40 protein-coding genes and 3 pseudogenes (1 of these 43 running past the window's edge) are annotated in these 57,671 nt (G+C 70.6%); 26 read left to right on the top strand and 17 right to left on the bottom strand.

Annotated features, from left to right (window positions below; translation table 11 throughout):
- On the bottom strand, positions 1-859 hold the 5' portion of the coding sequence (locus tag ACGF2V_RS28740) for a serine protease (RefSeq protein WP_362629027.1). It extends 707 nt beyond the left edge of the window; 859 of the gene's 1,566 nt are visible here — the first part of the coding sequence; it begins with the start codon at positions 857-859; its stop codon lies off the left edge, out of view.
- A 202-nt stretch (positions 860-1,061) separates the two neighbouring features.
- On the opposite strand from ACGF2V_RS28740, the gene ACGF2V_RS28735 reads away from it, so the two are divergent.
- Positions 1,062-2,183: a PP2C family protein-serine/threonine phosphatase gene (locus ACGF2V_RS28735; RefSeq protein WP_362629031.1), complete on the top strand. Its 1,122-nt coding sequence runs from the start codon at positions 1,062-1,064 to the stop codon at positions 2,181-2,183.
- Positions 2,184-2,338: 155 nt separating this feature from the next.
- Here the strand turns inward: ACGF2V_RS28735 and ACGF2V_RS28730 are convergent, their stop codons facing one another.
- The 4 genes from ACGF2V_RS28730 to ACGF2V_RS28715 form a co-directional block, all read right to left on the bottom strand.
- Positions 2,339-3,637 (bottom strand): hypothetical protein, encoded by a 1,299-nt coding sequence (locus ACGF2V_RS28730; protein WP_362629033.1) that lies wholly within the window; start codon positions 3,635-3,637, stop codon positions 2,339-2,341.
- Positions 3,634-5,682 (bottom strand): transglycosylase domain-containing protein, encoded by a 2,049-nt coding sequence (locus ACGF2V_RS28725; protein WP_362629035.1) that lies wholly within the window; start codon positions 5,680-5,682, stop codon positions 3,634-3,636. The genes ACGF2V_RS28730 and ACGF2V_RS28725 overlap by 4 nt, the downstream gene beginning before the upstream one ends.
- A 690-nt stretch (positions 5,683-6,372) precedes the next feature.
- Entirely contained in the window at positions 6,373-7,695 is a 1,323-nt protein-coding gene (locus ACGF2V_RS28720) for a hypothetical protein (protein WP_362629038.1), read from the bottom strand.
- Entirely contained in the window at positions 7,685-9,952 is a 2,268-nt protein-coding gene (locus tag ACGF2V_RS28715; RefSeq protein WP_362629041.1) for a hypothetical protein, read from the bottom strand. The genes ACGF2V_RS28720 and ACGF2V_RS28715 overlap by 11 nt, the downstream gene beginning before the upstream one ends.
- A gap of 253 nt (positions 9,953-10,205) precedes the next feature.
- Here ACGF2V_RS28715 and ACGF2V_RS28710 point away from each other — a divergent pair, with 253 nt between their 5' ends.
- Positions 10,206-11,768: a PucR family transcriptional regulator gene (locus ACGF2V_RS28710; protein ID WP_362629043.1), complete on the top strand. Its 1,563-nt coding sequence runs from the start codon at positions 10,206-10,208 to the stop codon at positions 11,766-11,768.
- A 306-nt stretch (positions 11,769-12,074) separates the two neighbouring features.
- Here the strand turns inward: ACGF2V_RS28710 and ACGF2V_RS28705 are convergent, their stop codons facing one another.
- A complete protein-coding gene (locus ACGF2V_RS28705) occupies positions 12,075-13,715 on the bottom strand; it encodes an amidohydrolase (protein WP_362710096.1) in 1,641 nt (546 codons plus the stop codon).
- Between the two features lie 155 nt (positions 13,716-13,870).
- Between ACGF2V_RS28705 and gcvPA the strand changes: the two genes are divergently transcribed.
- From gcvPA to ACGF2V_RS28675, 6 genes are read left to right on the top strand one after another with little or no spacing between them, the layout of a single operon-like run.
- Positions 13,871-15,271 (top strand): aminomethyl-transferring glycine dehydrogenase subunit GcvPA, encoded by a 1,401-nt coding sequence (gene gcvPA, locus ACGF2V_RS28700; protein ID WP_362629047.1) that lies wholly within the window; start codon positions 13,871-13,873, stop codon positions 15,269-15,271.
- Positions 15,268-16,965: an aminomethyl-transferring glycine dehydrogenase subunit GcvPB gene (gene gcvPB, locus ACGF2V_RS28695; protein ID WP_362710099.1), complete on the top strand. Its 1,698-nt coding sequence runs from the start codon at positions 15,268-15,270 to the stop codon at positions 16,963-16,965. Before gcvPA ends, gcvPB begins: the two co-directional genes overlap by 4 nt.
- Before the next feature lie 4 nt (positions 16,966-16,969).
- Positions 16,970-18,163 (top strand): NAD(+)/NADH kinase, encoded by a 1,194-nt coding sequence (locus ACGF2V_RS28690; protein WP_362629051.1) that lies wholly within the window; start codon positions 16,970-16,972, stop codon positions 18,161-18,163.
- A 26-nt stretch (positions 18,164-18,189) separates the two neighbouring features.
- Positions 18,190-18,957, top strand: coding sequence for an SDR family NAD(P)-dependent oxidoreductase (locus ACGF2V_RS28685; protein ID WP_362629054.1), 768 nt, complete (start codon positions 18,190-18,192; stop codon positions 18,955-18,957).
- Positions 18,954-19,928, top strand: a complete 975-nt coding sequence (locus ACGF2V_RS28680) for a 3-hydroxyacyl-CoA dehydrogenase family protein (RefSeq protein ID WP_389047824.1) — start codon at positions 18,954-18,956, stop codon at positions 19,926-19,928. Before ACGF2V_RS28685 ends, ACGF2V_RS28680 begins: the two co-directional genes overlap by 4 nt.
- Positions 19,921-21,231 carry an MFS transporter gene (locus ACGF2V_RS28675; protein ID WP_362629057.1) on the top strand — a complete coding sequence of 437 codons (1,311 nt, stop codon included), beginning with the start codon at positions 19,921-19,923 and terminating at the stop codon, positions 21,229-21,231. The genes ACGF2V_RS28680 and ACGF2V_RS28675 overlap by 8 nt, the downstream gene beginning before the upstream one ends.
- Positions 21,232-21,374: 143 nt before the next feature.
- Here ACGF2V_RS28675 and ACGF2V_RS28670 read toward each other — a convergent pair whose 3' ends face one another.
- Both ACGF2V_RS28670 and ACGF2V_RS28665 read right to left on the bottom strand, forming a co-directional pair.
- A complete protein-coding gene (locus ACGF2V_RS28670; RefSeq protein ID WP_362629396.1) occupies positions 21,375-21,572 on the bottom strand; it encodes a hypothetical protein in 198 nt (65 codons plus the stop codon).
- Positions 21,573-21,746: 174 nt separating this feature from the next.
- Positions 21,747-21,842, bottom strand: a pseudogene (locus ACGF2V_RS28665) (IS481 family transposase); the annotation flags it as partial.
- 285 nt (positions 21,843-22,127) lie between these two features.
- Here ACGF2V_RS28665 and ACGF2V_RS28660 point away from each other — a divergent pair.
- From ACGF2V_RS28660 to ACGF2V_RS28650, 3 genes are all read left to right on the top strand, one after another.
- Complete coding sequence (locus ACGF2V_RS28660; RefSeq protein ID WP_362710103.1) at positions 22,128-22,415, top strand: hypothetical protein; 288 nt, start codon at positions 22,128-22,130, stop codon at positions 22,413-22,415.
- 42 nt (positions 22,416-22,457) lie between these two features.
- Positions 22,458-22,610 (top strand): hypothetical protein, encoded by a 153-nt coding sequence (locus ACGF2V_RS28655; protein WP_362629402.1) that lies wholly within the window; start codon positions 22,458-22,460, stop codon positions 22,608-22,610.
- 328 nt (positions 22,611-22,938) lie between these two features.
- Positions 22,939-28,440, top strand: a complete 5,502-nt coding sequence (locus ACGF2V_RS28650) for an Ig-like domain repeat protein (RefSeq protein ID WP_362710106.1) — start codon at positions 22,939-22,941, stop codon at positions 28,438-28,440.
- Between the two features lie 374 nt (positions 28,441-28,814).
- On the opposite strand, the gene ACGF2V_RS28645 is transcribed toward ACGF2V_RS28650, so the two are convergent.
- Positions 28,815-30,194, bottom strand: coding sequence for an aminopeptidase P family protein (locus ACGF2V_RS28645; protein WP_362710108.1), 1,380 nt, complete (start codon positions 30,192-30,194; stop codon positions 28,815-28,817).
- A 457-nt stretch (positions 30,195-30,651) separates the two neighbouring features.
- Here ACGF2V_RS28645 and ACGF2V_RS28640 point away from each other — a divergent pair, with 457 nt between their 5' ends.
- The 6 genes from ACGF2V_RS28640 (at position 30,652) to ACGF2V_RS28615 (ending at position 39,212) form a co-directional block, all read left to right on the top strand.
- A complete protein-coding gene (locus tag ACGF2V_RS28640) occupies positions 30,652-32,397 on the top strand; it encodes an ABC transporter substrate-binding protein (RefSeq protein ID WP_362710111.1) in 1,746 nt (581 codons plus the stop codon).
- 10 nt (positions 32,398-32,407) lie between these two features.
- Positions 32,408-33,358: an ABC transporter permease gene (locus tag ACGF2V_RS28635; RefSeq protein WP_362629414.1), complete on the top strand. Its 951-nt coding sequence runs from the start codon at positions 32,408-32,410 to the stop codon at positions 33,356-33,358.
- The gene (locus ACGF2V_RS28630; protein ID WP_362629417.1) at positions 33,355-34,341 is read left to right on the top strand and encodes an ABC transporter permease; all 987 of its coding nucleotides are present in this window, start codon (positions 33,355-33,357) and stop codon (positions 34,339-34,341) included. The genes ACGF2V_RS28635 and ACGF2V_RS28630 overlap by 4 nt, the downstream gene beginning before the upstream one ends.
- Positions 34,341-35,345 (top strand): ABC transporter ATP-binding protein, encoded by a 1,005-nt coding sequence (locus tag ACGF2V_RS28625; protein WP_362629420.1) that lies wholly within the window; start codon positions 34,341-34,343, stop codon positions 35,343-35,345. Before ACGF2V_RS28630 ends, ACGF2V_RS28625 begins: the two co-directional genes overlap by 1 nt.
- Positions 35,342-36,361 carry an oligopeptide/dipeptide ABC transporter ATP-binding protein gene (locus ACGF2V_RS28620; RefSeq protein WP_362710113.1) on the top strand — a complete coding sequence of 340 codons (1,020 nt, stop codon included), beginning with the start codon at positions 35,342-35,344 and terminating at the stop codon, positions 36,359-36,361. The genes ACGF2V_RS28625 and ACGF2V_RS28620 overlap by 4 nt, the downstream gene beginning before the upstream one ends.
- Before the next feature lie 463 nt (positions 36,362-36,824).
- Positions 36,825-39,212, top strand: a complete 2,388-nt coding sequence (locus ACGF2V_RS28615; protein WP_362710133.1) for a DUF4157 domain-containing protein — start codon at positions 36,825-36,827, stop codon at positions 39,210-39,212.
- Between the two features lie 266 nt (positions 39,213-39,478).
- Here the strand turns inward: ACGF2V_RS28615 and ACGF2V_RS28610 are convergent, their stop codons facing one another.
- Entirely contained in the window at positions 39,479-40,339 is an 861-nt protein-coding gene (locus tag ACGF2V_RS28610; protein WP_362710116.1) for a hypothetical protein, read from the bottom strand.
- A gap of 924 nt (positions 40,340-41,263) precedes the next feature.
- Here ACGF2V_RS28610 and ACGF2V_RS28605 point away from each other — a divergent pair.
- Complete coding sequence (locus ACGF2V_RS28605) at positions 41,264-41,893, top strand: class I SAM-dependent methyltransferase (protein WP_362629429.1); 630 nt, start codon at positions 41,264-41,266, stop codon at positions 41,891-41,893.
- Between the two features lie 40 nt (positions 41,894-41,933).
- Here ACGF2V_RS28605 and ACGF2V_RS28600 read toward each other — a convergent pair.
- Positions 41,934-42,721, bottom strand: a pseudogene (locus tag ACGF2V_RS28600) (IS30 family transposase); the annotation flags it as partial.
- Positions 42,722-42,997: 276 nt separating this feature from the next.
- Positions 42,998-43,258 carry a hypothetical protein gene (locus tag ACGF2V_RS28595; protein ID WP_362629435.1) on the bottom strand — a complete coding sequence of 87 codons (261 nt, stop codon included), beginning with the start codon at positions 43,256-43,258 and terminating at the stop codon, positions 42,998-43,000.
- A 182-nt stretch (positions 43,259-43,440) separates the two neighbouring features.
- Here ACGF2V_RS28595 and ACGF2V_RS28590 point away from each other — a divergent pair.
- The 3 genes and pseudogenes from ACGF2V_RS28590 to ACGF2V_RS28580 form a co-directional block, all read left to right on the top strand.
- Positions 43,441-43,835, top strand: a pseudogene (locus ACGF2V_RS28590) (ATP-binding protein); the annotation flags it as partial.
- Positions 43,836-44,161: 326 nt separating this feature from the next.
- Complete coding sequence (locus tag ACGF2V_RS28585; protein WP_362710119.1) at positions 44,162-44,752, top strand: hypothetical protein; 591 nt, start codon at positions 44,162-44,164, stop codon at positions 44,750-44,752.
- Entirely contained in the window at positions 44,749-44,874 is a 126-nt protein-coding gene (locus ACGF2V_RS28580) for a hypothetical protein (RefSeq protein ID WP_362629441.1), read from the top strand. Before ACGF2V_RS28585 ends, ACGF2V_RS28580 begins: the two co-directional genes overlap by 4 nt.
- Before the next feature lie 820 nt (positions 44,875-45,694).
- Here the strand turns inward: ACGF2V_RS28580 and ACGF2V_RS28575 are convergent.
- The gene (locus tag ACGF2V_RS28575; protein WP_362628597.1) at positions 45,695-45,937 is read right to left on the bottom strand and encodes a hypothetical protein; all 243 of its coding nucleotides are present in this window, start codon (positions 45,935-45,937) and stop codon (positions 45,695-45,697) included.
- A 645-nt stretch (positions 45,938-46,582) separates the two neighbouring features.
- Between ACGF2V_RS28575 and ACGF2V_RS28570 the strand changes: the two genes are divergently transcribed.
- Entirely contained in the window at positions 46,583-46,795 is a 213-nt protein-coding gene (locus ACGF2V_RS28570) for a hypothetical protein (protein WP_362710122.1), read from the top strand.
- A 26-nt stretch (positions 46,796-46,821) separates the two neighbouring features.
- Here the strand turns inward: ACGF2V_RS28570 and ACGF2V_RS28565 are convergent, their stop codons facing one another.
- Positions 46,822-48,255, bottom strand: coding sequence for an amino acid permease (locus tag ACGF2V_RS28565; protein ID WP_362710124.1), 1,434 nt, complete (start codon positions 48,253-48,255; stop codon positions 46,822-46,824).
- Positions 48,256-49,091: 836 nt separating this feature from the next.
- Between ACGF2V_RS28565 and ACGF2V_RS28560 the strand changes: the two genes are divergently transcribed.
- A complete protein-coding gene (locus ACGF2V_RS28560; RefSeq protein WP_362710127.1) occupies positions 49,092-50,639 on the top strand; it encodes a helix-turn-helix domain-containing protein in 1,548 nt (515 codons plus the stop codon).
- A gap of 316 nt (positions 50,640-50,955) precedes the next feature.
- On the opposite strand, the gene ACGF2V_RS28555 is transcribed toward ACGF2V_RS28560, so the two are convergent.
- Positions 50,956-51,198 (bottom strand): hypothetical protein, encoded by a 243-nt coding sequence (locus tag ACGF2V_RS28555; protein WP_362628667.1) that lies wholly within the window; start codon positions 51,196-51,198, stop codon positions 50,956-50,958.
- Here ACGF2V_RS28555 and alr point away from each other — a divergent pair.
- Complete coding sequence (gene alr, locus ACGF2V_RS28550; protein WP_362710139.1) at positions 51,100-52,221, top strand: alanine racemase; 1,122 nt, start codon at positions 51,100-51,102, stop codon at positions 52,219-52,221. The genes ACGF2V_RS28555 and alr overlap by 99 nt on opposite strands.
- Positions 52,222-52,332: 111 nt before the next feature.
- On the opposite strand, the gene ACGF2V_RS28545 is transcribed toward alr, so the two are convergent.
- Positions 52,333-52,617, bottom strand: coding sequence for a hypothetical protein (locus ACGF2V_RS28545; RefSeq protein WP_362628606.1), 285 nt, complete (start codon positions 52,615-52,617; stop codon positions 52,333-52,335).
- Positions 52,618-52,756: 139 nt separating this feature from the next.
- Positions 52,757-55,339 (bottom strand): hypothetical protein, encoded by a 2,583-nt coding sequence (locus tag ACGF2V_RS28540; RefSeq protein ID WP_362710130.1) that lies wholly within the window; start codon positions 55,337-55,339, stop codon positions 52,757-52,759.
- A 155-nt stretch (positions 55,340-55,494) separates the two neighbouring features.
- Between ACGF2V_RS28540 and ACGF2V_RS28535 the strand changes: the two genes are divergently transcribed.
- A complete protein-coding gene (locus ACGF2V_RS28535) occupies positions 55,495-56,658 on the top strand; it encodes an ROK family transcriptional regulator (RefSeq protein ID WP_362628611.1) in 1,164 nt (387 codons plus the stop codon).
- A gap of 366 nt (positions 56,659-57,024) precedes the next feature.
- Positions 57,025-57,540: an FAD-dependent oxidoreductase gene (locus ACGF2V_RS28530; protein WP_362628614.1), complete on the top strand. Its 516-nt coding sequence runs from the start codon at positions 57,025-57,027 to the stop codon at positions 57,538-57,540.
- Positions 57,541-57,671 lie beyond the last annotated feature (131 nt).

Here is a 57,671-nt window from a genome sequence, read left to right as displayed (position 1 = left end):
CGGCGGCACCGGGGACCGTGAAGCCGATGTCCCAGGTACCGCGCTGAGGGGTGACGAGGAAGGTGGCGGTGCCGGGCACCGCCATGGACTGGGAGGCACCGACGGTGGGTCCGACGGTCGGCATCAGATCGAAGAACGCGGTGCCTGTCGCGCCCGGCCGGGCCGCGCCACGGATCTGCAGGGTGGCCAGCTCCTGCGCGGAATACTGCCGGGTGAGTCCGGTCAGGGCGCGGGTGCCGGTGAAGGTCTGGCCGAGCGCGTAGCGGACGGTGTCCGTCTTCCAGAAGGCGTCGAACCACTGCTTCACCGACCCGGCTTCGGCCTCGGGGCCCATGTGGGCCACGCGCAGATTCGGCGCGGAGTTGACGATGTTGGCCATCCGCGTGGCACCGTTGTGCGTGACCTCGACGAACATCCCGCTGTGCAGGAAGTTCGCGGAGTTGTCGGGGGGCCGTACGTCGACGGGGGCGGTGGTCCGCGCGTCGACGGTGACGGTGGTGTCGTGGTCGAGGTCGAGGCGTGGCTGGACGACCCAGTCCGTGCCGTCCGTTTCCTTACCGGTGGTCAGGGAACTGTCCAGCATGTACCGGCCCTTGGGCAGCCGCACGGTGGTGGTGCCGGAGGCGTCGTACGGCCGGAGCGACTCGTCGGCGCCGGCTCCGGAGATTCCGGTGACGTTGGTGGTGTACTTCCCTGTCGCGTGACCGGTGCGGTCCAGGTGCTTGATCGTGAGGGTGTACGTCTCCGGCTCTGCGGCGAAGGCCGTGCTGCCCCAGGCAGGCGTCGTGCTGCCGACCAGAGCGATGGCGACGGCCAGGGTCCGCAGGACGCTGCGGCGGGGTACGGAAGAAGTGGTCATGCCTTGTACTGCTCGGACCGGCACCGGAGTTCCTGTGAGCTGGGCCACATTCCGGTCCGTGCCCGTGGATGCGCACGGGGTCGCGCCCCCCTGCCTGCGGCGCCGGTCACGGCGCGGGGACGCCGTCCGGCGGGGCGCTGCTCGCCCGCGGTCGGGTCCTGCCTACCGTACAGAGAGTGCACCATCTGTCCGGGAGGTACCGTTGCCCCGCAAGCATCCCAAGAGTTCCGCTCGTCCCCTCCAAGCCGTCGAACCACCGCGCGACGTCGACGTACTGATCGGCGCGGTGTCGGTGACGGCACTGGTGATGATTCTCGGTGCCCTGTCCGCGTCACCGGTGTGGCTTCTCGGGCTCCTCGTATTCCTGCCGGCGGCGGCGTCGGCGCTGTGCACCGTACGCCAGACGAAGTTCGTGTCGGCGTGGACCGCACTCGTGGTCATCGTCACCATGCTGGTCCGGCACGGTGACGGGCGGCCGTGGCTCGACAGGATCCTCATGATGCTGCTCACCCTCGCCCTGGGCGCAGCGTCCGTCTACGCCTGCCACCGTCGGCTCCGCCGCGAGCACGAGACACTGCGACTGCGCTCCACCGCCGCGGCGATGCAGCGCCACATCCTGCGCCCTCTTCCCCTCCTCACCGACGATGTCCTGGTGGACGGAGCGTACGAACCTGTGCAGGAGGACCGGCTCATCGGCGGCGACATCTACGATGTCGTCGTCTCTCCGTGGGGAACCCGGGTCTTGATCGGCGATGTCCAGGGCAAGGGCCTGCCTGCGGTCGGCGCCGCATTCGCCGTCATCGGCACGTTCCGTGCGACGGCCCACCGAGAACCCACCCTGACCGCACTCGCCGATGCTCTCGACGCCTCTGTCGTACGGCACAACTCCTACGCCGCGCAGACCGGTGACGACGAACGGTTCGTCACCGTGCTCATCATCAACGTCGACCCGCACGAAGAGGTGCAAGTCATCAACTGCGGGCACATCCCACCGCAGTTGCTGCACGATGCCACCGTCACCACGCCGGCCCTCGCGTCGGGTGTCCCGCTCGGCCTCGCCGAACTCGCCGCCGAACCCGCGACCGTCGACTGGTTCGCCTTCCCATCCGGCGCGACGCTGCTGCTGACCACGGACGGGCTCACCGAGACCCGCGCTGCCGACGGCACGTTCTACCCCCTCGCCGAACGCCTCACCCAGCGCGCACATCTCTCTCCCACCGACCTGCCCCGCGCCCTCTACGACGACGCGCGCGCCTTCGCCGGGCAGGGGGAGCAGCACGACGACGTGGCGGTCCTGTCCGTCCGACGGTCACCGTACCGCTGAGCGCATCGCCGCACTCACCACCCAACCGACCGTGCCCGTCGCGTACGTACGGGTGCCGCCCAGGGCGGCATGACCACGGATCCGACGGCCGGCCCGGCTTCGTGGGCGCCCGTGGCACCGGACGGAGCCGCGCCGGCCGGTGCCACGGGCGCCTTCTACTGCTTCCAGTTCGCGGGCTGGCCGGGGTCGAGTGTCCGCCAGTGGGCGAGGACCTCGGGGTCCTGTGCGTCGAGCCAGTCGGTCAGCTCGCGGAAGGACACGCAGCGGACCTCCTTGCGGGGACAGACCTCGCGCATCGTTTCCTCGACGGCATCCATGTAGATCCCGCCGTTCCAGTCCTCGAAGTGGTTCCCGATGAACATCGGCGCACGGCTCCCGTGGAACACCCGCTCGAAGCCCGCGATGTACGAGTCCCGTGCCTCCTTGCGCCATGCCTCGTACTTCGCGGGGTCGCCCTCGGTGTCGCCCTCCGACTGGTTGTAGAGGAAGTTGAAGTCCATGGACAGCACCTGGAAGTCCTTGCCGGGGAACGGCAGCATCTGCAGCGGCAGGTTCCAGATGCCTTTCTTCTTCGACGGCCAGACCTGGAAGTCCCCCGGGGAGCTTGCGTCGTAGCGCCAGCCGAAGGGCTTGAGGGCGGGCAGCAGGGTCTTCTGGCCCTCCAGACAGGGGGCACGCCCGCCGACGACCTCACGGGTGGGGTCGAACGGCAGCGGATCGAGGTCCTTGAAGCCCGTGTTCGTCTTCCAGTTCTGGACGAAGGAGTAGAACTGGCTGATCTCGCTGGTCCACTCGTCCTTGCTCCAGTCCCCGCCGCCCTTCTTCTCGCAGAAGTGGCCGTTGAAATGGGACCCGATCTCGTGGCCTTCCTTCCAGGCACCGCCGAGCTGCTCCAGCGTCGTGCGGATGTGCTCGCGCGTCGGGTACGAGATCGCGGCGGCCCCGGCCTTGTGCTGGGGCGGCCGGTAGAGGTTTCTCTTCTCCTTCGGGAGCAGATAGATGCCGGTGAGGAAGAACGTCATGTGCGCGTTGCTCTCCTTCGCCACACGGCGGAAACGCGAGAACGTGCGGTCGTCGCCCTCGAGCGCACCGTCCCACGAGAACACCACGAACTGGGGCGGCCGTTCGCCCGGCTTCAGGCGCTTCGCCTTCAGCCGGCCCGGCTGTGGTCCGGTGTAGGACGTGGAACCGTCCCCCAGGATCTGGACCTTGCCGTCCCACTCCTCGTCCTTCGCGTCTTTCGTGTCGCGGCTGTCCCGGCTGGTCGGCGTCGGTGCGGCGACGGTGCGCGTTTCTCGTTCCGGCGTCCGGCTGTCCGCGGAATCGTCGGGCAGCAACGGGACGAGCGCGGCGGAACCCGCCACCAGGAGGCATGCCGCGAGTCCCAGGGCGACGCGGGGGGTGAGACGACTCCGTTTGCGGCGGGATGCGGACTTCGCTCGGGCTCTTGTCATTTCGTCATGGCCTTCGTATACGTGTTCCAGATCTGGGCCGGGAAGTCCCGGTCGCCCGCGGAGGCACCGCCCAGTCCCTTGAGCGGCAGCGGTGCGAGGCTCCGGTTCAGGTCCATGCGGTACACGACGACGGCGGTGGCGGCGGCCGGGTCGTATCCGACGTACCAGCGCGCGGTGTCGTCCTCGGTGGTTCCGGCCTTGACGGCGACCGGAGCGGACAGGTCCCCACCGCTTGTGCCGGGCCGGGTGAGTGCGGCGGTCACCTCGTCGGCGACGTCGGACCGGACGGCGCGCTTCGCCCGCGGCAGGTCGAGTTGGACGGGCGCGCCGTTGCGCGTGGCCTTGCGGACCGAGTACGGGTCGGTGTGCATGCCGCGGGCCGCGAACGTTCCGTACGCGTCGGCCATGCGAATGGCGCTGGGCGTCGAGTTGCCCATCGCGAACGCCGGAACGGGCGGACCGAAGCTCGACGGGAGCAGTCCCGATGCCTCCGCGGTGCTGCGGATCCGCTTCAGACCCGTGTCCATGCCGAGCTGGAGGAAGGGGGAGTTCACGGACTTGGCCATGGCGTCGTGCAGGCTGATGGGACCGTAGGAGCGGTCGCCGTCGTTGTTGCCCTTGACCATCTTCCCGCTGCGGTCCCAGTAGGGGCCTTCGGGAGTCGTGATCGGGATGTCGTCGTCGCCGTCGTAGACGGTCGACGGGGTGACGGCGGACCGCGGACCGCCTCGCTCGCGCGTGACTCCGTGCTGCAGACCGGCGGCGTAGACGAATGGTGTGAACGCCGAGCCGGCCGGGACGGTGCTCGCGTTGGACTCGTTGAACGCCTGGCGCTCGAAGTCCGGCCCGCCGTACACGGCGAGGATGCGGCCGTCCGGGGCGACGGTCGCGGCCCCGAACCGAACATGCCGGTCGGCCTTGCGTCGCTTGGGATCGAGCGCGCCGCGCGCCTCGCGTACGGACCGGGCCAGCGCGGTCATCCGCGGTTTTTCGAACGTCGTGTAGATCTGGTAGCCGCCGAGGTCGAAGCGCGCGTCGGAGATGCGTCCGGCCCGCTTGGTGTACGACTCGGCGAGCTGGACGAGGTAACCGGTCTGCCCGCCCGTGCTGTTGGGCCCGTGCGGCCGCTTCGGCTCGGGGAAGGTGGTGTACTTGGCGCGTTCGGCCCGGCTCAGCCTGCCGACCTCCACCATGCGGTCCAGGGTCCACGCCCACCGTTCGACGGCCCGTGCGCGGTTGCGGGGGTTGACGGCCGGATCGTAGAGCGAGGCCCCCTTGAGCAGGGACGCGAGGAACGCGCCCTCACTGGCGTCGAGCTGGGTGACCTCCTTGCCGTAGTACGCCTGCGCGGCACGCTGGAGACCGTAGGTGCCGCGGCCGAACCAACTGGTGTTCAGGTACTCCTGGAGGATCGTGTCCTTGTCCACGTGGCGGTCCAGCTTGACCGCCAGCAGCATCTCGGTGAACTTCCGCGAGAAGGACTGGTCCTGCGACAGATAGACGTTCTTGACGTACTGCTGGGTGATGGTGGACCCGCCCTGGGTGTCACCGTCACTGACGGTACGCCACAGTGCGCGGGTGATCCCTTGCGCCGATATGCCGTGGTCGGAGTAGAAATCGGCGTTCTCCGCCGCGAGCACGGCCCACCGCACGTGGTCGGGGATCTTCGACAGGGGCATCTCCTGCCGCCTCACCCAGCCGGTACGGGCCATGGGGGTGCCGTCGGCCCAGTAGTAGACGGTGTCCTGCTGGGTGGCGAACGAGTTGAGGTCCTTGGGAATGTCCGTACGCGCGTAGGCGATGCCCACCACCGTCAGCAGTGTCGCGACGAGCACCAGGCACGAGCTCAGGACCAGCCGCCACGAGGGCACCCATCGGCGCCAGCCGCTCCGGCCCGCGCGCGGATAGTCCGGTCTGCGCGGCAGGCGGCCGCGCGAACGCCTCGCCCGCTTGCGATGCTCCGCCCGCTTGCGACGCCCCGCGCCCGGGGCCGGTATCCCTCGCCTGGCCCGCTTCGTCCTGCCGAATAAGGTGTGCTGCGTCATTCCGTCCAGCCATGACAGTCCGGGCCGGCCTCGAACTCCGACAGTGCCCGTATACGTGCAGTGGTCATTGCCCGTCCGCCGCCACGAGCCGGCACGGCCGGTACCCCCCGGGGTCTGCGGACGCCCGCCCGCGCCGAGCGGGCAGCGGGGTCACTCGTCCAGGCCGGTGTGTGCCATGCGCGTCCTCGGCTTCAGGTCAGCCTGTTTGGTTGCAGATCGGACCGAGAAGCCCGGAGGGCAGTCACGCCCTTCGTCCCCGTCGACTCCACCACGGTAGAGGCCAAAGCGTGACCGAACGTTCCATGATGAGGTCACGGAAAGATAACAGGCCCTCGGGGGTCGCTCCGTACCCTTCTCGTCATCGGCGGGCGTGCGGAACCGCCGCGAGGCTCCGGGAGCCGGCCGACGGCACCGGGCATCGCGCCACCCAACCGGCCCATTCGGTGCGCTGGACCCGCCTCCGGCCGCCGACGAACGCCCCGTCCGCCTCGCCGTCCCCGCCCGTCCCGGGCCGCCCGCAGCCGCCGACCGCCCCTCACGTCGACGGCCCGGCACCGCTGACAACCCCGTCGTCCAGAGCCGTCCGGGGGTGTCGGCCGTGCGGGAATTGCGAGGCCCGGACGGGCGGCGGAACGGCGGAGCGCCGGTTCCGCCTGGCAGACCGGCGCTCCGTCAAGGGGCGTGTCGGGCTCAGTCCTTGGCCGCGCCGTGGTCCTCGGACTGCTGCCGGGCGCGGCTGAACTCGCCGGCGCCGACCCGGGCGGCGAGGGTGTCGTCGGGGCCGGACAGCAGGGAGCCGTAGCCGGTGGCGGCCCACAGGCTGCGTTCGGCGGGCACCTCGAAGTAGGGGACGGTGCGGCCCTGGTCCCGGACCGCCAGCACCTGTGGTGCGCGGCGGGCGTGCAGGGCCTGGCCGCAGTCCTCGCAGACCGCGACGTCGGCCCGCTCCCGGCGGCCGAGCGGGCGCCAGGTGATCCGGCGGACGGCGGTGCCGTGGCGGGGGTCGAAGAAGCACAGCGGGAGTCCGGGGGCCGGGGTCAGGGCGGAGCGTCCCTCGGCGGCCAGGGCCAGCACTCCGACCAGGTCGGGGAGCCCCCGTGCGGCGTCCAGCACCCGGCCGGCCGCGTCGTAGGCGTCCAGGGCCCGGCTCAGGCCCGGCGTGGTGGCGCCGTCGGCGTGCTCCACGGCCTCACCGAGGGCGAGCATCTCGGCGGCGGCCCGGCGGCGCAGCCCGGCCTCGTCGGCGGCCTGCTCGGCGGCGAAGACGGCGTCGGGGAAGGTGAAGGCGGTGTGCCGGGGCGAACGTCGGTGGCGTACCAGGAAGGCGGCGCCGACCACGGCGAGGACCAGCACCGCGGCGACCGCGAGGAGGGTCACCGAGCCGTCGGAGAAGTCCTCCTCGACCTCGGGCCGGGCCGAGGACTCCCTGTCGATCCTGGCAGTCTCGGCCTCGTAGACCTCGGTGCCGTTGCCGGCCTTGATCAGTTCCACGGCCTTGCCGACCCGGGCGGCCAGCCCGGCGTCGTCGAGTTCCTCGAGGAAGCCGACGGCGGAGGCGGCGTCGCGGGTCTGGTGGGTGTCGGTGGGCCACTCGGTGCCGTTGAGCCACTTCCCGTACTCGCCGGTGGTGATCAGGATCAGCTGCTGCTGGCCGAGCCGTTCCTTGACCACCGCGGCGAGCGCGCGGGAGTCGCCGTCGAAGGCGTCGCCCTTCTTCAGTGGCACCAGCACCACCTTGATCGGCAGGCCGGTCGCGGCGATCTGGTCGACCAGGGCCTGCTGCTGGGCGGGGTTGACGGCGGCCGCGTAGGACGGGTCGACGTAGACGGGGTCGGTGGCCAGCGCCTCGGCGATCGTCGTGGCGGTCGGCCCGGTCCCCGCAGTCTCCGCCCGGGCGGGGGCGCCGGTGCCGAACAGCGCCGTGCACGCCAGCAGCAGGGCGGCGAGCAGTGAGGCGGCGAGGCCGCGGGAAGCGCCGCTCGGGCGGTCACTGGTCAGTCGGTCACTGGACACTGGCGGACTCCCTGGCCCTGAGGATGAGTGCTTCGATCCCTTCACGGGCGGCCGGCAGGACCTGCCCGGCCTCGTCCCAGGCGGTCCGGGGGCTGCCGTCGGCTCCGGGCAGGCGCAGCAGCCGTTCGGTGGCCTCCCGTTCGCGGGCGGCCGGGTCGGCGGTGCTGCGGTCGGCGCCGCTGTGGAGGAAGGCGTCCCAGCAGGCGGGGCACAGCTGCGCGGACCTGGGGCCGATGCCGAGGTCGGCGAGCCACCCCGGGACGTTGCCGCCGGTGGCCTCGCCGTGCAGCGGGTTGAGCCGGCAGAGGGTGGGGTGGAGGTCTCCCCGGAGCGCGGCGAGGCCGGCCTGGGCGAGCACCGCGACAGCGGCCCGGTCGCCCGCCTCGATGGCGTCGTCCGGGCGCTCGGCGACGGTGAGGGCCAGCAGTTCGGCGGCGTCCAGGCAATCCCAGGCGCGGGTGCGGCCGGGCGCGTCCTGGTCGGCGGCGGCCAGCCGGCCGGAGAGTTCGCGGACGTCGGCGGCGGCCCAGGCGCACAGGTGCCGGACGGACGGCAACGCGGTGATGTGCCGGGGTCCGGCGTGCTGCGGCGGCGAGGGGACGGCCGCGGGGGTGCGGCGGGAGTGCAGTACGGCCCGCGCGACGGCGATCACCAGCCAGGCGATCAGCAGCAGCGCGCCCAGCAGCATCGTGCCGAGCGCGATCCCGGGCCCGAAGTCGCTGCTGAACAGGCCGGGCAGCCGGTTGTCGTGGAGCGGGGGCAGTTCGGCGTCGCGGGTCGTGGGGTCGTAGCCCTTCCTCGGCTGGGCGGCGGCGACGGCGTCCAGGGTCTGGTTGAGGCGCGGCACCACCTGCAGGTCGCCGTTGCTGCGGTACTCCGGGTAGCGGACGGTGGACGGCAGGCGCGTGAAGCGGCGCGCGGCGTCCTGGTCGGTCCCGAAGGTGTCCAGGTCGATCCGGCCGGACACCGGATCGATCAGTACGTAGACGCCGTTCCGGCCGGTGCGCTGGTGGACCCGGGCGAGCAGGGTGCTGCTGATGCCGCCGCTCTCGTCGTCGCTGTGGCTCGTCGTGGCCAGCACGTGCACCGGGCCCTTGGGCGCGAGTTCGGCGATCCGCTGCCGGATCGCGGGCAGGTCGGCGGCGGTCAGCACGTCCGCGGTGGACGGGTCCTGGTGGATCGGTCCGGCGGCGAGACCGGCGGCGACCTCCTCCACCCGGGCGTCCAGGTCGCCCTGGGTGACGTCGAGGTACGGGCCGTCGACGGTCTGCGGGAAGACGGTGGGCGCGGCCAGTACCACGGCGACCGCCGCGGCCACTGTCGCCACCACCGTCACCGGCAGCACGCCGCGTCGGCGGGTGGCGGGCCAGGTGGTGCGGGCCGGGGCCTTCGGCTCCGCCGCGGCCTTGCCGGAGCCTTTGCCCGAGCCCTTGTCCAGGGTGACGGCCGGGGGCTTGGTCAGGGCGACGGCCCGGGCCTTCGAGCCGGCGGCCTCCTCCTTCCCGGTCGGCTGCGGCCGGTCGGAGCGGCGGCGGGAGAGCCGGATGCCGAGGGCCAGCACCAGGCCGGGGATCACCACCACGGCCAGGCCGAGCAGCAGGTTCTGGTTCTGCCGGTCGGTGGAGCTGATGTACAGGTCGGGCCTGCCGTCCTCGTGGGAGCGGTCGTACAGCTCGTCGGCCTTGGCGGCGGCCCGGTCGCGGCCGGAGGCGATCGCGTCGACGAAGGACTCGAACGCGGCGAGCGGGCCGGCCCTGTGCGGGGTGCCGTAGCGGGAGACACGGCGGGCCTCCTCGACCGGGACGTCGACGCCGAACGCGGAGGCGGTGATGCTGCCGTGGTCGCCGATCAGCACGTACAGGCCGTTCTCGCCGAGCCGGTCGTGCACCAGGGCGAGCAGCGTGGCGTCGCCCGCGGGCAGCGCCAGCACGTAGGTGGGCACGCCGGTGCGCTTGGCGAGGGCGGCGATGTCCGGGGCGAGCGAGCGCGGCAGTTGGCGGGGACGGTCGGCCGAGACGTAGACCGGGTTCTTGCGTAGTTCCTCGGCCAGGCGCTCGGACTGGGTTGCGTCGTCGGCAAGTTGACCGGCCGACGTGGCGGTGGCGGTCGCCGTGGACGTTGCCGTGGCGCTCGGCGCGGTGCTCGGCAGCGCAACGGCCGTTCCGGCGCCGGCGACCAGCACGAGAGCCGCGAGCGCCGTGCTCGCCCGGGCCCCGAATGTCCTGGTCCGTCCCCGTATCCCTGACGGCGTCCGCATCGGCGCCCTCCCCGTGGTCTGGCCGGTCACACTACCCGCGCTCGGTCCCGACGAGTAGGGACGCCTCCCGGTCCGGGGCGGCGCGAGGTGGACGTTGCGGTGGTCCTCGACGCGCTGGGGCACGCGGTTCCACCCCCTCCCACCTCAGCTCCTCCAGCCGGGCCCGCTCGCGCTGCGCCCGTGCGGAGCCCTTCTGGCGCGGCGCCGTCCGCCCCGCCCCGGGGTGCTTGACGGGCGTGGCACACTCCGGGTCATGATCACGCTCAGGGACGTCCTCGCGCTGCCCGGCCTCGGGCTCGACCTCCTCGAGGGGGCCGGGGCCGGGGGCGAGACCACCGACGCGCTCGGCCGGGAGGTGCGCTGGGCGCACGTGAGCGAGCTGGAGGACCCGACGCCCTGGCTGCTCGGCGGTGAACTGCTGCTGTCCACGGGGCTCAACCGGTTCGAGGACGCGGCGCAGACCCTCGCCTACTGCGAGCGCCTGACGCGGGTGGGCGTCGCGGCGCTCGGGGTGAGCACCGGTGCGAGCCTGCCGCACCCCGAGCTGCCTGCCGTGCTTCTGGCCGGGTGCGCTGCGGCTGGCCTGCCGTTGGTGCACGTGCCCGAGGACACCGGACTGCAATCGATCATCCAGGCCGTCTCGGACGCGCTGAATGCCGAGCACACGGAGCCGATGCGCCGTGCCCTGCTGGCCCAGCGGAACCTCGCGGAGGCCGCCGCGCAGGTCAAGGGACCGGACGCCGTGCTGGCGGGGCTGGCCGAGACGAGTGGCATGCATTCGGTCCTGTTCGACAGTGAGATGCGGGTCGTGGCCGAGTGGGGCAGCGCCGCTCTGGACCTCGCCGAGGTGCGTCGTACGGTCCGGGCGCGCCTGCTGGGCTCGTCCCCGTGGTCGGTCGCGATGGACGCCGGGACGTGGACGATGACCATCGTGCCGGTTCTGACCGCGGGGACCGTGCGCGGCGTCCTCGTCGTGGCCAAACCGGGCGCGTGGACCGAGTACGACCGTTCCCTGCGGTCCATGGCGCACTCGCTGCTCGCGGTCCTCCTCGAACTGCGGTACCGGGCCGGGCAGAGGCGGTGGGTGGCGCGTGCTCAGGCGTTCGACGCGCTCCTCGACGACCGTAAAGAGGCGTCCGAGGTGGAGGAACGGCTTGTTCGGGCCGAACTCGGCTGGGTGACCCGGCTGCAGGTGATCACCGTGCCGGCGCTGGAGAACCCGGGGCGCCGGGCGGCCTTCGTGGCGGGCCTTCAGGAGCTGGCCGCCGATGTCCTGTTCCGCTCGGCGGGCGGGATGACCCAGATGGGGCTTCTCGACCCCGACGACGGTGCCGAGAAGCGGGCGGAGACGCTGGCCGCCGAGTGCGGCATCGCCAGGGCGGGCATGAGCCGGCCGGTGCACCCGGCGGAAGGGCATGTGGCGCTGCGTCAGGCCGATCGGGCCTACCACGTCGCCGACACGCGCGGTGTGCCGTTCGTGGTGCTGGAACGGCTCGGCGGATACCGGGCGCTGCTGTCCCTGGGAAGCGGCGCGGACCGGCAGGAGTACGCCCACCAGGTACTCAGCCCGCTCATGACCCCGGAAGCGCGGGGCGCGGACCTCTACGGAGCGTTGCGCGCGTACGTGCGCTCCGGCGGGAACACCGAGGTCGCCGCGGCCCGTCTGGGGGTGCACCGGCACACCGCGCGCGCCCGGCTGCGCCGTGTCGCGGAGCTGACGGGGCTGGACCCGACACGGGCGATGGATCTCTTCGAGCTGTGGCTCGCGGTGGAGATCCGGGAGCTGTTCGAGGAGCGTGAAGCGGTTGACGGCTGAGCGGGCGGTGCTGCCGCCGATGCGCCACCCGGCCGGACCGCGGCGGGTCGCGGGCCGGGGTGCGGTGCCGGACCCGGGGCCGGCCGGTCCGGCATCCCAGGGCAGGCAGATCACCAGGGCGCGTCCGAGCCGCCCTGCGGCCGTTGGCCACCTGACAGCCACACCCGGCACCCCTGGGTGACCCAGCCCTACGCATGGCTCGATCAACCCGATCAAGAAGGCAGGGCCGCCCGGCGGTTGCGGGTTGCCTCGGGACCCGGCCATCCGCCGGACCGACCAGGTCCGCCGGACGGCCGTGGTCCGCCGTCAGCCGAAGATCCCCTGCGGGTCGTACTCCGCCACACCGCCCACCACCGTGGCCAGGACCGGCGTGCCGCCGATCTCCTCGGTCGCGCAGGTGGTGATGTCCCGGCCGAGGACGACTATGTCGGCGAGGCAGCCGGGGGCGAGGCGGCCGAGTTCGTGGTCGGTGCGCTGCGCGTACGCCGAACCGACGGTGTAGGTGCGCAGCGCCTCCAGAACGGACACCGCCTCGTGGCCGTTGAAGAGCCGGCCCGACGGCGTGCGCCGCTCGACCATGGACTGGATCGCGGGAAGCGGGCCGCCGTCGGCGACGACGGGCCGGTCCGAGCCGCTGGCGACCACGATGCCGCGCTCGGCGAACGACGCGTGCCGGTACGTCCACGGCAGACGGTCCTCGCCGAGCACGGAGGCGACTCCGTCGCCCAGCTCGGCGACGAACCGGCCTTGGGTGGAGGCGATGACGCCGAGCCGGGCGAACCGGTCGAGCTGCTCGGGACGGACCACGGAGGCGTGCTCGATGCGGTGGCGCGGGTCGGTGCGGCCCCCCGCGCGGGCGACCGCACCGAGCACGTCCAGGGCCACATCGACAGCGTGGTCGCCGATCGCGTGGACGGCCAGTTGCCAGCCCGCGGCGGCCGCGTCCACGGCGGTACCGGTGAGCTCCTCGGCCGTGAACTGCATGGCGCCCGCGTGGTCGTGGCCGCAGAAGTTCGCCGTCATCGACGCGGTCCGGCTCATCAACGCGCCGTCGGTGAACATCTTCAGCGGTCCGATGCGCAGCCGCTCGTCGCCCAGGCCGGTGCGCAGGCCGAGGTCGAGCCCGCGCCGGAACGGATCGGTGTCCGCACTGGCCAACGTGTGCAGGTTCTCCATCGCGACCATGAGCTGGACGCGTTGGCGGATCGCGCCCTCCTCGACGGCCCGCTGGTAGACACCGCCCTCGACCGGGCTCGACCCGACGAGAGGGGAGTCTCCGATGCCGGCCTCGGAGACCGAGGTGAGCCCCTCGGCGAGATAGACGCGGGATGCGGCGCGGAGCGCGTCGATCAGATCGCGCTGCGGGAACGGCTTGCGCAGCCCGCGGAACTCCGCCATCGCCCGCTCGGCGACCAGGCCGGTCGGCGTGCCGTCGGCATGCCGTTCCACCGTTCCGCCCTCCGGATCCGGGTACGCCGCCGTCATCGCGCCCACCGCCTCGAAGACCGCGGTGCTGGCGACCAGCAGATGGCTCGTGCGGTGCAGCAGCAGGACCTTGCGGCCGCCGCCCGCGCGGTCCAGCTCCTCGCGGAGTGGATGGCCCCCCAGCACCGTCTGGTCGTATCCCGAGCCGGTGATCCACGCGTTCGGGGCCGCCTCGGCCGCCCGCGCCGCGATCAGGCCGAGAAGCTCGTCCCGCGAACGCAGCGCGCTGCAGTCGATCTCCCCGAGGCGCTGGCCGAACTGCGCCATGTGGTTGTGCGAGTCGTTGAACCCGGGGACCACGGTCGCGCCGCCGACACTGACCTCACGCCGGGCGCGCACCCCCTCCACCTGCTCGTCCACGCCGACCACCCGTCCCCGCCAGATCCCGACACTGCGGGCGAAGGGGCGGCCCTCGTCCATCGTGACGACGCGGGCATCGGTGAGCAGCAGGTCCAGTTCCATGCGCGTCACCCTAGGCAGGCACCGCCGAGCCGGGTGCTGGACACCCTGTACATCCGGGCTCCCTCCTTCGCCGCTCTGTACAGATCGGATCGGCGGGAAGCTGTGGCTGACTTCTCGCGTCACCCACTTGGGACCGCGAAAGGCACGGCACACAGATGGGCGTACCACCCGCACACCCGTACATCCCCAACGCGGCGACGGACACCGAGCGCGAAATGCTCAAGGTGATCGGCGTCGCCGACGTCGACGAACTCCTCGCCTCGATCCCCGCGCAGCTGCGCATGAGCCGCCCGCTCGACATCGGGCCACCGCTGACCAGCGAGTACGAGCTGTCCCGCCACATGATGGACCTGCTCGGACGGAACGCCACCGTCGATGAGAACCTGTCATTCCTCGGCATGGGCTGCTACGACCACTGGGTCCCCGCGGTCTGCGGCGAGGTCAACGGCCGCGCCGAGTTCCTCACCGCCTACGCCGGCGAGACCTATGAGGACCACGGCAAGTGGCAGGCCCTCTTCGAGTACGTCTCCCTGATGGCGGAACTCCTGGAGATGGATGTCGTCAACGTCCCCACCTACGACGGCTTCCAGGCCGCCGCGACCGGCCTGCGGATGGCTGGGCGGATCACCGGACGCCCTCGGGTGCTGGTGACCGGGGCAACGCTCCCGGACAAGCTCGGCAAGATCGAGGGCTACCTGGACGGCGTCCTCACGGTCGACATGCTCCCCGTCGACCCCGCCACCGGTCTGACACGGCCCCAGGAGGTGGCCGCGCGCCTCGGCGACGATGTCGCCGCGGTCTACCTGGAGACCCCCAACGCCTACGGCGTCCTGGAGCGGCATGCCCGTGAGATAGCGGATGCCGCGCACCGTGCGGGTGCGATCGTGGTGTGCGGGACCGACCCGCTCGCCCTCGGTTTCACGGACCCGCCGGCCCGCTGGGGCGCGGACATCGTCTGCGGTGACATCCAGTCCCTCGGCCTCGGTCTCCACTACGGCGGGGCGCACGGGGGATTCATCGCCACCCACGACGACGAGCGGTTCGTCTTCGAGTTCCCCTCCCGGCTCTTCGGCCTCGCGCCGACCCGTAAGGCGGGCGAGCTCGGGTTCTGCGACGTCGCCTACGAGCGCACCTCCCTCGCCCGCCGCGAGGAGGGCATCGAGTGGGTGGGGACGGCCGCCGCCCTGTGGGGCATCACGGCCGGCGTCTACCTCTCCCTGATGGGACCCGGCGGCATGGCCGAACTCGGGGCCGGGGTCGCCTCCCGCACCCGGTACGCGATGCGCAGCCTGGCCGAGGCCGGAGTCGAGGTGCTGCACGCCGATGCTCCGCACTGGCGCGAGTTCGCCGTCCGCTACCCGGGCCGCACCGTCGCCGAGGTCGACGCGCTGCTGCGGGAACGCGGGATCTTCGGCGGCGCCGAGCTGCCGTCGTCGCTCCTTCCCGGCACCGGCGCACCGGGGGACGGCGGGATTGCCCTGGTCTGCGTGACGGAGAAGCACACAGCCGCCGACATCGACCGGCTGGCCGGCGAGTTGAAGGAGATCCTGCGATGACCGACCAGGCGACCACCCATCACGAGGCCGCCAGCAGCACCGCCGCGGCCGGTGCCCATGGCGGCCGGTGGCAGGCACGCAAGGGCATGCGGCGCGACTACCACGCCCCCCGGTGGGACGAACCCGTCATCTTCGAACTCGACGACCAGGGACACCGCGGGATCGCGGTCCCCGGTACCGACGACGCTCTTGCCGCCGCCCTGGCCGATGCCCCCGAGGAGGCGGTACGGCGCGCGGACGTGCCCCGCCTGCCTCGCGTCGGGCAGTCGCAGGTGCTGCGGCACTACCTCCGCCTGTCGCAGGAGACCCTCGGCGCCGACCTCAACGTCGACATCGGCCAGGGCACCTGCACCATGAAATACAGCCCGAAGGCCAACGAGCGGTTCGTCTCCGCACCGGGCAGCGCCCGGCTGCACCCGCTCCAGCACCCGTCCACCGTCCAGGGCGTGCTGGAGATCCTCGCCGGGCTCCAGGACATCCTCCGCGAGGTGTCCGGCATGGACGCGGTCTGCCTCCAGGCGGGCGCCGGGTCCGCGGCTATCTACGCCAACGTCAAGACGGTGCAGGCGTACCACCGGGCCCGCGGCGAGCACGAGCAGCGGGACGAGATCATCACCACGATCTTCTCCCACCCGTCCAACGCGGCGACTGCTCGGACCGCCGGCTACAAGGTCATCACCCTCTATCCGGACGAGACGGGGTTCCCCGACCTCGACGCGTTGCGCGGAGCCGTCTCGCAGCGCACCGCGGCCCTGTTCATCACCAACCCCGAAGACACGGGCATCTTCAACCCCCGCATCACGGAGTACGTCGAGGCCGTGCACGCGGTCGGCGGGCTCTGCGTGTACGACCAGGCGAACGCCAACGGGCTCCTCGGGATCACCCGGGCCCGCGACGCGGGCTTCGACCTGTGCCACTTCAACCTGCACAAGACGTTCTCCACACCGCACGCCTGCGGCGGTCCCGCTGCGGGCGCGATCGGCGCGACGGACGCTCTCGCCCCGTTCCTGCCGGGCCCGCGCCTGGTGCGCGGCGCGGACGGGCTCGACTGGGAGAACGGCGGCACCACGGCAACGGCCTCGGTCCGCCCCTTCTACGGCGTCGTGCCCAACCTGGTCCGCGCCTACGCGTGGGCCAGGGCGCTCGGCGGCGAGGGGCTGCGGCAGGTGGCCGAGACCGCGATCGTCAACAACAACTACGTCCTGGCCTCGCTCGCCGACATCGACGGTCTCTCCGTGCCGTACGCGCAGGGACAGCACCGCATCGAACAGGTGCGCTACAGCTGGGCGGAGCTGACCGCGGAGACGGGCGTCACCAGCGGTGAGATCGGCGCGCGGATGGCCGACCACGGGATGCACTACTGGACCAGCCACCACCCGTACGTGGTGCCCGAGCCGGTAACCCTCGAACCGACCGAGTCCTACTCCCGGCGCGAACTCGACGAGTACGTCGCAGCGATCAAGCAGACCGCCCACGAGGCCCGGACCGATCCGCAGCTGGTACGGGCCGCCCCGCACCGCAGCTCGATCCACACCGTCGACGACGAGGCCGTCAGCGACCCGGACACCTGGGCGACCTCCTGGCGCGCCTACCGGCGCAAGTACGAGGGCGAGGTCTTCCCCGAGCCCGAGCGCTGGCAGGCCGCGGCGGACCTGCCCCTGCCACAGCGGCCGCCCAAGGCGAAGCACCGGTGAGCGCATGCCGACCGTAGGACTCCTCGTCAACCCCGTCGCGGGCATCGGCGGCCCGGCCGGGCTGCGGGGCAGCGACGGCGCCGACACACAGCGCCGCGCCCGCGAGCGCGGCGCGGTTGCGGCCGCACCGCAGCGGGCCCGGGGCGCGCTGGCCGCCCTCATCGAGGCATGGCCCGGCGCCCCGGTGCTCACCGGGGGAGGCGCTCTGGGCGAGGACGCGGCCCAGGACGCAGGGTGCCGCGTTGAGGTGGTCCACCGGGCTCCGGGGGACACGACGACCCCCCAGGACACCCGACGCACCGTCACCGCGCTGCTGGACCGGGGCGTCGACATCCTCCTCGTCGCGGGCGGCGACGGCACCGCACGGGACGTCGCAGCCGTCTACCGGAACGCCGCGGGCCGCGCCGGAGCCGACAGTCGGGGCCTGCCCCCGGTCGTCGGCGTACCCGGCGGCGTGAAGATGCACTCCGGCGTGTTCGCGCGCTCGCCGCGCACCGCGGGACTGCTGGCGGCGGAGGTGCTGCGCGCTGCCGCCGCCGGGTATGCCGTGACGACCCGCCAGGCGGAGGTGGTGGACCACGACGAGGAGGCCCGGCGCGCCGGGGTGCTCTCCACCTCCCTCCACGGCCACCTGCCCGTCCCGGCCCGGACAGCGGGGTTGCAGGGCGGCAAGGTGGGGGCCGGCCGCTCCGGGGGCGACGCCGCCGGGGTCGCAGGGCTCGCCGCCGAGTGCGCCCGCCGGATGCGGAAGCACGACCTGTGGGTCCTCGGACCGGGCACGACCGTCGCCGCCGCCGCCCGCGCTCTCGGGGTGCGCAACACCCTGCTCGGAATCGACGTGGTGGACGGCGGGACGACGGTCGGTCGCGATGTGGACGCCCGGTGCCTGGCGGATCTCACCGCCGGGCGGCGCCCGCGGCTGCTCCTGTCCCCGGTCGGGGGACAGGGCATGATCCTGGGGCGCGGAAACCAGCAGCTGGACGCGGCGTTCCTCGCGCGCCTGCGACCGGCGGACCTGCTCCTCGCCGCGACGCCCGAAAAGCTGGCGGCGCTCGCCGGCGGACCGTTGTGGGTGGACACTCCGACGCCGGAGCTCGGTGAACTCCTCGCCGGCTACCACCGGGTGGTCACCGGGTGGCAGCAGTACGCCGTGATGCCGGTGCGCAGCGCGAACGCGGCCGGGGTCGACGCCGCCTGACGATCTCGATGAGGAAAGGACACAGGATGAACGACACACCGACTGGGGCGCGGGGGCGCCCCGTGGCGATGGTCACGGGAGGGGCGGGAAGCTTCGGCTCCGCGAGCTGCCGCCGCTTGGCCGCCGACGGCTTCGCCGTCGCGGTGAGCGACCGGGACCTGGCCGCCGCCGAGCGGACGGCGGCCGGGATCGACGGCGCGTTCGCCGTCGGACTCGACGTCACGGACGCGGATGCCGTTCGGGCGGGTGTCGACGCCGTACTGGGGTGCCACGGCCGCCTCGACGTCGTCGTCAACAACGCGGGCGTCGCCCCGCCGGGGACCATGTCCACCACCGCACTCGAGGCGTTCGACGCCACGCTGGCGATCAACCTGCGTGGTGCCTATCTGGTGACGGCCGCGGCCATGGAGGCGCTGATGGACAGCCCGCGCGCCCGTGTCGTCATGATCGGCTCACGCACGTGGCTGGCCGGCGGCAACCCGGCCTACTCGGCGAGCAAGGCCGGAATGGTGGGCCTGTGCCGGTCGGTGGCGCAGGACCTGGCCCCGACCGGCGGGACGTGCAACGTGGTGGCCCCCGGCCCCGTGGACACGGGGTTCGTCGACGCCATGGACATGGGCGACACCCGGCGCGAGAACTTCGAGCGGTATGCGCGTATGACGCCCCTGGGCCGGGTCGCGACACCGGAGGACATCGCCTCGGCGGTCGCGTTCTTCGCGTCACGGGAAGCCGGCTTCATCACCGGTGAGACGCTCAACGTGGCGGGCGGGCTCCAGCTCGCCCCGAAGCTGTGAGCGCCCTGGGCGCCCTTCCCGGAGGAAGGGAGGACGGCGCCGCAACCGGGGCCACGGGCACCACCGCGGCCCCGGACCCGAAATCCTCGACGGACCCGGACCTCGGTGCCGCCACGCTCCTGGTCCTCGGCGCGGGGAAGATGGGCCTGGGCATTGCGGAACTGGCCGTCTCCCGGGGGCATACCGTCCAGGTCGTCGAGCCGGATCCCGCGTCCGCCCGGCGGGCTCGCGAGCGGCTGACCGCCGCTTCCCCCGGCGGCACCGCAGGCCGGGCACGCGTGGTCGGCGGCCTCGCCGCATGCATCCCGGCGGACATGGTCCTCGAAGCCGTGCCCGAAGACCCGGTCCTGAAGGCCGAGATCCTGCGGATGGCCGAACGGCTGGTCGCGGACGGCGGCGTCCTCGCGACCAACACCAGCTCGCTGGCGGTCACCGAGATGGCCGCGGCCCTGGACCAGCCGGAACGTTTCTGCGGAATGCACTTCTTTCAACCGGTGCCCACCACGCCGCTCCTGGAGGTGATCCGCACTCCGCAGACCAGCGACGCGGCCGTCGCCACCGCCTCCGCGTGGGCGCGCCACCTCGGCAAGACGGAGATCCGCTGTGCCGACTCCCCGGGCTTCGCCACGAGCCGTCTCGGAGTGGCGATCGGACTGGAGGCGATGCGGATGGCCGAGGAGGGCATCGCCACACCCGAGGACATCGACACCGGGATGGAACTCGGCTACCGGCACGGTGTCGGACCGCTGCGCATGAGCGACATGGTCGGCCTCGACGTCCGGCTCGCCATCGCCGAGCATCTGGCCGCCACCCTCGGACCCCGCTTCGAGCCGCCGCGGATCCTGCGCGACATGGTCTTGGCCGGGCATCTCGGCGAGAAGACCGGCCAGGGATTCTTCCGCTGGCCGCACACCCACGACTCGCCCACCAGGGCGGCCCTCACCAGCGAAGGCGGAAGACCTCATGACTGACACGACCCCCAGAACGGCCGACGACGCGCCACGGCGCACCGTCTCACCCCACAAGGTGGCCTTCGCCAGCTTCATCGGCACCAGCATCGAGTGGTACGACTTCTTCCTCTACGGCACGGCGTCCGCGCTCGTCTTCGGGGACCTGTTCTTCCCCACCGGCGACCCGCTGATCAGCACCCTGCTGGCGTTCGCCACCTTCGGCGTGGGATTCGCCGCCCGACCCATCGGCGGCGCGGTCTTCGGCAGCCTCGGCGACAAGCTGGGCCGTAAGAAGGTCCTGGTCGTGACGCTGCTGGTGATGGGCGCAGCGACCGCGGCGATCGGCCTGCTGCCCACCTACGGGCAGATCGGGGTGGCCGCGCCGATCCTGCTGGTGCTCCTGCGTCTCGTCCAGGGCTTCGGGGTCGGCGGCGAGTGGGGCGCGGCCGCACTGATGGCCGTCGAACACGCACCCAAGGGCCGCAGGGGGTTCTTCGGGAGCATGCCGCAGATGGGCGTGCCCGCCGGCACGATCCTGTCGACGGGCGCCTTCGTGCTCATCAACCGCATGGACGAGCAGGCATTCCTCTCCTGGGGCTGGCGCATCCCGTTCCTCGCGAGCTTCCTGCTGGTCATCGTGGGGCTGCTGATCCGAGTCTCGGTGGAGGAGTCCCCGGAGTTCGAGAAGCTTGTGAAGGAGAAGAAGCAGGTCGCGATGCCGCTGCGCTCCGCGGTCCGCGACCACTGGCGCGTCATCCTGCTCGCGGGCGGCATGCGGTTCTCGGAGAACTCCGTGTTCTACGTCGTCACCGTCTTCCTGCTCAGCTACGGCACCACCGCGCTCGGCCTCGAACGCGCGGCGCTGCTCAACGCGGCGCTCATAGCGGCGTTCGTGGAGATCCTGACGATCCCGTACTTCGGGGCCGTGTCGGCCCGCTTCGGCGCACGTCGGATGTACCTGTCCGCGGCGGCGCTGTCGGTACTGCTGGCCTTCCCGTTCTTCCTCACCGTCAACACCGGCAACATGGTGGCCGTCACGATTGCCATGATCGTCACCATCGTCGTGGCCTGTGTGATGTACGCGCTGCAGCCGTCGATGATGGGCTCGCTGTTCCCGGCGGAGGTGCGATCCAGTGCGGTATCGATCGGATACCAGATCGCCGCAGTGTTCGCGGGCGGTCTGTCCCCGTTCATCGCGACCGGCCTGTACGCCTGGTCGGGCGAGCAGTGGTGGCCCATCGCGGCCTACATGATGGTCATGGGGCTCATCACCTGGATCTGCACCCACCTCGCCACGAAGCGGTACGGCGGCCACCTCACCTGACCGCTTCTGCGGCGCGTGCGGCACGGAGCCGGTGCGTCCGTGCCCTGGGCCGCCCCCCGGTGTCCTCCGGATCCGCCTCCTGCGGCCCGGCCCGCCGCTCGCCGCTCCGGCCCGCCCGGGCGGGCCGGAGCGGCGAGCGGCTGTCACCAGGTGGTGAGGTCGACCGCGCGGACGCGGTGCGGGTCGGTCTCGTCAACCGTCCAGCGTTCCTCCTCGACCAGCCCGTCGGCCTCCTCGACCACGATGCAGAGCCGCATGCCGTCCTGACCGGTGAGGAGGAACCCGCACAGCGCCGGGCTCGGCGGCGTCTCGACGAACGGCCGGGCCAGGGTCCGCAGCACGCGCAGTGCCTGGTCCGTGCGTGCGGGTGGGGCGGAGCGCGGTTCCTGCTTGGCGGCCTACGGCCGTCAGGGCGCCGGGGGAGCGAGTGCAGAGCCTCCCGGCGGCCGAGCGGTGGGCACCGCAGGAGACCCACGCGCACGCAGGCTCGGCGGGGCCTCCGAGGACCGTAGCGTCTTGACGGCCCGGCGCAGGGGCCAGCCGTCCTCGACCACGCAGCGGGCCAGGCGCAGGCGTCCGGTCTCGGTCAGGGGTGCATTACGGTGGGGCACGAGGGCCTTTCTGTTGGTGTAGACGTCGCAATCCACACCAAACCGGAAGGCCCTCACCCGTTCGAGATCCCTCGACCGAGACCTGCATCACCCGTCCACAACCTCCCAGGACAGCCCTTAGGTCGAACATGTGTCCCGGTGATCCCGTGCGTCCGGGCCAGCGGCCCGGAGAAGTGCCGCCCCACAAGCACCACAACAGCACGTGATTTCCTTGCGTATTCCTTTCATGGAAATGCTTGCGCAAGGGCCTATCGCATGAATATGGCTCGTCTTACGATGAATTACATGGACCCGGTGGTATTTCTTTTGACCCTCGGCGCGATTTGTCGTATTACCAGATTCATAACCAAAGACGTACTGGCTGCCGGGTTGCGCACGTGGGTGGCCGAACGCTTCGGGGACGAATCCGGTCCCGCCTATCTGGTCACTTGCGGTTGGTGCACGGGGACCTGGGCCGCCGCATCGGTCGTGCCGCTCGCCTTCCTGGCCGGCGACACCACCGTATTCCGGGCACTCGCCATGATCCTGACCTTGTCCTACCTGGCGGGCCTGGCGTCCGCCTGGCTCGACTGAAGAAAGTGCGACGGAGTACAGGAGTACGGAGGAGGAGTTCCCATGGGATGCAACTGCGGTGCACGTGCCCGCGGACGGGCGACCATCTACCGGCTGGTCCTGCCGAACGGCGTCACGCGCGACTACCCCACCCGCCAGGAGGCCGAAGCCGCGCGGCGGCGCGGCGGCGGCACCGTCATCGTGGTCAACCAGTAGTCGCCGTACCGCCGGTGCCCTTTCCGCGCGCGGGGCGGACGGCCTATGGGCGTTCCCGCGCCGGTGGGTACCGGAGAATATCTGAATTGCGCCCCCGGCCCCCTGGGCGCTCCGCCGTACGGGTGCCTTTGCGTGCACCCGTATGGCGGATGAACGGGCCCAGGGCGCCTACTGGGAGGCGCCGGAGAATGAATCCCCGGCGTCCGCTTGTGCGGTCGGCGAGTAATGCGCCGACACGGCTCCTTTCATTCCGGCGTGCCATTTCCGCTGTCACCCGAAAGGGCGTCGGGTCGCTCTGGCCCCGTACACTCCCAAAGGAGGCTGCACCTTGGCCAGTTCCATCACCACGCTGACATCGTCCCCCCAGCCCTCGGTCTGCGGGGAGTCGGTCACCTTCACCGTCCAGGTCTCCCCGGAACCGCCGGAGACCACCACCCCGACCGGCACCGTCAGCGTCATCATCAGCGACGACGGGCCCACGATCGTCGCCCCTCTGGACGCCGCCGGCCAGGCCCAGGTCACCGTCGACGACCTGGGCGTCGGCACCCACCAGGCGATCGCCGCCTACAGCGGCGACAGCACCTTCGACCCGTCGTCGTCCGGCCTCGTGACCCAGGTCGTCAACGCCGCGGACACCACCACCGTCGTGACGGCCGGCCCGAACCCCTCGGTCTGCGGCGAGACCGTCACCCTCTGCGCGACCGTCACCATCGACCCGCCCGGCACGGGCACCCCGACCGGCACCATCACCTTCACCGGTCCCGGCGGGCTGAACCAGACCGCCGTGCTCGACGGCAGCGGCCACGCCTGCGTGACGACGGCGGCGCTGAGCACCGGCACCGTCACGGTCACCTACAGCGGCGACGACTGCGCCACGAGCTCCACGGACACCGTCGACGTCACGGTCGACCAGGCGGACACGACGACAGTGGTGACGGCCGGCCCCGACCCGTCGGTCTGTGGCCAGCCGGTCACCCTTTGCGCGACGGTCACCACCGACGCCCCCGGTTCCGGCGTCCCCACGGGCACGGTGACCTTCACCGGGCCCGGCGGCTTCAGCCAGACCGCGGCACTGGACCCCACCGGCCAGTCCTGCGTGACGACCGGCTCGCTGACCACCGGCACGGTGAGCGCCACCTACAACGGCGACTCCTGTGCCACGCCGTCCACCGCCACGGTCGACGTGACGGTGGACGAGGCACTGACGGACATCGACGTCACGGTCACCCCCGACCCGTCCGTGTGCGGACAGGACGTCACCATCTGCGCGACGGTCACCACCCAGCCACCGGGTTCGGGCACACCGACGGGCACGGTGACCTTCACGGCCGACGGCGGTCTCAACCAGACCGTCCCCCTCGACGCCGCCGGCCAGGCCTGTGTCACCACCACACTGATCACCGGAGAGGTCTCCGCCGTCTACAACGGCGAGGGCTCCTGTTTCGCGGGCTCCGCCGAAGCGGTCGCGGTCACGGTCGACCAGGCCGCGACCACCACCTCGGTCACCGCCATCCCCGATCCGTCGGTCTGCGGCGAGCTGGTGACGGTCTGTGCGACGGTCACCATCGACCCGCCCGGTTCGGGTACGCCGACGGGGACGGTGACCTTCACCGGCCCCGGCGGGCTGAACCAGACGGTCACCCTCGATGCCACCGGCGAGGCGTGCGTCACGACCACCGCGCTCGCCACCGGCACGATCACGGCCACCTACAACGGCGACAGCTGCGCACTGAGTTCGACCGGCAGCACGGACGTGACAGTCAATCCGGCGGACACCACGACCGCCGTCGCCGTCACCCCGAACCCGTCGGTGTGCGGCCAGTCGGTGACGTTCTGCGCGACGGTCACCATCGACGCCCCCGGTTCCGGCGTTCCGACGGGCACGGTGACGTTCACGGCCCCGGGCGGTTTCAGCCAGACCGCCGTGCTGGGCCCCACCGGACAGGCATGCGTGACCACCACCACGCTGACCACCGGGACGGTCACGGCCGTCTACAACGGCGCGGCGTGCTTCAACCCGTCCACCGGCACGGCAGACGTGACGGTGAACGAGGCGTCGACGACCACGATGGTCACCGCCACCCCGAACCCGTCCGTCTGCGGCCAGACGGTGACCCTGTGCGCCACGGTGACGACCGACCAGCCCGGTTCGGGTACGCCGACGGGGACGGTGACGTTCGCGGGTCCCGGCGGGCTCAACCAGACGGTGGCTCTGAACGCCGCCGGCCAGGCATGCATCACCTCGACCTCCCTGCCCACCGGCACGGTGACCGCCACGTACAACGGCGAGGGCCCCTGCTTCGCCGGCTCGTCCGGCACCGTCGCCGTCACGGCCGGCCCCGCCGACACCACCACCACGGTGACGGCAGTGCCCGGTCCCTCGGTCTGTGGTGAGCTGGTGACGGTGTGCGTGGGCGTCACCGTCGACCCGCCCGGCTCGGGCACCCCGACCGGCACCGTCACCTTCACCGGGCCCGGCGGGCTGAACGAGACGGTCACCCTGGACGCCACGGGCGGGGCCTGCCTGACCACCACGTCGCTGGAGACCGGCACGATCACGGCCACCTACAACGGCAGCTCCTGCGCCAACCCGTCCACCGGCACCGTCGACGTCACGGTCGACCAGGCGGCGACCACCACGACCGTGACCGCGACCCCGGACCCGGCGGTGTGCGGCCAGACGGTCACGTTCTGCGCGACCGTCACCATCGACCCGCCCGGCTCGGGGATCCCGACGGGGACGGTGACGTTCACCGGCCCGGGCGGGCTGAACCAGACGGTGCCGCTGAACGCCACCGGCGAGGCATGCTTCACCGCCCCCGCCACGCTCTCCGGCACCGTCACGGCCACCTACGACGGCGACGACTGCGCCGCGTCCTCCACCGGCACGGTCGACGTGACGGTGAGCGAGGCGTTGACGACCACGGTGGTCACCGCGACCCCCGACCCGTCGGTGTGCGGGCAGACGGTGACGCTGTGCGCGACGGTGACCACCAACGCGCCCGGCTCGGGGACGCCGACGGGCACGGTGACGTTCACCGGTCCCGGCGGCCTCAACCAGACGGTAAGCCTGGACCCGAGCGGCAAGACCTGCCTGACCACCACCACCCTGGCCCCGGGCACCGTCACCGCCGTCTACAACGGCGAGGGCCCGTGCTTCGCCGCGTCCAGCGACACCGTCACGGTCACGGTCGACCCGGCCACGACCAGCACCGCGGTCTCGCTCACGCCGAACCCGTCGGTGTGCGGTCAGCCGGTGACGGTGTGTGCGACGGTGACGACGAATCTGCCGGGTTCGGGGACGCCGACGGGGACGGTGACGTTCACCGGCCCGGGCGGGCTTGACCAGACAGTGTCGCTGAACGCCGCCGGCCAGGCTTGCGTCACCACGACGTCGCTGGCCACGGGGACCATCGTCGCCACGTACAACGGCGCAGCCTGCCTCACCGCGTCGAGCGGCACCGCCTCCGTCACGGTCGACCCGGCCACGACCAGCACCGCGGTCTCGCTCACGCCGAACCCGTCGGTGTGCGGCCAGACGGTGACCCTGTGCGCCACGGTGACGACCGACCAGCCCGGTTCGGGTACGCCGACGGGGACGGTGACGTTCACGGGTCCCGGCGGGCTCGACCAGACGGTGGCCTTGAACGCCGCCGGCCAGGCCTGCATCACCTCGACGTCGCCGGCCACGGGCACCATCACCGCCACGTACGACGGCGCGCCCTGCTTCACCGGCTCCACCGGCACGGCCACCGCCACGGTGAACGAGGCGGCGACCACCACGACGGTGACGGCGACGCCGAATCCGTCGGTGTGCGGTCAGTCGGTGACGGTGTGTGCGAAGGTCACGACGAACGCGCCCGGTTCGGGGACGCCGACGGGGACGGTGACGTTCACAGGCCCGGGCGGGCTCAACCAGACGGTGCCGCTGAACGCCGCCGGCCAGGCATGCCTGAGCAGCACGTCGTTCATCTCCGGCACGATCATCGCCACGTACAACGGTGAGGGCCCCTGCTTCGCGGCCTCCTCGGGCTCCGTCACCCTCGTCGTCGATCCGGCCGCCACCACCACGACCGTGACGGCCACGCCGAACCCGTCCGTCTGCGGCCAGTCGGTCACGCTCTGCGCAACCGTCACCACCAACGCGCCGGGCTCCGGCACGCCGACCGGCTCCGTCACCTTCACCGCACCCGGCGGGCTGAACGTGACGGTGCCGCTGAACGCCGGCGGACAGGCGTGCTTCTCCAGCACCTCGCTGAGCGCCGGCACCGTCAACGCCGTCTACAACGGCGGCAACTGCTTCCTGCCGTCCGCCGGCGCCGCCTCCCTCACGGTCCATCCGGCCGCCAGCACCACGACGGTGACGGCGACACCGTCGACATCGGTCTGCGGCCAGTCGGTCACACTCTGCGCGACGGTCACCATCACCCCACCAGGTTCGGGCACGCCCACCGGGACGGTGACGTTCACAGGTCCCGGCGGGCTCAACCAGACGGTGGCCCTGAACGCCGCCGGCCAGGCATGCGTCACGACGACCTCGCTGGCCACCGGCACCGTCACCGCCACGTACAACGGCAGCGGCTGCGCCGGCGGCTCCAGCGGCTTTGTCGCCGTCACTGTGAACGAGGCGGCGACCACGACGACCGTCACGGCGACCCCCGGCACGTCCGTCTGCGGTCAGTCGGTGACGGTCTGCGCCAAGGTCACCACCAACGCGCCCGGTTCGGGCACGCCCACCGGGACGGTGACGTTCACGGGTCCCGGCGGGCTCAACCAGACGGTGCCGCTGAACGCCGCCGGCCAGGCATGCATCACCTCGACCTCCCTGCCCACCGGCACGATCACCGCCACGTACAACGGTGAGGGCCCGTGCTTCGCCGGCTCGTCAGGTACCGTCGCCGTCACGGTCAACCCCGCCGCCACCACCACCGCGGTCGCGCTCGTGCCGAACCTGTTGGTGTGCGGGCAGCCGGTGGGGGTGTGCGCGACGGTGACCGCCAACGCGCCCGGTTCGGGTACGCCGACCGGGACGGTGACGTTCACGGGTCCCGGCGGGCTCAACGCGACGGTCGCGCTCAACGCCGCCGGGCAGGCATGCCTCATCACGAACAGCCTGTCCTCCGGCACCATCACCGCCGTCTACAACGGCACGCCGTGCTTCACCGGCTCGACCGGGACGGCCACCGCCACGGTCAACCCGGCGGCGACCACCACGACGGTCACGGCGACACCGAACCCGTCGGACTGCGGTCAGTCGGTGACGGTCTGCGCCAAGGTCACCACCAACGCGCCCGGTTCGGGTACGCCGACCGGGACGGTGACGTTCACGGGTCCCGGCGGGCTCAACGCGACGGTCGCGCTCAACGCCGCCGGGCAGGCATGCCTCAGCTCCCCCAGCCTGTCCTCCGGCACCATCACCGCCCACTACAACGGCGCACCGTGCTTCAAGGCGTCGACGGGTTCCGTGGTCATCAACGCGACGAGCGTGGCCACCACTCTTACGGCCGCACCCCGGCAGGTCCGGCGGCGGTTCAACGGCACCCTCGTCATCCCGACCATGAACGCGAGGCTGAGGAAGGCCGCGACCAACGCACCCATCCCCGGCATGACGGTGACCTTCACCGCCAACACGGTGAACGGGCCGATCCTGATCGGCACGGCCGTCACCGACGCCAGCGGCGTGGCGACCCTCGCCCCGCCCCCCGTCACCGTTCCCGGCACCATCGTGAGGGCGGCCAGCTACAAGGCGTCGTTCGCCGGAGCGGCCTGCTTCGCACCGTCCTCGGTCACGGCGGGCCTGAACTTCGTCCCGTACCCGCCGGTCCCGTAACCCACCCGACCGCACAGACCGCGCCGGGCCGCACACCGCGGCCCGGCGCGGGCGTGCACGCGTCCGGCGTCCAGGCGGCCACCAGATCCAGGAGCCCGGGAAAGCGGCGCCGCGGGTCGCCGTCATCCTCGGATTCGGCGCCGCCGTGACGCAGGGCGTCGGCGAGCTGCGCACCGTGGTCGCCATCTGGCGTGGTCCCACCCTGCGGCCGTTGCCGCCAGGTCCTCCTCGACCTCCGCCCGAGGGTCGAGGTCATCGTGGGCCGGGGCGGCGAGTGCCGGTCGGTCCCGAACCGCGACCTCCTCCGCGAGAGCCTCTTCCGGGCCGACCGCCGGCTCCCGGACGAGGCCCCCAGGCCCGATCCCGGCTCCGGATCAGCTCGCGGCGGAGTCCAGCAGGCGCCCCATCCACTCCTCGATGCCGTCGACCGTGCGCGGCAGGGCGCCCGACATCAGACGGGCGCCGTCCGCAGTGATGACCAGGTCGTCCTCGATGCGCACGCCGAGCCCGCGCAGCTCGGCCGGGAGGGTCTCGTCGTCCGGCTGGAGGTACAGGCCAGGCTCCACCGTGAGGACCTGGCCCTCCTCCAGGACGCCGTCCAGGTAGGTCTCCGACCGGGCCTTCGCGCAGTCGTGGACGTCCAGGCCGAGCATGTGACCGCTGCTGCACAGCGTGTACCGCCGGTACAGATCGCCCTCCGTGTTCTTGAGGACGCCCCACTCCGCGAGGCCCTCCGCGATCACCCGCATGCCGGCCCGGTGGAAGTCGCGGAAGCTCGCCCCGGGGCGCAGGGCCGCCATCCCCGCGTCCTGGGCGGCGAGGACCAGTTCGTAGACCTGCCGCTGCACCGGGGAGAAGCGGCCCGACAGCGGCAGGGTGCGCGTGATGTCGGCCGTGTACAGGGTGTCGGTCTCCACGCCCGCGTCCAGGAGCAGCAGGTCCTCCCCGTTCAGGCGGCCGTCGTTGCGGATCCAGTGCAGGACGCACGCGTGCGCGCCGGAGGCGGCGATGGTGTCGTAGCCGGTGCCGTTGCCCTCGGCCCGGGCGCGCAGGCCGAAGACCCCCTCGATCCACCGCTCCCCGCGCGGGTGCGCCAGGGCGCGCGGCAGCGCCCGTACGACGTCCTCGAAGCCGGCGGTCGTGTGGTCGACGGCGAGCTGCAGCTGCTCGACCTCCCACGCGTCCTTGACCAGGCGCAACTCGGACAGGGCGGCCGCCAGTTCGGCGTCGGTGGCGGCGTCGCGGCCCACCGGTGAGCCGAGTGCGTCCAGGTGGGCGCAGCGGATGCCGGTGAGACGCTCGGCCTCCGCCAGGTCGGGGCGGCGGCCCACCCAGAACTCCCCGTAGCGGCGGTCCCGGTAGAACTCCTTGTTCCCGTCCGCCCGCGGCGAGCGCGGCCGCAGGTAAAGGACCGCCTCGTGTCCGTGCGGTCCCGACGGCTCCATGACCAGGACGTGGCCCACCTGGTCCTCGCCGGTCAGCCCGGTCAGCCACGCGTACGCGCTGTGCGGGCGGAAGCGGTGGTCGCAGTCGTTGGAGCGGACCTTCAGCTCCCCGGCCGGAATGATCAGCCGCTCGCCAGGGAAGCGGGCCGAGAGCCGGGCCCGGCGCGCCGGGGTGAGGGCGTGGCCGGGCGCCCGCGCCGCGTCCGGCAGCGGGGACGGGGCCCAGTTCCCCGCCATGAATCGGGACAACTCCGGTGACACCGGCAGGTCGTGGCTGCCGGTGTGGAGACGGGAGGTGGTGTCGGTCACGGAGGCTCCCTCGAGAAGACGTGAACTGGTGGGCGCACAGGTATTGTCAGTGCAATTTCACATTACTATGTTACAGCTCACGCGAGGCATGTTAATCCCCGTCAAACGTCATGCGCGGCACGGCAGTTACCGCACCTCACCCCCACCTCGCCTCTCCAGCCAGGAGTCCTCGGTGTTCAGGCGCAGAGCGGTGCGCTCGTGGCCGGGGTGCGGGAGGGCGACGCTCAGCGGTGTGCCGCCGGCGGGACCGTTGAGGGCCGCCCGCCTCACGGCACCGGAGCTGACGCGCCGTCCGGGACGGCGGGCATTCCGATGTCCGGGCCCACCCAACAGCCCCTGATCCGAGCCGATTCGGACACGGCTGGATAACGGCAATGCGAACCTCTTGTGCAGTGCAATTTCACATTACTATGTTACCGGTCACATCCTAGAGCGCTGCCCCTCACTGGAGTGACCCATGACCAAGCGCACCCAACTCGCCCTCGCCACCGCCCTGGTGGTGGCACTCGCACTCGGCGCCTCGGGCTGCTCCGACCCCAAGAAGGGCTCTGCGGGCAACGACGCAGGCGCCAACCCCGCCGCCGCCAACGACGGCAAGATCCTCGGCGGGACCCCGGTGAAGGGCGGGACCCTCACCGTCCTGTCCAACCAGGACTTCTCCCACCTCGACCCCGCCCGCAACTGGGTCATGCCGACCATGGACTTCGGCATCCGCCTCCTCTACCGCACGCTCGTCACCTTCAAGGCCGAGCCCGGCAAGGGCGGCAGCGAACTCGTCCCGGACCTCGCCACCGACCTCGGCACCCCCTCCAACGGGGGCCGGACCTGGACCTTCACCCTCAAGGAAGGCGTGAAGTACGAGGACGGCTCACCGATCAAGGCCCAGGACATCAAGTACAACGTCGAGCGTTCCTTCGCCCCCGACCTCACCGGCGGCCCCGACTACGCCGCCCAGTACCTGGCCGGCGCCGAGGGCTACAAGGGCCCCCTCAAGGGGCAGCACCTCGACTCGGTCAAGACCCCCGACGACCGCACGATCGTCTTCGAACTCAAGCGGCCCGTCGCCGAGTTCTCCGCCACCGCCACCCTGTCGACCTTCGCGCCCGTGCCCGCCTCCCAGGAGAAGGGCACCCAGTACGACGCCCGCCCCTTCTCCTCCGGCCCGTACAAGATCGAGAAGTACGACCGCGACAAGAAGCTCGTGCTCGTCCGCAACGAGCACTGGGACCCGAAGACCGACGCCGTCCGCAAGGCATACCCCGACAAGTTCGTCGTCGTCATGGGCCTCAAGGGCGGCCAGATCGACGACCGCATCATCGCCAGCGAGGGCGCCGACGCCTCCGCCGTCCAGTACTCCGACATGCGGCCCGAGAGCGCCCCCAAGGTGCTGCCCAAGCCCGACGTCAAGGGGCGCATGCTCGCCGAGTCCCAGGGCTGCACCGAGATGCTCCACCTCAACAACTCCCGCGCCCCCTTCGACGACCCCAAGGTCCGCGAGGCCATGCAGTACGCCGTCGACAAGGAGGCCGTGGTCACCGCGGGCGGCGGACCGGCCCTCAACGAGGTGGCCACCGCCTACCTGCCCCCGGCCCTCTCCGGCGGCAAGCAGGCCGACACCCTGAAGATCGCCCCCTCCGGCGACCCCGCCAAGGCCAAGGAGTTGCTCAAGGCCGCCGGCAAGAAGACCCTCAAGGTCTCTCTCGCCGTCTCCACCGGCGACAAGGGCAAGGCCGAAGCCGTCCAGCAGGGCCTGGCCCGCGCCGGCGTCGAGGTCGTCGTCGACACCATCGACCCGGGCGCCTACTACGACGTCATCGGTGACCTCTCCACGACCCCCGACATGACGCTCACCGGCTGGTGCCCCGACTACCCCTCCGGCTCCACCTGGATCCCCTTCGTCTTCGACGGACGCACCATCAAGGAGAAGGGAAACCAGGGCAACAACGCCCAGTTCCGCGACGAGGCGACCATGAAGCGGATCGACGAGATCAACGCCATGGCCGACGCCCGGCAGGCCAACCAGGCATGGAGCGACCTCGACGCCGAGATCATGAAGAAGTCCCCGTCCATCCCGCTCCTGCTGAAGCGCAAGCCGCTGCTCGTCGGCACCAACATCGCGGGCGCCTACGGCCACCCCGTCTGGACCGGCACCATCGACTACGCCACCGTCGGCCTCAAGGATCCTTCCAAGAGCAAGGGCTGACCGGCCAGCCATGACCGCCACCGCATCCGCCCCCGCCGCCCGCGAGGTGAAGCAGGCCCTGCCGGGCAGCAGTCCCTGGCAGCTCGCCCGGCGGGAGCTCCGCCGCCGCCCCGCCGTCCGCGTCAGCCTCTGCGTCGTCCTCCTCTTCGTCCTGATGGCCGCCACCGCCCCCTGGCTGGGCGCGCTCGGCGGCTGGTCCCCCGAGGAGTTCGACAAGTCCGCCGTCGACCCCTACCTCGGCGGCCAGCCCCTCGGCTCCTTCGGCGGGATCAGCCCCGAGCACTGGTTCGGCGTGGAACCCGTCACCGGCCGCGACCTGTTCGCCCGCGTGGTCCACGGCGCCCAGATCTCCCTCCTCATCGCCTTCGCCGCCACCGCCATCGTGGTCGTCGCCGGAACCGCCGCCGGGATCGCCGCCGGCTACTTCGGCGGCCGCACCGACGCCGTCCTGTCCCGGCTGATGGACCTGACCATGTCCTTCCCGTCCCTCATCTTCATGATCGCGATGCTGTCCGTCGCCAAGGACGTCAACCGCATCGTCCTCATGACCACCGTGATCGGCGTCTTCGGCTGGCCCGGCGTCGCCCGCGTCGTCCGCGGCCAGACCCTCTCCCTCAAACACCGCGAGTACGTGGACGCCGCCCGAGTCGGCGGCGCCGGCTCCTGGCGGATCCTGACGCGCGACATCCTCCCCGGCGTCTCGGGCCCCGTCATCGCCTACACCACCCTGCTCATCCCCGGGATGATCAGCACCGAGGCCGCCCTCAGCTACCTCGGCGTGGGCGTGCGCCCGCCCACCCCCTCCTGGGGCCAGATGATCGCCGAGTCCGTCGCCTTCTACGAGACCGACCCCATGTACTTCGTCATCCCGAGCGTCTTCCTCTTCCTCGCCGTGCTCGCCTTCACCCTGCTCGGCGACGCCCTGCGCGACATCCTCGACCCGAGGGGCGGCCGCACGTGATCCTCTACCTCGCCCGACGCCTGCTCGCCCTCGCCGGCGTGCTCCTGGCCATCGCCGCCGTCACCTTCCTCATCTTCTACGTCCTGCCCGCCGACCCGGCCGCAGCCGCCTGCGGCAAGACCTGCAGCGCCGAGCGCCTCGCCGACGTACGCGCCTACCTGGGCCTCGACCAGCCGCTGTGGCGGCAGTTCGCCGACTTCCTCACGGGCATCTTCACCGGCCGCACCCTCGGCACCGGCCAGTACGCCGTCGCCTGCGACTTCCCCTGCCTGGGCTATTCGTACGAGAACTCCCTGCCCGTGTGGGACCTGCTCATGGACCGGCTCCCGGTCTCCGCCTCCCTCGCCCTCGGTGCCGCCGTCCTCTGGCTGCTCCTCGGCCTCGGCGCCGGCGTCACCGCCGCCCTGCGCAAGGACACCGTCACCGACAAGGCCCTGATGGTCGGCGCCGTCGCTGCCGCCTCCCTGCCCGTCTACTTCACCTCCGTCCTGCTCATCTACGGGGTCATCCGCGTCGCCGGACTCCTGCCCTACCCCACCTACCAGGCGTTCTCCGACGACCCGCTCGCCTGGGCGGCCAACCTGCTGCTGCCCTGGATCGCCCTCGCCCTGCTCTACGCCGCCATGTACGCCCGCCAGAGCCGCGGCTCCATGATCGAGGCGATGGCCGAGCCGTACATCCGCACCGCCCGCGCCAAGGGCATGCCCGAGCGCACGGTCGTCGTCAAACACGGGCTGCGCTCCGGAATGACCCCGATCCTCACCATTTTCGGCATCGACCTCGGCGGGCTGCTGGCCGGTGCCGTCATCACCGAGTCCATCTTCGGGCTCCCCGGCATCGGCCGGCTCTTCTACGGGGCGCTGGTCAGCTCCGACCAACCCGTCGTCCTCGGCGTCACCCTCCTCGCCGCCTTCTTCATCGTCGTCGCCAACCTCGTCGTCGACCTCCTGTACGCCGTCGTCGACCCGAGGGTGAGGTACTGATGGACGCTCCGCTCCTGGAGGTACGCGATCTGCGCGTCACCTTCACCACCCCGCGCGGTACCGTACGGGCCGTCGACTCGCTCGGCTTCACCGTCGAGGCCGGCCGCACCCTCGGCATCGTCGGAGAGTCCGGTTCCGGCAAGTCGGTCACCTCCCTCGCCGTCATGGGCCTGCACCGGGCCGGGGCCGAAGTCGCGGGCTCCGTACGGCTGTCCGGCCGGGAGCTGACGGGCCTGTCCGAGCGGGAGCTCTCCCGGGTCCGCGGCCGCAGGATGGCCATGATCTTCCAGGATCCACTGTCCAGCCTGCACCCCTACTACACGGTCGGCGAGCAGATCGCCGAGCACTACCGGGTGCACTTCAAGGCCCGCCGGGCCGCCGCCCGCCAGAGGGCGGTCGACATGCTCGGCGAGGTCGGCATCCCCGAACCCGCCCGCCGGGCCGGGGAGTACCCGCACCAGTTCTCCGGCGGCATGCGTCAGCGCGCGATGATCGCCATGGCCCTGGCCTGCGAACCCGAACTGCTCATCGCCGACGAACCCACCACCGCCCTCGACGTCACCGTGCAGGCCCAGATCCTGGAACTGATCGCCCGTCTCCAGCAGGAGCGCGGCCTCGGCGTCGTCATGATCACCCACGACCTGGGCGTCGTCGCCCGCGTCGCCGACGAGGTGCTGGTCATGTACGGCGGCCGGGCCGCCGAACAGGCCCCGGCCGACGCCCTGTTCGCCGACCCCGCGCACCCCTACACCCGGGGGCTGCTCGACTCACTGCCCCGCCTCGACACCGCCGACGACGCCCCGCTGCCCTCCATTCCCGGCTCCCCGCCCTCCCTGCTCATCTCGGCCCCCGGCTGCGCGTTCGCCCCCCGCTGCCCGCGCGCCGCCGGTCCCTGCGCCGACGTACGCCCCGAGCTCCTGGCCCACGGGGACACGAACGGGCCGGCGCGGACGGTGGCCTGCCACCACGCCGGCTCCCAGGCCGCCGAGGAGGCCGCCCGATGACCACCACCACCGCAACCACCGCCGCCACCGGGACGGACACCCCGGCCGCCGGACCCCTGCTGTCCGTACGCGACCTCACCATGACCTTCCCCGGGAGACGGACCGCGACCGGGCGCCGGGGGGCGCCCGTGCGCGCCGTCGACGGAGTCTCCTTCGACCTGGCGGCCGGGCAGACCCTCGGCCTCGTCGGGGAGTCCGGCTGCGGAAAGTCCACCACCGGCCGCATGCTCGTACGGCTCCTGGATCCCACCTCGGGCCGGATCGCCTTCGACGGCCAAGAGATCAGCCGGATCTCGCAGCGGGCCCTGCGGCCGCTGCGCCGCGACATCCAGATGGTCTTCCAGGACCCGCACTCCTCCCTCAACCCCCGCCAGACCGTGGCCCGGATCATTGCCGACCCGCTGCTGGTACAGGGCCAAAGCGCTGCCGACGCCCGTCGGCGCGCGGCCGAGCTGATGGAGCTGGTCGGCCTGATCCCCGAGCACATCGACCGCTACCCGCACGAGTTCTCCGGCGGCCAGGCCCAGCGCATCGGCATCGCCCGGTCGCTGGCCACCGGCCCCCGCCTGATCGTGGCCGACGAGCCGGTGTCCGCCCTCGACGTCTCCGTCCAGGCCCAGATCGTGAACCTGATGGAACGGCTCCGTGCGGAACTCGGCCTCGCCTACGTGTTCATCGCGCACGACCTCTCGGTGGTCAAGCGGGTCAGCGACCGTGTCGCCGTCATGTACCTCGGCCGGATCGTCGAGATCGGGGACAAGAAGTCCCTCTACGAGAACCCCCAGCACCCCTACACACGGGCGCTGTTGTCCGCCGTACCGCTGCCCGACCCGGCGGCGGAACGGCGCAGGGAGCGGATCGTGCTGCTCGGGGACCCGCCGAGCCCGGCCGCCCCGCCCCCGGGCTGCACCTTCCACCCGCGCTGCCCCAAGGCGCGGGAGATCTGCCGCACCGAGCGGCCGTTGCTGCAGCTTGCCGCGTCGCGCGAGGTGGCGTGTCACTTCCCGGGTGACTGACGGGGATCACGGGAAGAGGCAGGGCCTCGGGGACAGAGGCGTGACCAACAGCGTCACGAAGGCGTCCCCGGGGCCCTGCCGACGCTGCCGCGGTCCCGGGCGCTGCCGCGCGAGTTCGCGGCGGCCGGCTCCAGCGCCGCTGCCGGCACTCCCGGGGGCGGTGCAGGAGGCGGTCCCGGTCGTTCCCGCGAGCGCGCTTCCCCGTCCGCACCTCGCCTCTTGCCTGGGCGGCCAGTCGACGCTGCCCTGGAATACCTGGCCCGGCCGCTCCCTCGTCGCGTATGCAGAAAGAGTCGAATCCCCTGCGCTGGAAGAGGCTCCCTTGCGCGACCACGAAAACGTCCGGACGACCGGAACCGACGCCACCCGCAGGGCGGCCCGCAGCCCCGAAACCGCATCACGCCCCCCATTGCCAGGGCTTCTCCCTCTGCAGGCCACCATGGGGAACGCCGCCGTGGTCCAGATGCTCGGCCAGGCCGGACACCGCTCGACCGAGGAGCAGCAGCACGCCGCCGGATGCGGCCATGACCAAGCCGAGCAGCCCGCCGTGCAACGCTCCGCCGTCCATGACGTCCTGCGCGCCCCCGGCCGTCCCCTCGACGACGAGACGCGCGAGGACATGGAAGCCCGTTTCGGCGCGGACTTCTCCGACGTCCGTATCCACGACGACAGCGCCGCCAGAGCCTCCGCCGCCGAGGTCGGCGCCCGCGCGTACACCTCAGGCAACCATGTCGTCATCGGCGACGGCGGCGCCGACGAGCACACCCTCGCCCACGAACTCACCCACGTCATCCAGCAGCGTCAGGGCCCTGTCGCCGGGGCGGACAACGGCAACGGGCTGAAGGTCTCCGATCCCTCAGACCGGTACGAACGCGAAGCCGAGGCCAACGCCACGCGGGTGATGCGTGCGCCCGCGTCCGCAGCGGCCCCGGAACACCCGCGCGCCGGACGGCCCCGGTCCACGGAGACGGTGCAGCGGGCTGTTGTCGCGCAGGTGGAATCAGGCGACGGCCGGAGCGTCTCGGAAATCCATTTCGCGGGACGTCCTGAATCACCGTATTCCGGCACCATGGGCGACCATTCCACTGCCTACGTCGTCCAGCAGGAGGCAGTCAAACGGGCCGTGAAAGGCAAGACACCGCTGCAGGCCGCGCAGCACATCCAAGCCCTTGTCGCGCGCAGCGCCGAACTCCCCGGCGTGACGAGAAGCGACAACCTTCCGCAGGAGATGAAGGATGAATGCGATGCGGCGTTGCGAGAGCTGAACGAAACTATCAATCTGATAACGGGAGGGAATGTCCCGGAAGGGAATCAGTTCCCCCTGGTCCAGAAGATGGTGAGTAATTTTCTTCATTTCCGCGAGCTGATCCCTTTCACCACGATGAATGTGGCAGCCGTTTCGCAAGGAAGAGCAGGGAAGGGCAAGGCCGAGTCCGGATCCAACCGGACCTTGTCCGAATGCGCCGAATTCGTAGCAATGAATCCGGGTGTCCCGCTCAGTAACCAGGAGGTGGAGTCCGTCAAATTGGCGATGTGGAAGATCATGGACCGCGACGGAGTCGCACTCGTGGCCACCGAACACAGGGAGACAGTGCTGCAGGAGCTGGCGCCGGGAATGAACCCTGCCCTACTCCCGGGGGAAAGGTGCGGCATCATCATAGAGCAGCATTTGACCTCGATAGAGATGGCCTACCCGGGAATAATAGGGAGCGTCTTCGGGGCCATGGGATCTGCGAAAGATGCCTTCATGGTGGAAATGGGGCCGGTGTTGGCCGGGAGGAAGGAGGAGAATAAACTCTACTATGCCGAAGAGCTGAAAAAGAAAACGGTCCTCATCGAGGACTATCAAAATCGAGGGATGCACGAGGGCAGGGGGCGATCCAAGGCTTACGAGAGAGAGGTGGAGGTCTGGTATGAGCTTGCGGAGGGCCTGAAGTTCAACGGCGGCGGCATGCCTGACTTTCCTGCTCCTCGGCAGCAGGCGTCAGGGAGGACCCTCAGGAGCAAGTTCGTGAAGAGTTCCACGATGAGTTTCCTGGCCGAGACGCTGGAAAATGCGAACCTCGAAGCGGATCGTGGGGCGATGGGCCCCTCCTGGTCGAATTCCGCTACCCCGGCCGGGGGGCAAACCGCGCACAATACAACCATGCGGAGAGATGATGATTCGGAGAGGCAGTACCTCACGTCTCAGGTCGAAGTGACAGGGGGCAGGATCAGTGCATACCACTCCGCAGGACGTAGCCCCTCGCCTTTCTCCGGCACCATGGGGGCACATACCACCGCCTGGATCGCCCATCTGGACAGCATTCGTACCAACATTGTCGGACGAACCCTCGACGAAGCGGCACGCTTCATCATTGACACGGCAATCCCTGAAGCTCGCAAGATGGCCGAAACGGCCAGCACGGCCTTTTCCTTCTCCTTGGACGAGCAAGGCGCGAATCACCGGGAAAAGCTGGTGGAGGCCGAACGTCACCTCGAGGGTTCCGTGTATATTTTGTCCGCTGTTGCGTCTGAGGCCGGAGGCAATCCGCTTCAGGCGGCAAGATATCCGCTCGTGTTGCAGCAGGCGATCAACGCGCTGCTCACCTTCATCAACTTCATCCCGGGGGCCACCATAGATAAAAGTGACACGGGAGGAAAGGCGGAGGGTGTGGCCAGAAATAACCTTCTCCAGTATGAAAACGGCACCAAGTTCTTGAACAAGAATGAACTCCGGCGTCACATACGGGAACTCCTTGATTACCCTGAAGACGCGACACCGGCCCAAAAAAGAGCACTGGATGAGAATCACAAGCGTGTCGTCAAATCCTCTTACCCGAAATCGGCCAGAGATGCCGGCATCGCGTAGGAATTGACAGAGCCTCGCCCGTTCGGTGTCCGCTTCGTACGCGCTCCAAGAGGGGCGCCCCGGGGCCACCCAAGCGAGGTCCGACCACCGGAGCCCCGGCTTCGGTCGGGTCCTGCGCGCGTCGGCCAGCGCCGCTAAGTCAGCGGGTCATGCCCTTTTTGATGAAGTGCGGCACTGCCCCGTGGCAGATTGTGGCCCAGATCAGAGGCCCCGGAGAGATCCGGGGCCTCTGACGCTTCCCATCGGTGGGCCGGGTCTCTGCTGCTTCAGCCGATGCAGTTCGGGACGGGGATGTCGCTGCCGTCGCAGTTGGTGGGCTGGTTGCCCTGGACCCGGGTGGACTGCAGGGTGACGGTGCCGCCGGCGTTGAGGACGCCGCCGGGGGCGGCGATCGCCATATTGTTGTTGACGTTGCTGGACGTGATGGTCGTCGTGCCGCCTCCGAAGTTGGCGACACCTCCGGCCCGTCCGGCGTTGTTGTTGTTGACGTTGGTGGCGACGATTTCCAGAATGCCGTCGTTGGCCGCGCCACCTCCGGCACCGCCGGCCGTGTTGGCGATGATGCGGCTGTTCAAGATGGTCATGTCACCGTCGTTGGCGACGCCGCCGCCGTTCACGTTGGCGGTGTTGCCCATGATGGAGGTTCTCACGATCCGGGTGGTGGTCCCCGATCCGCCGCCGATTCCTCCCGAGAAGTTGGCGTGGTTGTGGCGGATGACGCTGTCGGTCACGGTCAGCGTGCCGTGGTTCGCGATGCCGCCGCCGAAGTCCGGCGCGTCACCCTTGGTGATGGTGGCGTCCGAGAGCGCGAGGTTGCCACCGGGGCTGACGGAGAGAATGCCGAAGCTGATTGTGGACTTACGGGTGATGGTGCTGTGCCGGGCTTCGATGGAGATCGTGCTGGTGATGTCCGGCAGCGGCGCGGAGAGCCTATAGGTGCAGCCCGGCGCCAGCACCAGGTTTCCGCCCCCCGAGGCGTTCGCGTTGGCGATGGCGATGGACAGGGCACTCGCACTGCATGGGACGTGCGTATGCGCCGATGCGGGAGCGGCGGTTGCGATGACCGTCGCGATGGCTCCGACGCACATTGCCTGTGCGACGAGTGCCGACGGCTTACGGGTGAACATGAATGGGTAGCTCCTTCAGAAGTCCCGGATCCGCAGGATGCTCCCGGCACCGAAGGCAGCGGCGCCGTATCTCGGGGAGCGGTTTCGATGTTGCCCTCGTCGACGCGCGACAGTCAGGGGCGGGAGGGGGATGTCCGCTCGGACGGTGTAGCCGTTTCCGTCCAACGGCCGACAGGGGCATCCGAGATGCGGTCGCTCGAGCCGGCCTGGCTTCCCGTCATGTTCGCACCGTGCCGGTGCCCGTTCCGTGCGCCAATGGGCCATCGCAGCAGGCGAGGTGAGGAATGAAGTGGGGCCGAGCGTTCCCTCAAGTGGCCACGCCGTCTCGCCGGCACTGGGCAGTAGCGGGGTGTGAGCGGCCAGTGCGGCCGGAAACGGCGGCGTACGGAGTGGAGTTGGAGGGCGTGGCCGTGGGTGAACGCGCGCAGGAACGTGCCCAGCGTGGAAGGGGAAGGATGCCGCCGAGCAGGACGGGCATGGCACAGGGGCGCAGGATGCCGAGGTCGTCGATGCGGTCCGCCCCCGCGACCATGCCGGCCACCACGCTGGTGACCTTTGGCGTCCACCGCTGACCCGCGCCGTTCCCCGCTCCGGTCCGGCTCCGCCTTGTCCGTCGTCAGGCGAGCGAGTGCGCACCTCTCGGCCAGCCGCAGCGCCGGAACCAGCCCGGCATGCGCGACCGGATTCGCGTCGTCGAATGTGGCGGACCCCGCCGAAGCGGCATGGGGCGATTGCATCTCGCGGGTGTTCCCTTGCCCTGTGGATGTGGAGCCGCCGGCAGTCCCATCGTTCCGGCTCAGAGGGCATCCGCGTCTTCATGTCCAAGCCCTGGACCGGCGATCGCCCGGTGGATCGAGGCCAAGAGGTGGGGCGGCACGGGGCCGGAGAAACCGCGAACGTGCGCGGATGCTAGCTTCCGTTCCCGTGATGGAGCATCAGGACGAAACCAGGGCGGCCTACGACGGGGTCGTCGAGCTGTATGCGTCGATGTTCGCCAATCGGTTGGAGACGCATCCGTTCTCGCGGAACATGATCGGCACCTTCGCCGAGCTGGTGCGGGCGACGGAGAACCCGCGGGCAGTCGACGTCGGGTGCGGGCCTGGACATCTGACGGCCATGCTGCACGACCTGGGGCTGGACGCCTTCGGGCTCGACCTCTCCCCGGGAATGGTCGACCACGCCCGGCGGGCCCATCCGGCGCTGCGGTTCGACGAGGCGCGGATGGAGGACCTGCCGGTCGAGGACGGCGCGCTCGGCGGCGTGCTGGCCCACTACTCGATGATCCATACTCCGCCTGGGGAATTGCCCGCGCTGCTTGCCGAGCAGGTGCGTGTCCTGGCACCGGGCGGCCTGCTCCTGGTCTCGCTCTTCGCGACCGACGGACCGGAGCCGGTCCGCTTCGACCACAAGGTGACGCCCGCCTATAGCTGGCCGGTGGACCGGTTCGCCGATTTGCTGGCCGGGGCCGGGCTCGTCCCGTTCGCACGGCTGCTCCACGACCCGGCCTCCGAGCGGGGCTTCCTCGACGCCCACTTGCTGGCCCGCCTCCCCTAATACTCCAGTCTGACTTGGCGATCGGTTCCGTCGCACGGCCACCCTCCCAGTGGCCGGTGACGGCCCGGCCGGCGGCTTCGGCGGTCGCTCGCTGATCATCACCATGTCCTTCGCCATGCGGGGCTGTCGCTTGTTCGACTGGCGGTGCGGCCGGCGCGTGGCACGGCCGGTCCGCAGGGCCCGAGTCAGCTCGCGGCAGAGTTCGCCGCGGCCCTGGACGTAGAGAGCCTGGTAGATCGTCTCGTGAACCACGTGCATCTCCGGCCGGTCGGGAAGGCGGGCCCGCAGAGCGTGACAGATCTGCTCCGGGCTCCAGCGACGTTCGAGATGACGCTGGACGAAGTCCCGCAGCTCGGGGTTCTGACCGATCCTTCCCGGCTTCGGGCGAGGTCGGCGGGCGTCGGCTCGGGACCGTGCAGCGTGCGGACGATAGGCCCAGCGGGACGCGTTCCCGCGCAGGGGCATGCCGTTGCGGCGTATCTCCCGGCTGACTGTCGAGGGGCTGCGGCCCAGCTCGGCCGCGATGGTGCGGATCGACGCCCGTTCGCGCAGCCGGTCGGCGATGTGGATGCGCTCGGACTCACGCAGATAGCGGCTCGGACCTGCCGATGGCGAATCCCGGCGGACCGGGGAATCGCCTTCGACAGGCCCTTGTGGGCGTGACGGCCGTTGCGCCACACCCTGCCGGTCCGCGGGTTGATCCCCACAAGCCGACATGCCTCTTTGTTGCTGTGACCCTGCTGCACGAGCTGGAAGTATGCCGACCGCTCAGCGGTCAGTTTCTTCCGCCCCTGCGGCTTGACGGTCCTCCCGGATCTGGTGGTCCATCGCATCCCCTGAGCTGGGGTGTTGCGACGACCACTGGAACGGAAGAATCCGTCCGAGGGTGTTTCAACGCGACCCGCATGCACGCGGGCTTGGAGGCCGCGCCGACAGGCGTGGGGTCATGGTCGCCGGGTGGGGCGATCGTCCCAGTGGTGGGTGGTCCAGGCACGACGGGTGAGGCTGTGCACGGTGGTCACGGAGTGGCGCACCTCCGTGACCACCAGACCCCGTGTCCGTTCTGTTCCTGGGGTGCTCCATCGCGCCTGTCCGCGCGAGTTCTCAGTGGGTGGTGACGTGGACGTTGCTGTCAGCACTGTCCTCCAGGTGCGCTACCGGGCATGACGTCTCCTGCCAGGTGAACTCGGTCTTGATCTGGATTCCGCAGAAGGGAGAGTTGTCCCAGTCGAGCTGGTTGAAGTGGCTGAGCACGGAGATGTTGTCCCCGTCGACACTGGGGGCAGCGCTGGCCCCGCCGACGCCGGCGAAGAGGATTCCGCAGGTGGCCGCGGCCACCACTGCGATCTTCTTGACATTCCTCATGTTTCTTTTCTCCTTCGCTGTTCTGCCCTCATTGGGCAGACACCGCAGGGAACGAGCCGCAAGATCGACACGTAACGTCATTCAGCCGTTGACCACTCGCACGGCCGTACACGTCACCAACCTTCCGGAGGACCGGACCCGACCCACGCCCCCTTACGTCGGTCCCGCCCCTCACACTGCTCATGGACGCTGACGACCACCGGCGGGGCTTGACCGAGCAGGCCGCCGACGCCGCGATCGACACCGCCTGCCGACTGCTGCGGCTGCCGTCGATCCGGCATGAGTTCGACGAGATCGCAGACCGGCGGTCAAGGACCAGATGACCTACCGCGGCTTCCTCGCCGAACTGCTGATGGCCGAGTGCGACGACCGGGCCCGCCGCCGTTCGGAACGACGGATCAAGGCGGCGGGCTTCCCGCGGGAGAAGTCCCTGCGGGCCTTCGACTTCGATGCCAAGCCGAATATCGACGCGGCCACCGTGAACACGCTCGCCGGCTGCGAGTGGATCAAGAAGGGGCAGCCGCAGCCGCTCTGGCTGATCGGTGACTCCGGTCATCGAGACCGGCACGGACTCCTACCGCCGCGCCGGCACCCGGGCCCGAGCCGAGGAACCGGTCAAGGCGGGCTGACCACTCCGGAGTCTGCCTCGCCTGCCCGCCGCTCTCCGGGCGCCGGGCCGGCACCATGCACTGCTGCACGAAGCGCTTACACACGCCTGCGCCGGGGCTTGCCGCTTCCGCGCCCAGTCTCTCGACGGCAGCCGCAGCCGGGCCCGCCGCCGTTCGTGATGCCGCTGTTGACGAGAGCCAGCTGGAAGGACTGATCATCGAGGCGCAGACGGCCCTGCCATTCGAACTGTCCGCCCTGGCGAACCGGTGCGCTTCGGCCCTCGGCCGGGAGACCGTGCGGATCTACCTCGTGGACCTCCGACAACGGCTGCTCATCCCACTCGACGAGGCGTTGGAGCCGCTGCCGGTGGCCGATTCGTTGGCCGGCTGGGCGTACCGCACCGTCTCCCCGCGAGTGGCCGACGCCGACGACGGCGTGATCGTCTGGATGCCTCTGGTCGACGGTGCGGAGCGGCTGGGCGTGCTGGCGGTGCGGGCCGTCTCGCTCGACGGGGTGCGTATGCGTCGCAGCCGGATGCCGGCCCATCTGTTCGCCATGCTGATCACCTCCAAGCGCGCCTACAGCGACTGGCTCGCCGCCCGCATCCGCACCGCGACCATGCGGTTGCCCGCCGAGATGCTGCGGGCCTTCCTGCCACCCCACACTGTCGGCAGCAGCAGGTGCGTCTCGACCGCAGTCCTGGAACCGGCGTACGACGTCGTCGGCGACGCCTTCGACCACTCCGTGGTCAAGAACGTGCGTCCAGCGCGGGTGTGCCCGGTGGCCTCCACCGTGACCACGAGCCGACAACCGGCACGCATGCCTTGGACAAGGTGGTGCCCGGTCCGGTGGTGTCGGACCCGGCCTCTAGGCTGCGGGGCATGACCCGTTCCTGGACACGACTGCATGAGCACCTCGGCGCTGCTCCCGACCCACCGGACTCCGACATGGTCCGCCGGGCCGCTGCCGACCTGACGGCGCAGCTCGCCCTCGACCCGCACCTTTGACCGCCCCGCCGCCTTCGCACCGTCCGCGTCCCGCAGACGGTGACCGGGAAAGGGCCGTCGCCCCCACCAGAAAGCAGATATTGCCCGTGCTTCACGAGACCCCGATCTACAACCGCCTCATCGCGGAACAGGGAGACATCCCTGCTCAGGTGCGTGGCGAAGCCCAAAGACTGGCAAGAGAGCTGGAACAGGTCATCCCGCCTTTGCACCTGTCAGCCCCTGCTGTTCGGAGCGGTCCTCCTTCAAGGCCACGCACCTGACCGCCGACGCCATGCGGTCTGCGCTGACCGGCCGTCTGCCACATCATGGCCGGTGGCGGCCTTCACGCCGGGCCTGCTGCCCGGAGCCGACGGCCCGCGAGAAGCCGCCCGCAGATCCGCCTATCGGGAGCCAGGGGTTGAGGACGGGTCATCACGACTCCCAAAGCGGGCCAGATGCCCGGGTCCACCGGCCATGTGTTCTCCGGGCGTCCGTCGCGCGGACCTGGTCCCTGACGCCGCCCGGAGCTGGTCGAGCGCGTTCATGACCGCGTGGACGGTGGCTTCGTCGGCCGCGGTGATGTCGGGACGACGAGCCAGGGCTCGCTGAGGTGCTGCGTGGGGATCGGTTCCATGCCCGGACCGATGAGCATCCAGCTGCCGGGTTCCTCCAGGACCCGCGCCGTCGGCCCCTCACGGGTGACACTACGTCACCACGTTTCCCTCAGGGCGGCTCCTGCGACGGAGTTCAGGTCCTGCGGGGCCATTGATGCGACCGGGTAGCAGCACCGCACGCGTAGAAGCGTGCTCCGCAGTCCGCTCCGGCGACTGGGCCGAGGGGGTCAGGCGTGATCCACGAGCTGGGATTGGGAAAGGCCCGCCTCACGCGCGCAGTGTGCGCAGCAGAAGAACTGCCCGTCCGCCTGCATACCGTGGCCCAGGATGCGGCACTGGCAGTTGACACAGGTCGGGGCCATCTTCTGGGCGGCGCATTCGATGCTGTCGAAGACGTGGACCGCTCCTCCCGCGGCACGCACCTCGAACGCCAGCTCGTAGTCGTTGTGGCAGACCTCGCACACGGCCATGGACGATATCCCTTACTGCCGGAATGGATGAGCTGGGCACCTGCACCTTCGCTCGCCGGTGAAGGCGCGGTGCCGAGGACACTAGCGGAAGAGCGCGCCTATCCTCCGGCAGCGCGTGCACTGCTACCCGACCGTGCCGGCGGAATCACTCACACAGCGACCTCGCGCCAACGCTCGGTTCCCGATGGGCCTCGGCGAAGGGCGGCCGGCCCACCACCGGATCCGGACGAGAACGTTCCCGAAGAGGGCGCGGACTGCTCGTGGAGCGATGGTGCTGTTGCTTTCAGTCGTGCAGCTCGCCCGCAGGCCGAGCGACGCCGCCGGACAACCAGGCCGGTGCCCGGAGAGCCGGCATCGGCGATCGTCACTGAGCCATGTGTCGGCTACTCGGGTGGGTGCGGCGCGTCCGACCGGCAGGGGCGGCAGACGCCGGGGAGTTCCACGGTGTGCTCGACCTGGCGAATGCGGTGGTGGCGGCCAGGGCGTCGGCCCAGCGCTCGACGCTCTCCGCGTCCACGGGCGGCTGTGGCGGCTGTGGCGGGGCGTGGCCGGCAGAAGCGTTCGCCGGTCCTTTCCGCACCACGCACGGGAACTCGTCGCCGCCGTCGTACCTGCCGGGGCCCGGCCACCACGGGGCTCCCGCAGGTGCTGCGACGCTGGCTGGAGGACCGGCTGCCGCACACGATGGTGCCGCGCCGGATCGTCACGCTGCCCGCGATCCCGCTGACCGCCAACGGCAAGGTGGACCGGCGGTTCCGTGACCGCAGCGGTGACCGCGACCTCGGCCCGCCCCACGGGCGAGGCGGAGGCGACGCCGCACCTCGTCGGCGATCGGGTCGGCCCGGGACCGGCCGATGACGGCGGGGCCTTTGAACCCCGCGGGGTCAGCGGGATGTCGCACGCGCGTAGTCCGGCTCGGCCTCAGCCGCCAGGCTGCCGCGGTTGCCGACGAACCAGCCGATCGTCAGCAGCACCGCCCAGAGCACGCCGACATACAGCGAGATCCGGCCATCGGGGTCCATCGCTGTCAGTACCGTGACGAAGGCGAGGAAGGCCAGCGCGATCCAGCTGCACACCGTGCCGCCCGGCGCCGGAAAGGAAGAGGCCGGCAGCAGACCCTTGAGCACCTTGCCGCGGTAGCGGATGTGGCTGAGCAGGATCATCGCCCAGGTCCAGATGGCCGCCGCGGTGGCGACCGACATGACGTACCCGAACGCCTTCTCCGGCACCAGGTAGTTGAGCATCACGCCGATCGACATCACGATCACCGACGCTGTGATGCCCGCGGCAGGGACTTTCCGCCCGTTCAGTTTGCCGAAGATCTTCGGCGCCTCGGAGTTCGCCGCCAGGTCGCGCAGCATGCGGCCGGTGGAGTACATGCCCGAGTTGCAGGACGACAGGGCTGCCGTCAGGACGACGAAGTTCACGATGCCGGCCGCCAGCGGGATGCCGATCTTGTCGAAGGCCGCCACGAAGGGGCTCACGCCGGCGTGGAATTCCGTCCACTTCACGACCGACAGGATCACGATCAGCGAGCCGACGTAGAAGACGATGATGCGCCACGGGAGCGTGTTGATCGCCTTCGGGAGGGTTTCCTCCGGGTTCTCGGACTCGCCCGCCGTGACGCCGACCAGCTCGACAGCGAGGTACGCAAACATCACGCCCTGCAGTGTCATCAAGCTGGATCCGATGCCGTTCGGGAAGATGCCGCCGTGCGACCACAGGTTACTCACCGTGGCGGTGTCGCCGGCCTGGGAGAATCCCAGCGTCAGCACACCCGCGCCAATGACGATCATGCCAATGATGGCCGTCACCTTGACCATCGAGAACCAGAACTCCAGCTCACCGAAGATCTTCACCGAGATCAGGTTGACGCCGAAGAGCACCACCAGGAAGGCGAGCGCGCTGGTCCACTGCGGGATGTCCGGGAACCAGTAGTTGATGTAAATGGCCGCCGCGGTCAACTCGGTCATGCCGGTGACGGCCCACATCAGCCAGTACGTCCATCCGGTCGCGTAGCCGAAGAACGGGCCCAGGAACTCGCGTGCGTACTCCGCGAACGAGCCCGAGACAGGGCGGTACAGGAGCAGCTCACCGAGTGCCCGCATGATGAAAAAGATGATCACGCCCGCGAGCGCGTACATCAGGATGAGGCTGGTGCCGGCCTTCTCGATGTTCTTGCCGGCTCCCAGGAAGAGTCCGACGCCGATCGCGCCGCCAATGGCGATCATTTGCACCTGGCGGCTGCCGAGTCCGCGCTCGTATCCCTCTGCGGAGGCGTCAGCAACTGTCGCCTGGGGGACTTTCGGGGTGGTCATATCCGCGCCTTTCATCGTGCACGTGACAACGTGTTCACGCTCTCCGTGGACAAGCTCGAGTTCCTTCGTGATACGTCCGTAGGCATTCGTGTCGGGTGGGATGGCCCAAGGACCGTCCCGTAATCCCTGGTGGATCAGCGTGCGGCGTCGGATGCGGTGCATCGCAAGGCGGAGGGACACCCGAATACTGCATGTATGCGGGCGTTTCCGGCAACGCGGCGAGGTGTCGTAGCTGACGCCGCACGCCCGTCAGGAATCACGGGACAGCCCTTAGCGGGACGTGAGCGAAGGCCGCACGGCCTGACGCGTGTGACAGGGGTGTACCGGCGCATCATCTGGTCACAGGCCCACCATTCGGACGATGGGGGCACCGGTCCCGTCGACGCCACGGACGGGAGCCCGGGCTCACGCCCTGCGGCTGTGTCGTCGTTCGGGTCGTCGCTGATCAGCGGGACGGTAACGGGGCGGCCGGTGAGTTCGTGGTTCCTCGTCTCGGGGTCACCGGTCGCTCGGGGTGCGCCCTTGATGGTTCAGCCGGGCGAGCGCCGCCATCGCGCGATCCCAGCACCGTTGCGTGCTGCTGCTGCCGACGAAGCGAGCGAGGAAGCGGAGAAGACGCGGACTCGCCGACGGCGGCACGTACACCGGCGAAGAGGGGACACCAAACCGCAGAGAGTCCCGCCATGCCGGCGCCGACGGCGGTCACACGCCGCGGGGGCCGATCGCTCATCACCTTCGCCATGGCCCCCATGATGAAGCGAGCCCCCATCACAATTGAATGTCGGATTCCGCCACTCTTGTCACCCTGGACTGTTCCGGGATTACATTCCTGAAGCATGGTCACCGCTTTTCGTATCTTTGAGAGCTTTGGCCCGGGTGTAGCCACGACGCTGGTCGCGGGACGGCCGGTGGAAGTGACCGGGCTCCACGTGTACGGCGACCCGGCCGGCGCGATGGAACGCGGCGCGCTCGTTCTCGCCACCGGAGCCCTCACGGAGGAGACCCGGCTCGAGGTGATGGACAGCGTCACCGAACGGCAGGCGGCGGGTGTTCTGCTGCGTGGTCCTGTCGCTGACCGGGTGCGGCATCGGGCCGCCGACAGCCACCTCGCCTTGGGCGAGCTGGCCGAGAATGTCGGCTGGGTACAGTTCATCTCGATGGCTGATGCCATGCTCCAACACGTCCACGCGCCACTCGACAACGCCCACGACGCGCACCAACGGATCTTCCGACTCAGCGACGACGTCGCCGAGCTGCTGGCCGCCCCCATCACGGTGGAGGACCTCCGGAGCCAAGTAGTGGCCTACTCGGCCTTTGGAGAGACTGCCGACCAAGTACGGATGGACAGCATCCTGGGGCGCGCGGTACCGGACAAAATCGTGACGCAGCTGCGCGCAGCAGGCACCTTCCGCCGCCTCGCAGCGAGTCATGAGCCGTTCAAGGTCGAAATCGAGGATCCCGGCTTCCTGACACGTCTGGTCGTCCCCATACGCGTCGGCCCCGAGGTCATCGGATCGATCTGGGCAATCCACAACGGTGAGCTGACGCCGCAGAAGCGGCAGCGCCTTCTCGACATGGCACGTTCCTTGGGATTGCTGCTCGTTCGACTGCGTGCGCACGAAGAACTCTCCAGCCGCTACACGGCGGACCGGATCCGTGAGGCGTTCCGCAGACCCGTTGACAGCTCCTCGACCGAGCCCCTGGTCCTGCCCGCTCGAGAGGTCCGGGTGGCGGCGCTGGGCCGCTTGAACGGCACGAGCGCACAGAATGACCTCGCCGTATGGCGCACCGTTTTCAGACGTCACGCCTGGGCCGACCCGATCCTCACCGACATGGAGGGGCTGGTGTACGCGATCCTCACAGACGGTGACGGCCCGGGTAGCTGGACCTGGGCTCGCTCCCTGAGCTTGAACGGGCGTATCGGGCAGGTCGGTGCAAGTCGCCCCGCCTCTTCGGCGACGGCTCTGCCTGCCAGGAGCCGGGAGGCCCTCGAAGTGCTGGGCACCGGCGTGGCTCTGGAGCGCCCAGCCGTCAGCTACGAAGAGGTATGGGCCCAAGTGGTCATCCGTCGGACCCACGCCAACCTGCCTGGTGACCTGATCCACGACCTCAGCAGGCTGGAGGACAAGGGCCGCGATCGGCGGGCGCTGGCCTCCACGCTGCTGACCTGGCTGATGAACTGGGGCGACTACAACCGTGCCGCGCGAATCCTGCGGCTCCACCCCAATACCGTGCGGCAACGAATGCGCCGGATCGAGCACCTCATCCACAGAGTGGACCTGTCGGATCCCGAACAGCGACTGGCCGTGACCCTGGTGCTGCAGGCACATCTCCAGCGTGACGAGCCAGTCCGAACGGAGCCGGACAAGAGGGCTACAGGCTGATGCGCATGCCGCTCTGTGCAAGGACAACGACGTCCACGCTGCCTCGCACCAGGCCAATGCCCGGCACGCAACATGCACTACTCCTTGAGGCCGGTACGGGCCCTCAAAGCCTCAGAGCCGGCATCGGGCGGTGGTGCACGATGGTGATCCGGATGCACTGCGGCGGCTGCGAGTGCTGCGAGGGGTAAAAAAAGTCAGGAGCCCCTTGCCGCGTCCGGCGCATCCACTGCCGCGTTGTGCCAGCCGTACACCCGGCAGCCGAAGAACAGTGCCGTTCGCACGATGACGGCGGGCTCCCGCCATCGACACCATGGCTTCACTCCACAACCCAGCCGGGCATCGGTGGATTCATCGGAAGGACGATGGCGTGAAGAGGGGCAGTTCTTACGCGGCCCACAGCCGCGAGGTCATCAGTCGCGCGCACCGGGTTCACGAAGAACCGGCGCTCGCGGAAGCTCGGATCGATCTCGCGGCGATCCGAGCCAACGCGGCTCGGTTGCGCGATGCGGCAGGTTCCGCCGAAGTGATGGCCGTGGTGAAAGCCGATGGCTACGGGCACGGCATGGTTCCCTGCGCCCGCGCGGCACTGGCCGGCGGCGCGACCTGGATCGGCGTCGCACGCATGCACGAAGCATTGGCGCTGCGCGCAGCGGGGATCGGCAGCCGGATCCTCGCCTGGCTGCTGGGCACCGGTGACGACTGGGCTTCCGCCGTTGCCGCCGGGATCGAACTATCGGCCGGAGACCCCTGGGCAGTCGAGGCCGCGACTCAGGCGGCAACGGCTGCGGGCCGACCGGGCCTGCTGCACCTGAAGATCGATACCGGGCTGGGCCGCGGTGGCGCCTCGCCCGCCCACTGGCCCGCCCTGCTGGAGACGGCTTCACGTGCGGAGGCATCCGGGCATGTCCGGGTCGTTGGGATCTGGTCCCATCTCGCCCACGCCGATCACCCTGGCCACCCCGAGTCCGACCGGCAGGTGGAGCACTTCCGTGATGCGGTCGGGCTCGCGAGGAAGGCGGGGCTGCGTCCCGAAGTCCTCCACCTGGCCAACTCGGCAGCCACCCTCAACCTTCCGCGGACCCACTTCGACCTCGTGCGCCCCGGGCTCGCGCTCTTCGGGCTGAGCCCGGTGCCGGAGGTGGCCGAGCCGGCGGCCCTGGGGCTGCGGCCGGCGATGACGCTCACCGCCCGGCTGGTCTCCGTCAAGCGAGTCCCCGCCGGGCACGGAGTCTCCTACGGCCACCGCTACCGCACCCCCCGCGAGACAACGCTCGGTCTGATCCCGCTGGGGTACGCCGACGGCGTACCCCGGCACGCCTCCGGTGCCGGTCCGCTCCTCGCCGCCGGCCGACAGCGCACGGTGGCGGGCACGGTCTGCATGGACCAGTTCGTCGTCGACCTCGGCGACGACACAGCCGCAGCCGGCGACGAGATCGTGCTCTTCGGCCCCGGAGACCACGGGGAGCCCGGTGCCGAGGACTGGGCACGTGCAGCCGGAACCCTCTCCTACGAGATCGTCACACGCATCGGCGCGCGTGTACCGCGCACGTACACCGGTGGTTCCGCCCCGGAAGAACGCTGACGTCGACCCGTTCACCGGCCCGCAGACAGCCTCCGGATCGAGGCGAGGCCAACAGCGAAGGCGTCGTGCCCGCCCGCTGCGCTCATCCCCCGTAGGTGCTGAGCGGCGCAGTCAGGGACCGCCGGGTCTCTCGTGTGTGCTGGAGTCGATCAGTCCTTGTTCCTCGGCCAGGCCGATCACGGTATCGGCAATGGTTCTCGCTGGTAGTAGGGCATCGACCACCGTCGCCCCGAGCTGTTTGACGCTTCTTTGGAACCCGGGTGCCCAGCCGACCAGCCACTCGCGGGTAGCGCCACTGCGGCCGAAATCCGTGCTGCGTGAGGACACCCGGCGCACCATGGTCTCGATGTCCAGTTCCAGCAGGACCACCAGATCGAAGCATGGGATGAAGTCCACGATGTTGAGCGCGGTACCGCACACGAGGCGCTGGCGGTGATGCCGTGCGGTGCGAGTTCGACGGCGAGGGCTGAGCGCCGCATCGACGACACCGGGCCACGGCGTACGGTCGCCGTGGCCCGGTGTCCGCGCGTGGGTGTCACCCGCGCCTGGTCTGTCGAAGGCTTACCGCGTCGACGTATCCGGTCATGAGGTTCCACGTGGACGAGTACAGCGAGACGCGGACCGACGCCGTACCAGGCGGAGCCGTACCACTCGCCTGCGCGTCGATCCAGCGCCGCTGGTCCGCGCTGCGCAGCGGTGCGCTCGCCATCCGGCCGACCGGCTGGCCGGCCCCGTCGAGGAAGCTCAGCAGCAGCACCGAATCGTCGGTGCTTCCGTCCTCGATGTACACCTTGGCACGGGCCCGGTAGTACGCCCCCGCGGCAGCCGGCACCGGCTCACTGGTCAGCTCCGCCGACGCCTCGGGGCCGCTCCGGGCCGCATCGACGATCTTCATGCTGCGCCTGCCGGTGTACGCCCGCTCTTGCGAGAGGGTGAACAGGGTGCCACCGCCCTGCCATCCCGGGACGGCGCCGTCGTCCAGCGGCGCCACTTCGAAGCCGGCGTTGTCGACGGCCACGGCGCGGGCCAGGCCGCGGCGCACCGGGATCATCCGCAGCCGGGACTCCGCCTTCTTGCCGAGGAAGTAGATGTTCTCGTGGCCGTCGGCGTCCCGGGCCAGGGTCATGAAGGCGACCTCCTCGTCGTAGTCGCCGAGTGTCACGTGGTCCATGGTCTTGGGGTTCACAACGGTGAGCTTGCTGGCCAGGGTGGTGTACAGCAGGCCGTCGGCGCCCCAGCGGAGGTAGACCGGCCGCCACATGCCGTAGTTCTTCACCTCGGGGTAGACGTTCTTGTACTTGACGACCTGGAGGGTGTCCGGGTCCACCGCGAACAGGAATCCGTCGGCCGCGCCCCACAGCAGGCCGTCGCGGCCGAAGCTGAGACCGCTGATCATCTTCGGGCTGCCGAGGCCGGGGAGGTCGAGGGTGAACTCCTTGACCTTGCGTTCGCCGGCGACATCCCAGACGAACATCTTGGCCTCGGACTCGGTGGCGTCGGTCCCCAGACCGCCGTGGACGGTGGTGGAGCCGTAGATCCGTCCGCCGCGCTGGGCGAGCCCGGCGACGCTCTGGTTGTGGACGATGCCGGGGTAGGTCTTCTTCTCGCCGCTGTCGGGGTCGTAGATGGTCAGCGCGCCGCCGAGCTTGCCGTAGTCGGGGATGGAGCCGATGAGCAGCTTGCCGTCGTGGGCCTTCATCACGTACGGCCGGTCCTGTCCGGAGCCGAGACGGAACTTCTCGGAGACGGCCGGGGTCGCCGCGTCCAGCTTCGCCGAGGAGATGATGCCTCCGGGGTAGATGCCGAAGTACATCGTGTCGCCCAGGCCCGCCATGCCCTCGGCCTGGCCCATCGGGAAGCGGGTGGTGCGGCCGGTGCGCGGGTCGAAGCGGGACCCGGTGCCGCCGGGGTAGCCGCTCATGAACAGCGTGCCGTCCGGCGCCGCCTCCAGGTTGTGCAGCGGGTTCGGTGCGCCCTTCACCACCGAGGGCAGCACCTTGCTCCGCCGTGACGCGATGTCGAAAGCGGTGATTTTGCCGCCCGACTGCAGGGTGACGAGCGAGGTCCCGGGGAGGTCCGGATCATTGAGCGGTACCCAGGCGGCACCGCGCAGCGAGGTACCGAAGGCGATTCCGGTCGAGCGGGACTCCAGCGTCGCCGTGTCGATCTCGTACAGCTCGCGGTTGTTGGTGACGTACACCTTCCCGTCCCGCGACTGAAGCTGGTTGAAGGAGAAGACCCCCGCGTCCGAAGACGTGTTCTTGCCGACGGACTTGTCGCTCCACTTGCCGGCGTCGAGGTCGTAGAAGAGCAGCTTCATCTGCGGGTCGGCGAACTTGACGAACAGCCAGCCGTCGACGACCGCCATGTCGTAGGCGAAGGGCACCTTCTGGGGCTCCACTCCCAGGAGCGCCGGGACCTGGTCGGAGATCTTCGTCTTCGTACCGGTGGCGGTGTCGAGCCGGATGACGTCACCGACGGAGCCCACGCCCGCGTAGACGGATCCGTCGTGGTAGGCGAGGGAGCGCACGTACTGCTGGCCGGGCACCATCTGCCCGTAGTCGTGGAAGTCCTTGCTCTGCGGGTCGTATCTGAACACCTTGCCGTTGGGGAAGGTGCCGATCCAGACGTTGCCCTCCGGGTCCGTGGTCATCGACCACAGCGACTTCTCGCCCGCAACGGTGCCGAGCTTGCGCACTTCCTTGTCGGCCGGGCTGTAGCTCCACAGCTCTCCCGTCTGGCCGCCGGTGATGGCGGCGATGTAGACGGTGCCGTCGGGGCCGATCGCATGCCGCCAGGACTGCTGCACGCCAGGCAGCGTGAACGAGCGCAGCAGCCGGTTGTCCCGGATGTCGATGACGTTGAAGATCGCGTTCTCGGCGGAGACCGTCGCGTACATCGTGGGCCGGCCGTCCTCCGTACCCACCACGGCGTCGCTGATGGAGACCGTTTCCTGCTGGACGCCGAGGTCGGCCTCGGGGCCGAACCACTTCCGGTCCAGTGCCGATTTACTGGTGCCGCCACCTCCCCAGGCTGCGGCGAAGGGTGCAGGACCCGCGACCAGAACGGTCAGGGCGAGCAGCAGGATGAGGAGATGTCTAGGGCGTTTTTGGGCCACCGTGGTCCCTCCAGATTATGAGAGTCTTCCCCATAAGTGGGCGTGTTGTTCGCGGACTTGAGCGACATCAGCGTCCTCCTGACGCTTGACCACCGCAGTGTTTTCGTGAACTCTCTGATTAATCCCTATGGCCGAAACGACGTCAAGAGGAGTACATGGACGCATCCCGACCAGCCGGCGGTGACTTGGCGCAGCTGCGTCGGCTCAACACGTTCGGCGCGCTGCGGGCGCTGAGAAGTGCCGGCGCGCCGGTGACGCTGACCGAGCTGGCCACGCTCACCGGTCTCTCCCGCGCCTCGGCGGAGGACCTCGCCACCGAGCTGACCGACCAGGGGTGGGCGGCCGAAGTCCCGCCCGCGCCCGGCGCGGTGGGACGACCGGCCCGCCGTTACCGGTTCCGGGCCGAGTCCGGTTACGTCTTCGGGCTGGACATCGGCGCCCACAGCGTCCTCGCCGTGCTCGCCGACCTCTGCGGCACGGTCGTCACCACGGCCCGCCGAACGGTGCCGCCGGACATCCGGCGCGCCGACCGGCTTGCCGTCATCGGCGACGTGATGACCGAGTGCCTGGACGACGCGGGAATCGACGCCCACCGGATCTGGACGATCAGCGCCGGCACCACCGGCGTCGTCGGCCCGGAGGGAGACGTCGTACTCGCGGGAGCGGCCGCCGACTGGACCGGCGTACGGCTCGCCGAGCACCTGGACGAACGCTGCGCCGGGGCGGTCCTGGTGGACAACGACACCCGGCTGGCCGCACTCGCCGAGCAACGCCTCGGTGCGGCACGGGACATCGAGGACGCCGTCTACATCCACGCCGGTCTCGGCCTCAGCGCGGCGCTGATCATCGGCGGCCGGGTGCACCGGGGATACGGCGGCGCGGCGGGCGAGATCGGCAGCTTCCCCGTCACCCCCTGGGCGACCGCCGCCACCCGCCTGGCGTGTTGTCCCGCCGTCCCGCCCGGCGTACCCCCGCGGAACGCCGCCGCCCATGTGCTGGCCGCCGCCCGCCGGGGCGACACCGTCGCCGTGCGCGCCGTCGACCGCTACGCCAGCGACGTGGCCCTCGGCCTCGCGGCCATGGTGCTGACCGTCGACCCGCAACGGGTCGTGCTGGGTGGGGGACTGGCCCAGTCCGCCGACGTCCTGCTCCCCCACCTCCGTAACCGTCTGGAGCCGCTGTGCATCCGGGTCCCCGATCTCCAGCCGTCCTCGCTCGGCGACGACAGGGTCGCGCTCGGTGCGATCTGGCGAGCCGTCGAGCACGTCGAGACGACGTATCTCGCGCACAACCGGCGGCCCACGGCGGCGCGCCCGTGAACGGCCGTTGCGGACCTCAGGCTTGCGGTAGGTCATCCGGTCCTTCGCCGCGCCGTCGGCGGACTCGTCGCGGATCTGGGGCGTGTTTCAGCGCGGCCCCCGCCGCAGGCCGGTCGTGACGCTCGGGCCCGGCTGGGCTCGGCGGACCCCGCCGGGATCGCCGCATCCGGCCGGACTTGCCGAGGCCGTCGTGGTATTGGAGTCCGTCGTGCTGTGAACGCGTACTCCACCGGCGACTCGGCCGTCGTGGTTCCTGGCATCGGCGCGGGGAACGTGGTCCGCTGGCCCGGCGGGCGCGTTGCGGGGTGAGTCGCGGAGCCCGTTCCGCACCTCGGCCCCCGGGCCGGCTACCGGAAGAGGAGAACCATGACCGTCCCTCACCACCGTGCGCCGGACACCGGCGTCGTCGGCGTTCTGGACCTCTGCCGTGCCGGGCGGCGGGAGGCCGTTCCGGCGGCGTCCGACGAGCCCGGCGGCCGGGTGTGCACGGACCGGCGGGATTCCTACCTCCTGGACCGAGGCTGCCAGGTGTTCGACACCTCCTGCCCGCAGGCCAGGAGACGGGGCGGCACGAGCGGTCTGCGGCGGCGGCCGTTCACACCCGGCTTCGGCGCGAACCGCCCCGGTCGGGACGGGACGGTGTTCCGGCAGTCGGCCGACCCGCGCGGCACCGACACCCGCGACCGGCGGCGGATCGCGGTGCGCACCCTCGGGGCCGCGCCGCCCGCGACGCGGCCACCCTCGCCGTCGAGCCGCACGACCCGTTGCGGGCCGGGCAGGTACGTCTGCGGCGACCACCGTACGAACGGGGCGGTACCGGGCGCGCCGGTGTCCGGGACGCGCGCCGCCCGGGAGACCCCCGCCGACCCGGCCCGGAGCTGACGCGGTACCGGCCGACCGGCCACGTCCGTGACGGGGCCGGGCCCAAGCGTGGGGGGGGGGGGGGGGGGGGGGGGGGGGGGGGCGGGCCGCCCGGCGGAGGCCCGGGTAGCCCCGGGGGACCGGCCCCCCGC

The sequence above is a fragment of the Streptomyces sp. NPDC047982 genome, from assembly GCF_043204165.1.
GTDB lineage: Bacteria > Actinomycetota > Actinomycetes > Streptomycetales > Streptomycetaceae > Streptomyces.
Note: the sequence above shows the minus strand (reverse complement) of the source record. Positions and strands in the feature narration are given on the sequence as shown.

Bases quoted from the DNA above. Each gene is read 5' to 3' on its own strand.
- ACGF2V_RS28730 (WP_362629033.1), bottom strand. From the start codon at position 3,637: ATGACAAGAGCCCGAGCGAAGTCCGCATCCCGCCGCAAACGGAGTCGT.
- ACGF2V_RS28725 (WP_362629035.1), bottom strand. From the start codon at position 5,682: ATGACGCAGCACACCTTATTCGGCAGGACGAAGCGGGCCAGGCGAGGG.
- ACGF2V_RS28715 (WP_362629041.1), bottom strand. From the start codon at position 9,952: ATGCGGACGCCGTCAGGGATACGGGGACGGACCAGGACATTCGGGGCC.
- ACGF2V_RS28710 (WP_362629043.1), top strand. From the start codon at position 10,206: ATGATCACGCTCAGGGACGTCCTCGCGCTGCCCGGCCTCGGGCTCGAC.
- ACGF2V_RS28705 (WP_362710096.1), bottom strand. From the start codon at position 13,715: ATGGAACTGGACCTGCTGCTCACCGATGCCCGCGTCGTCACGATGGAC.
- gcvPA (WP_362629047.1), top strand. From the start codon at position 13,871: ATGGGCGTACCACCCGCACACCCGTACATCCCCAACGCGGCGACGGAC.
- gcvPB (WP_362710099.1), top strand. From the start codon at position 15,268: ATGACCGACCAGGCGACCACCCATCACGAGGCCGCCAGCAGCACCGCC.
- ACGF2V_RS28690 (WP_362629051.1), top strand. From the start codon at position 16,970: ATGCCGACCGTAGGACTCCTCGTCAACCCCGTCGCGGGCATCGGCGGC.
- ACGF2V_RS28685 (WP_362629054.1), top strand. From the start codon at position 18,190: ATGAACGACACACCGACTGGGGCGCGGGGGCGCCCCGTGGCGATGGTC.
- ACGF2V_RS28675 (WP_362629057.1), top strand. From the start codon at position 19,921: ATGACTGACACGACCCCCAGAACGGCCGACGACGCGCCACGGCGCACC.
- ACGF2V_RS28660 (WP_362710103.1), top strand. From the start codon at position 22,128: ATGGACCCGGTGGTATTTCTTTTGACCCTCGGCGCGATTTGTCGTATT.
- ACGF2V_RS28655 (WP_362629402.1), top strand. From the start codon at position 22,458: ATGGGATGCAACTGCGGTGCACGTGCCCGCGGACGGGCGACCATCTAC.
- ACGF2V_RS28640 (WP_362710111.1), top strand. From the start codon at position 30,652: ATGACCAAGCGCACCCAACTCGCCCTCGCCACCGCCCTGGTGGTGGCA.
- ACGF2V_RS28635 (WP_362629414.1), top strand. From the start codon at position 32,408: ATGACCGCCACCGCATCCGCCCCCGCCGCCCGCGAGGTGAAGCAGGCC.
- ACGF2V_RS28625 (WP_362629420.1), top strand. From the start codon at position 34,341: ATGGACGCTCCGCTCCTGGAGGTACGCGATCTGCGCGTCACCTTCACC.
- ACGF2V_RS28620 (WP_362710113.1), top strand. From the start codon at position 35,342: ATGACCACCACCACCGCAACCACCGCCGCCACCGGGACGGACACCCCG.
- ACGF2V_RS28615 (WP_362710133.1), top strand. From the start codon at position 36,825: ATGCTCGGCCAGGCCGGACACCGCTCGACCGAGGAGCAGCAGCACGCC.
- ACGF2V_RS28610 (WP_362710116.1), bottom strand. From the start codon at position 40,339: ATGTTCACCCGTAAGCCGTCGGCACTCGTCGCACAGGCAATGTGCGTC.
- ACGF2V_RS28595 (WP_362629435.1), bottom strand. From the start codon at position 43,258: ATGAGGAATGTCAAGAAGATCGCAGTGGTGGCCGCGGCCACCTGCGGA.
- ACGF2V_RS28580 (WP_362629441.1), top strand. From the start codon at position 44,749: ATGACCCGTTCCTGGACACGACTGCATGAGCACCTCGGCGCTGCTCCC.
- ACGF2V_RS28575 (WP_362628597.1), bottom strand. From the start codon at position 45,937: ATGGCCGTGTGCGAGGTCTGCCACAACGACTACGAGCTGGCGTTCGAG.
- ACGF2V_RS28565 (WP_362710124.1), bottom strand. From the start codon at position 48,255: ATGACCACCCCGAAAGTCCCCCAGGCGACAGTTGCTGACGCCTCCGCA.
- ACGF2V_RS28560 (WP_362710127.1), top strand. From the start codon at position 49,092: ATGGTCACCGCTTTTCGTATCTTTGAGAGCTTTGGCCCGGGTGTAGCC.
- ACGF2V_RS28535 (WP_362628611.1), top strand. From the start codon at position 55,495: ATGGACGCATCCCGACCAGCCGGCGGTGACTTGGCGCAGCTGCGTCGG.
- ACGF2V_RS28530 (WP_362628614.1), top strand. From the start codon at position 57,025: ATGACCGTCCCTCACCACCGTGCGCCGGACACCGGCGTCGTCGGCGTT.